Genomic DNA, 57,671 nt, shown 5'->3' on the forward strand with positions numbered 1-57,671 from the left:
CCTAAACCACAAGGAACAACGTCATATTCTAATAATTGATTCCAAATGTCTACTGTGTCTTCAGATTTACAATAGATTTCGAAACCATCTTCCCCTGTATAGCCTGATTGTGAAAGAATGATATTTTTATCAAAAAACTTCACATCTTGTTTAAATTCAAACATACTCATGTCACTAACATCCACATCAGTATGTTCATTCACAAGATGTCTAGCTTTTGGTCCTTGAATAGCAAGTTGACCATATATATTTGAAGAATTATTCACATTAACATCAAAATTGCTACTTTGCTTAGAAATCCAATTAAAATCTTTATCAGTATTTGCCGCATTTACTATTAATAAAAAGTGGTTTTCTGCTAACTTGTATGTAACTAAGTCATCTATAATACCACCTTCTTCATTACATAAAGCTGTATACATCGCTTTAGTATCTGTAAGATTTTTAGCATCATTTGATAAAATATACTGAACAAAGTTAAATGCTTCATTACCAGTAATTTCTATCTCTCCCATGTGGCTTACATCAAAAAGACCAATTTCATATCTCACAGCGTTATGTTCTTCTTTAATACTAGTGAATTGAACAGGCATAGCCCATCCACCGAATTCAACTATTTTCGCACCATTATCAACGTAGTTTTGATATAAAGGTGTCTTTTTAAGTTCAGTTGTCATTAGAAAACCCCCTATTTTTAATAAAAAACAGGATAGCATAGAGCTACCCTGTTAAAATAATTCATCCAGGAACGCGTTACAGTATTATCCTTTTGCCTGAGAGTTTCGTTAAATAACTTGCACCTTCGGCGATAAAGCTAAATATTTACAATATTCTTAAATTAATTATTATGTAGATATGTTTTAGCTTTATTCTCTCTAATACTGATCAATCGCAAAATAAATTTTGTAAAATCTTTTCATATATTTCAGAAACAGTGAGTGCGCTATTCACCTTCATGAATGCGGTTTCATTATATCTTGAAACCCTTGAACAATACAAGGTATTTAATTGTTCTAGAGATTTATCTTTAGCATTGGGTCTATGAGGATCACTAACTATACGTCGATAAATAACATTGATATCACAATCAAGCCATATAACATTCTTTTCATTTTTAAGTAGTTTCAAAGAATCTTTATTTTCGATTATTCCTCCACCAGTAGATATAATTTCGAATGTATTCAAACACTCTTTTAAATACTTAAATTCTAAATCACGGAATTTTTGTTCTCCATGTTCCTGAAATATATCGGGAATTGATTTGTTTTCATTTCTCTCGATATATTCATCTAAGTCTACATAACTTAAATTTTGTAAATCAGAAAGATATCGTCCAATCGTCGTTTTACCAGTGCCCATGAAGCCAACAAATATAATAGGTGCTTTACTTTTAATCAATCTAATCTACCTCTTTTTTAATGTTTTAACAATAACATCATCATAGTAAATATCTAAGTTATGTAATGTCTTTAATTTTAAACCATATTGAGTAATATAAAAAGATATAATTGATAAATAAAATGAAAAAATTACTACTAAATATAAACTAATGAACGCTTTTTGGCTATAAATAGAGGTTTTTCTCTTTATAATAGTTCGTATCTCCTTGCTTTATTTTTATTTTTAAAATATTATTGTTCGTCTTTATTATTTTGAAAGAAACTACATTGTTTAATAGAGTGATGTTACCTCTCTGATTTATATTTTTATATATTTTTTTATTATTATAGATATATCTAATTTCCTCATCCTTTTTTCTAATTTTGATTGTTGAATCATTATCTTTACTTGGCGAATACTTGGAAGTTTGTACATCTTTAAGAATATCTCTACAAAAAAATTCAAAGTCTAAATCATCATTATTTTTAGCTAAATGTAGGTAGTAAGAAGTGAGATTAATAATATTAGGTGTTAAAGAAAGACATAATAAGGTTACTGATAATGCGAAGAGTATTTCAACGAAAGTAAAGGCTTTAATTTTCAAATGAAACACATGTTTTAATGTTAAAGTCTCTATCTTTTCCACATATTTTCTTTTGATATAGTTGTATTTCATATTGATCCATTACAACTCCTTGTTTAAGTTGTTCCTTACTATATTTATACAAGCTGGTAATAATAGACTTTTTAATTTCTATGGTTTTTAAATTATTATTATAGTTATTATTCATTGTGGAGAGTGTTGGTATCAAAATAAGTGTGATTAATCCGATGATTAGTAAACCTAATAAACTATCGAGTAATAATGAAGCTCTTAGTTTAAATTTTGACATATCTAATACGTCCTTTTTCAATATGTAAAATAATTTTATAGGTAGCTTTATTCATTGCAATTGTTAGAGAACCAAAACGGTTAATATTTCCTTCTCTATTGAAATTCAACGTATTAATTCTAGCAATATTAGTGATTTTCCCGTGAGGGACTTTAAATTTATATTTGCTCCCTTTTTCTTCTACAACTTGGATAACATTTGAATTATTTGTAAAAACTAAGGCTATCGATCTTTGAGAGGCAATTGCTTTAGATTTAAAGTAATTAAGTCTAGTAATGAATTGTTTAATTTCATGTTCTTCATTAATCATTTGTACGTTCATAAAACTTCTTGACCATAAAGTTGTCATTAATAAAACGCTAATGGTAAATAAGACCAACATCATTTCAACTAGAGTGAATGCACTATATTGTTTAGTTCGCAACAGCCTCACCATTTGAAATACTAATAGTTTGTCCGGATTTACAATTTTTCTGTCCTTCTTTTATAAAACCTTCAGCAATTAATTCTTCAATATTATTAGGGTTACGATTATGCTTTAATGTATATGCTTCAATTTGACTATTTACCATTTTTACTTGAGCATCACAACCAGTAGATTGGATATGTGCTGTTTGTTTGGCAATATTAGGTATAATTAAAATAAGTAATAAACTAATAATTAATAAAACAAGTAACATTTCAATTAAAGTGAAAGCTTTAGATTTTTTTAGTTTTTTTAATATTTTCATTAAGAGTCCTCCCTATTTGATAGTTTGCATTAGTTCAAACATAGGTAACATGATTACAAGATATAAAGAAACTATAAATAGACCTAATATAAAGAAAATGACTGGTTGAATAAATTTAGTTTGCTTGAGAACTTTATCTTCAAAATGATGTAGTAACATTTGGCTATATAACTTTAATTCAATATCTAGTTTTCCGCTTTTTTCCCCTTGCTCAATAAATTTGATTAGATCAGGTTGAAAGCATTTTAAGCTATTTAATATAGACGGTAGTGACATCCCTTTATCAATACTTTTTAATAAGTAGTCACCTAAATATTTAAAAAATTCATTGTTTTGCTCATTTCTATATATATGAACAATATGTTGAAGGCTTATACCGTTTTTATAAAAAAGAGAGAGTTCATTAGATATTTGATAAGTTCTGAATATTTTATAGTAAGAATTGACAAAGGGGATTTCAACTATATATTTTATTTTTTTATTTATGGGAATTTTGTTTAGAAGTTTATAAATAATTATATATATCACAATTGAACAAAATGTAAGCAATAATACAAAAGCAGGCAACTTTGTAATGAAAACGGTAAGTATATTTTGTAAAGTAGATAGTTGAACATTCATAGTCGCGTATAATTGTTGAAATTGAGGTATCACAGTCATATTTAACACGATTAGCATGATTAGAAATATACTTATCAGCACTATTGGATATTGAATAGTTTTTAGAAATGCCTTTTTAGCCTTCAAGTTTCTTCTCATATATTCAATGGCGTCTGCCATTGCAACTTCTAAATTTCCATACTGTTCTGCAAATTTTACTTGAGTAAGTATAATTTCGGGGTAACCAATCATCTTCAATACTTCATAACATGTTCCACCTGCTTGAATAGATTCTATTATTATTTTACTTATGTTTTTATCTCTATAAATAAAGTGTAAATTTAGAAATTGAAAGCTTTCATACAATGTGAATCCATGTTCAAATAAATGTTTTAGTCGTTGAAGTAGTTCAATGGATTGAGCTTCGGTAAGATTCTTTTTTCTGTTAGGTTTAAGTATACTTATTAACAACCTCTTCACAAATTACCCCTTCCTTAGATAGATTAGTTAGATGTGTAGCCAGCTTAGTGAAGCTATTTGGTAGTTCATGATTGTGTTCAAAAAAGTATTCTACTTGATTTTGGTTCATTACTTCACAAACTAATTCACGCGTATTAGTTTGTGTGGTGATAAGTCTTTGATTAGATATTAAATTTATAGATTGACATAATTCTTGCACTGTTACACCCATTTCTAGTAGACGAAGTAAAGCCCCTTTACAATCATTAGCATGTAAAGTTGTAAGCACTAAATGACCACTTAGACTTGCTTGTATAACACATTTAGCAATATAAGCATCACGAATTTCTCCAATCAAAATGACATCAGGGTCACATCTAAGTATGGCTTTAAAAGAGTTAGTATAATTTATCCCGGCCTTTTCATTAACTGAAATTTGAGTTATCCCATCTAATAATTGCTCAACAGGATCCTCAATTGAAATAACATTTAAATTTAAATTTTGATGGGCATGCATTACCATTTGATACATTAAAGTGCTTTTCCCAGAGCCAGTTGGACCACTAAAAAGTAATAATCCTTGTTTTTTATTCATTAAGTGCTTAAAATCTTTAAATTCATATGAGTCACGTCTTTGTTGGAAATATTGAGGTACGATTCTTATAACGCAACTTTCATTACCTAAAGATAAAGGCAGTGTAGAGATTCTTAAGTAATACATATTTTGCAATTTATAAGTATATCTTCCACTTTGGGCTAGCTGTTGGGTCGAAACATCTAAGCCTGATTTGAACTTCATATAAACAAGTAACTTTTTGTAAATAGCATGTGCCAGTGTATCGTAATTAATAAGTTGATCGTTGATTCTTAGTTTAATTAAAGTATGGTGCTCAGTAGGAATAAAATGTATATCACTTGCAGCGTGCTTTATAGCATAATTAACTATCTCTTGGAATAATATTTTCATAAAAAAATCACCTCCTACATATATCAACGTAGGAGGTGAAATAATTACTTTATTTAATTAACCATTTAAAAAAGGGTTTAATTGTTCATCATCAACAGTAGTATATGGACCGTGACCAGGGAATAACGGTAAATCGCCTTCAAGTTCAAATATCTTATCTTTAATAGAATCAACTAATGTTTCGTAGTCCCCTCTATAAAGATCAGTTCTACCAATGCCATTATTAAATAAAGTGTCACCCACTACAGCAAATTCATCAAAAACGTAAGTTAAACTACCTGGAGAATGTCCTGGAGTGTGTAATACGTCAAATTTGAAGCCCTCAATCTCTTTTGATCCTTCTTCTAATTTTGAAGGTTTAGCATAGCTTATAACTTGAGGCATACCATATTGTTTAAATTTAGATGCACCATTTTTTTCTGGATCTTGTAAAAAATCAAATTCCTCTTGATGCATATAAACAGGAACGTCATATTTAGAAATGATGTCATCTAAAGCTCCTATGTGATCGTAGTGAGCATGAGTTAATAGAATCGCTTTCAATGGCTTATTAATTTGATTTAATTTTTTAATGATTTTATCACTTTCACTTGAAGGATCTATTAATATAACACTTTCTTCATTTTCAATGAAATATGCGTTTGTATCCACTAAACCTAAAGTTAAATTTGAAATTCTCATTATTGTTCACCACTATTATTTAAATGTTTTTGAACAGATTTGAGTTTATCATTCATCTTTCTTGATTTATCGCGACGATCATCAATTCGAATATTTGTACATACTCTGTCTAACCCTTTGTTGAAAGGTAATTCATGTATTGCTTGAATGACTTCGAATAGGTCCTTTAGATCACCTTCGATAAGTGTGTTCATTGGTGTTAGTTGGTAATCAATTTTACCTTCTTCTTTAAATTCATTAAGTTTAGTTTGTATTTCTGCTATATATTTGCTTACGCTAGGACCTTCTGTTCCTACTGGAATAACTACGACATCTACAATTGCCATTACTTAACACCCTCTTTATCTAGTACATATGTTTTAATTAATCCTGCGGCACCTGTGATTCCAGCATCATTTCCAAGTTGTGCTTGTACAATTTCTGTTTCAAATTGAGCTGGAGTAAATGTTAAATTGCGATATTCAGTTTTAATATTTTCAATTAGAATTGGTCCAGCTGTAGACATGCCACCACCTAGTACAATATATTTAGGATTACTAGTAACACTTATAATGCTACATAAATAACCAATATAATTTGCAACTTTTTCTGTGATAAAAATACAGAATTGATCACCAGCTTTAGCAGCATCAAAAACAGCTTTAGCCGTTACTTTATTATCTTTTATTAATTGTAAAATTGAAGATTTAAAAGTAAGTTTAGGATAATAGAAATTTACTAAATTAACTACCCCAGTTGCGGATGCTACAGTTTCTATACAACCAGCTTTACCACAATTACAATTAAAACGTTGATCAAAATCTGCACGCATGTGGCCGATTTCAGCTCCTGATCCATTGTGACCATGTACAATTTCTCCATTTGAAATGATACCGCCGCCTAGTCCAGTACCTAATGTAATAGCAACAACATCATCTGAACCTTCGCCAGCACCTTTATGCTTTTCGCCTAACGCTGCAACATTTGCATCATTATCAACATAGACTGGGCAATCTACATATTTTTGGAATATTTCTCTAACATTAACGTTTCCTGTCCAATGCAAGTTTACTGCACCATTCACTACTCCAGTTTCGAAATTAACTGGTCCGGGCACCCCAATTCCTACTCCTTGAACATTAGTAAAATCATAGTTAAATTCTTTTACTTTCTCTACAAAAGAATCATAAATATTTTTCAGCAATAATTCACCTGTATGATCACTAGTATCTGTATGAATTGACCATTTATGTAATTGTTCTAGATGAGTATCAAAAATTCCCAATTTACAAGTTGTTCCGCCAATATCGGCCGCTAAAATAATATTTGTCATTTATGTTCATTCCTTCTCTGATTAATTATCAAAATACATTTTAGATATTCATCTTTAGATAATAGTTGAAAGTTATATAAAGATTTTACCTCTTGTAACATCATTTCATACATATCTTCTGGATCTTTAAAGTAAATGATGAAACCATATTTTTTTAGTAACTGTAAAACATCATAAAAGTTATTTATCTTTCGAGTCACTTGATTCACTCAACTCTTTTTGTAAATTTTTATAATTTGTATTACTAGGATCGCTCTTTGCAGCTTTTTTAGCATATTTCAATGCTTTTTTGTCATCACTTAATGAGCGATTTGCGATGGCTAATTCATAATTGAGTATACCAGAATTAGGATATTTTTTTATTCCTCTTTCCCATTCTGCGATAGCCTCAGATTGCGATTCTTCAGTTGCTGTAATTAAACCGCTCAAATAATAGGTTTCATCATCAGCATAATTTTTATTTAATGTTTGGTTAACCACGTTTCTCGCTTCTCCGTAGTGACCACCTAGCATTTGATCTTTAATAAGTTTGTCATAAATATTGTCTTCTTTAATAGTAAATATTCTGATTTGTAATATAACAAATATCAATAGTAAAACAATTAATAATATCCAAAACAAATTACGATTTACATTAAAGTAATATCCTATAAGTGTAATTAAAAGGCCACCAATAAATCCACCTAAGTGAGCCATAATATTAATATTAGACATGAAAAGTGATAAACATATTAAAATTAGTAAGGCTATAAGTAATTGGCCAATAACTTTTCTATCAAAAGTCTTACTTAAGTACATTATTGCGAAAATTGAACCTATTAATCCAAATATTGCCCCACTCGCTCCTACTGAAATTGTGGAGGTATTAAATGATAAGGATACAAAATTACCAAATAATCCTGACACAAAATATATAACTAACATTCTCCAAGAACCCACTATTGATTCAACAATCTTCCCAAAAATAAATAAGGAAAGCATATTCATTAATATGTGTTCAAAATTAAAATGTAAAAACATCGAAGAAATAAGCCTATACCATTCTCCATGAACAACATTAAAATGTACAAGCCCACCTACTTCTAGTAATTTAACATCTGAGAATCGATTAAGATATAAAATCATACATAACCATATGATTACATTTGTGATAATTAAGACATATGTAGCCGGTGTGAATCTTTGCATGTGTCTATCAAGAGGATTATTGGTTAAAACTTTTCTTTTATAGTGAGAATAAGTCTTTTTATCCTCGTTGTTTACAAGCATTTTGTAAAGTACAAAATGTGGGGTAATTGCTTTTATATCTTTAACATTTCTAATAATGTGAAATTGAATTTTTATAGGATGACTCTCATTATTTTTTTCTTCTAGAAAGTCTTTATCAGTGAAATAATAAAAATTGAATGACTTTGGTTTAAAACCTATAGTTTGTTCTAATTGGTTAAAATTCTCTTTAACTTTAGACTTATCAAATCTGATTTCTTGTGAGGTAGTAACATCTCTTCTAAAAACCACTACAGATTTTTTTCTTTTATGTACTAGCCAAATTTCATTATTTTCCTTTTCACTGCTTAACAAATCATAGTTTAAATATCTAATCCAGTAGTATAAGGTTTTCCAATAAAGTTTATCGATAATCATTTATTCCTCCACTACATTATTGTTATATATAATTAGTTGATCAACGGGTTGATCGAATGATTCTTTATCAAATGTAGTAAGTTGAAAATCATATAGCAAGCTAACAGTTCGAGTTTTAAATTGAGTTAAAAATTTATCGTAGTAACCGCCACCGTAACCGATACGATAGCCATTCTCTTCAAAGGCAACACCTGGGACTACTAATAAATCCATGTCATTAGTATGTTCAGTATTTGAAACAGCATGATAGATTCCTTTTTCATCTTTTTCAATATCATTAAGAGATAATAAGCGTTTGAATGACATACGCTTATTTTTATAATCTGTCTCAGGTACGTAGACTTTCTTATCATTCATTATAGAGGACTCTATTAAGTGATAAGTGTCGACCTCATGTGGCATTGATAACACAAAACCTATCGATTTAGCATCTTGATAAGCTTGTGTATTAAATAATTCATTAGCTAACCATTGATCTGCGATACTTTTTTTATCTTTATTAAAACCTTTAAGTTTTTCAATTGTTGCTCGTCTTATATGTTTTTTACTCAACATTTTCACCCACTTTGTTCACCTCATATTATAACGTTAATCAATTATGATGTCATTAAGTTGAGATGTATTCTCAGCTATAAAAAAAGAAACCTCATAATTGAGGTTTCTTGATTAGTTAGATTAAGTTTACTTTAGATAAACCTAATTATTTAGTTTCACGGTGTAAAGTTTGTTTATTATCACGTGCACAGTATTTTTTCATTTCAATACGTTCAGGGTTGTTTCTTTTGTTTTTAGTTGAGATGTAGTTTCTATCTCCACATTCAGTACAAGCTAATGTAACGTTTACGCGCATGATTATTCCTCCTTACCTTTTCTAAATACGACCTTATCATTATACCAATTACATAAGTAATTGCAAAGAAGATTTTATTAATAATTTATTATCAAATCTAATTATCATTGTTATCAGCGTTACTATTTTCATTAGTGCTTTCGTTTTGTTGTTTATTGTCAGAGTGAGATTCATCTTTATCATCTTTTTTGTCTCTGTCTCTGAAATAATAGTTGATAACATCTCGGCCTAGGTCTCCGCCATTTAACCAAGGTGGTGGTACAGGCTGGTTAGTATAAACAATAGAGAATGATAATTTAGGATCTTTAATAGGGGCATAACCAATATATGTTGAGTTAACTCTAGATTCTCCGTTTTGGAATACCTCTGCTGTACCTGTTTTACCTGCCGAAGGAACCACAGTATTTTTGAAACTAGCGTAACCAGTACCGTCTTTCTCATTAAACGCCATTTTAAATCCATCTTGTACTTCTTTAATTTCATTTTCGGAGTTGTTCACTTTATTTAAGACGTTTCCTTTAATTTTTCGTTTTAATGGACCTAAATCATCTTTATTTGTAGATTCATGTATTGCAAGACCGATATGTGGTTGAATTCTATAACCATTATTAGCAATCGTTGATACGTATTGTGATAGTTGTAATGGCGTATATGTGTCATATTGTCCTATAGACAAGTCTAGGTAATTACCTGGATTATTAGTCAATGGTTCGATTTGTCCAGGAGTCTCGTTAGGTAAATCAACACCTGTTTTAACACCTAGACCCACTTGATTTAATCCTTTACGCAATTTTTGTCCAGCTATCGCTATATCATTAGGTAGTGGCATACCTGAGAAATAAGGGTCTCCAGCTAATTTTAATGCTGTTTTAAACATATATACGTTTGAAGAGTGCATTAGGGCTTCTTTATCATTTATTGTGACTCTGCCATTTTTATTAAAGTATGAACGCTTAGTAAGACCTCCTTGGAATTTTAAAGGTTCATCAACCATTGTTTCTCCAACTTTAATTGCATGGTTTTGGTAGCCAGCTAATAATGTTCCGCCTTTAACTGAGGAGCCTACTGCATACTGAGCTGTAAAGTTACCAATATCAAAATCTTTTAACTTACCTTGTTTATTAATTTGTTTACCAGCCATCGCTAATATATCACCATTCTTAGGATTTTGAACCACTATAAGTGCATTATCCATATCTTTAGCGCCTTGGCTTCTTAATGTTGAAATTTCTTTTTCAAGTAAAGATTCAACTTTCTTCTGTAAATCGATATCAATAGTTAATTGTAAGTCATGACCTCTTGAACCTGGATTAATGACCTCTGAGTTTATAACTTTGCCCGATTTATCTGTTGTATATTTCATTTGTTTTTTAGTGCCTTTTAGAACATCTTCATATTGATATTCTAAATATGATTTACCTACTCTATCATTTCTTGAATATCCTTTAGATAAATACTGTTCTGTTAGTTCTTTAGGGATACCTTCTGTTGAAGTAGATACATCACCAAAAATTCCTCTTAGTGAGTCTCCATATGGATATTTTCTATCCCAATCCATTGAAGTATTTACCCCAGGTAATTTTGAAAGTTGCTGGGATACAGCAGCATATTCCTTTTCTGTAACGTCTTCATTTTTTATAGTTTGTGGATCTAAAGTAGATCCTGCGTTCATTTCACGATAAATGGCTAAAACTTGTAAATCTTTTTTACTAAGTTCATCTAATTGTTTTTTACCAATTTTGTCTCTTTGTTGATTATCATATTGTTCTTGAGTGATATTACCACTCTCTAACAATGACTGTTCTTTCTTCATTAATCGTTTTGCTTTCTCAGGATGTATTTGTACCCAGAAATCTTTTTTATCTCGTTCAGTAATTTTATCTGTATCCATTTTAATAAGGTCAGATAATTTTTTAGCAGTATCTAACATTTCTTGTTGAGTTGTTTTTCGATTTCGAGTATATGTAATTGCCATTTTTGAAGCATTGTCTACAAGGACTTTGCCATTTCTATCTAATATGCGGCCCCTCGGCACTGATTCGTTAACAGTTATGTTTTCATCATTCTTAATTAATTGTTTATAATGTGATCCTTGTGCTATTTGCAAATAACCTAACCTTAACACTAAAATTGCGAAGATTAACACGATAAAACCGAATACGAAATTAATCCTCTTATTCATGGTGTTTCTGGTTCTCTCATCATTTGATTTTTCTTTTAATCTTTTCAGCAAAACAACCTACCTCTATTCAACGTGTCTCATACAAATGATATATTATATTAGATTATTTTTCTATCATTTTGACAAAAAAATAACGGTCTCTAGATGAGACCGTTAACAAATGTGCAAAATTATTTTGCTGCTTTGTATAATTCGTCAACTTTTTCCCAGTTAACAACGTTCCAGAATGCACTAATATAATCTGGACGTTTATTTTGATATTTAAGGTAATAAGCATGTTCCCAAACATCTAAACCTAAGATTGGAGTTTTACCTTCAGTTAATGGGTTATCTTGGTTTGGAGTAGTAACGATTTCTAATTGACCGTTATTTACTACTAACCATGCCCAACCAGATCCAAAGCGTGCAGCAGCTTTATCTGCAAATTCTTTTTTGAATTCATCTAAAGAACCCCATTGTTCTTTAATTTTGTCTACTACTTCACCTTTTTCTTCAGAATTTGGTGATAATAATTCCCAGAATAATGAGTGGTTTAAGTGACCGCCACCATTATTACGTACTGCAGTTTGAATATCTGAAGGTACGCTATCTAAATTAGCAACAATTTCTTCGATTGATTTAGCTTCTAAATCTGTTCCTTCAACTGCTGAGTTTAATTTAGTTACATATGTGTTATGGTGTTTGTCATGGTGAATTTCCATAGTTTGTTTATCAATGTGTGGTTCTAATGCATCATATGCATAAGGTAATTTTGGTAATTCAAAAGCCATAAATAATCATCCTCCTAAATTGTCTGTACAATTATCATAACAAGTAGCTTTAATAGCAACAATGAATATGCTTACATAGTAATTATTATATATAGCTACTAATTATTTTGTTACATCATTAGTATATCTCAGTTTAAAGCCATTTAAACATGAAAATTCTTAGAAACTAATTTTTCAGACCATTGGCCTATGTTTTAACAATCAAGTTTTTGAAAATAAAAAAGCAACCCCTCTAAGGTTGCTGTGATATTTAAATCATAATTCATTCTATATTTAAGCATTTTTTTGACATGATTCACATACACCATACACTTCTAATTTGTGGGTATGAATTGCCACATTAGGTAAATATTGCTTTATTTGTTCAATTGGACAAAAGTCTATGACTTTAGTATCTCCACAATTTTCACAAATAAAATGATGATGGTGGTGGTTTGTGCAAGCTATTCTAAACTTCATTTCACCTTCTAACTCAGTACTCTCTATAATACCCAAATCTTTAAAAAGATGAAGATTACGGTATACAGTATCAAAAGATATACCTGGATAATCTTTATCCATTTTTTGTTGAATGTGCTTAGCGTTAAGATACTTATCCTCTTCAACGAATATATCTAACATGTCTTTACGTTTATCTGTATATTTTAATCCATTATCTTTTAAAATTTTAATAGCATCATTTGTATTCATTTGAAATTGCTCCCTTTTTAAACTTAACTTTTAACTTTTGGTAAGCCATCGTGATTATAAGCATGATTACTAATAATACTACAATAACACCACCAGGTGAAATGTTCATATAAAATGCAAGTACTAATCCCATTATTACGGATAACTCACCTAGCGCAACACTTAGTGCTATGAGCTGTTTAAAACCTTTAGTTATTCTCATTGAGATTGCTATAGGCAAAGTAATCAATGCACTAACTAGCAGAATTCCTACAACTCTCATTGAAGCAGAGATAACCATTGCAACAATAATAATAAATAAGAATTGTATCCATTTTGGAATACCAATGACTTTACTATATTCTTCATCGAAAGATAGGATAAATAATTCTTTATAAAATAATATTATAAAAAATACAACTATAATTGCGATTATGATAATGGTATTTAAATCACTTAAATTAACAGCGCTAATTGATCCAAAAAGTAATCCGACAATTTCTTGATTAAATCCATCTGCTAATGAAATAAAGATGGCACTCAGTGCGATGCCGGCACTCATAATAATAGGTATTGCTATTTCTTGATAATTTGAAAAAGATGTTCTTAGCTTTTCAATTAAAAGTGCACCTATAACAGCAAAAAGTATTCCAAACCACATGGGATTAACAAATGAAAGTGTAGGTAATATTGTAAGTAAAAACATACCAAAGGATATACCGCCTAAAGTGACATGGCTTAAAGCGTCAGCAATAAGAGATAGTCTTCTAACAACAATAAAAGCGCCAATTAAAGGTGCGATAAAGCCAATTAAAATACCGCTAATAAGAGAATATCTCATAAAATCAAAATTTAATAACGCATCTATCACAAGTTACACTCCTCAATAAATATTATATTTTTATCCAGTTTCAATATTTTCATTACAACAATCACGATTGTGTTGATGATCAACAAATTGTATTGGATGACCATATATTTTTGAAATTTCAACTTCATCTAAAGATTTAAAATCTTCAGTTGTACCATGGAAATGAAGATGTTTGTTTAAGCAAGCAACTTCAGTAGCAGTATCAGCTACAACTCCGATATCATGCGTTACTAAAATAATAGTAATACCCTCTTTTTTTAGCGTATCTAATGTAGCATAAAACTCACTAACATGTTTGGCATCAATGCCATTTGTCGGTTCGTCTAAAACTAATACACTTGGATTAGATATTAATGCTCTAGCAATTAAAACACGCTGTTGTTGGCCACCTGATAACTCTGCAATGTTTTTGTTAATTAAATGTGCAATATTTAATTTTTTTAGCACTTGTTCAACTTTCTTATTATCTTCTTTATTAAATCTTTGAAACAGTCTTTTAGTCTTTGTTAGTCCGCTCAGAACAACCTCTTTCACACTTGCTGGGAACCCCGCATTAAAAGCTGTTGCTTTTTGAGAAACATAACTAATTTTTAATGAAGTTTTATTTCCTTTATACATTTTTCCTTCAACAAAAATCTCGCCTTTTTGTAAAGGTAATAGTCCAAGTATCACTTTTAATAAGGTGGATTTTCCCGCTCCATTAGGACCAACGATGGCTAGAAACTCACCTTTGTTGATTTTAATATTAATATTTTCAAGTACATGTTTATTATCAAAATAGTAATTTATATTTCGTAATTCGAAAACTGGCGTTGTCATGTTTTCACCTCGCATAATACTATACAACTTCGTGAAAGTTATGTAAATAGTAATGTTTACGACTAAATAAAAGAAACGAGACAAAAATCATTCGAATTAATAGATGATTTTGTCTCGCCCTATTTATTTTTTACCTAAAAGGTAAAAACGATTTATTGATTTAAAATTTTATTCTTAAGATCTGAATCAAATTTTTGTGCTTTTAACATTTCAATTTCGAATTTATACGGTGGTTTTTTATTTTTCTTATCCTCACCTACATATGGTGTTTCTAAAATTTTAGGTATATCTTTAAATGCGTCATGGTGGACAACATAATTTAGCGCATCGAATCCAATATGACCAAATCCTATATTTTCATGACGGTCTTTATGTGCACCGATTTCATTTTTACTATCATTCACATGTACAACTTTAATACGGTCTACACCAATAACTTTATCAAATTCATTTAACACACCATCGAAGTCTTCTTTGACATTATAACCAGCGTCATGGGTATGACATGTGTCAAAACAAATTGATAAACGATCATTATGTGTAACGCCATCAATAATTTGAGCGATTTCCTCGAACGAACGGCCTACTTCTGAACCCTTACCAGCCATTGTTTCAAGGGCAATTCGTACATCATTGTCATGAGTTAATACTTCATTAAGTCCTTCAATAATTTTTTTAATACCTACGTCGGCACCAGCTCCAACATGAGAACCAGGATGAAGAACAATATCTTTTGCGCCAATTGCTTGCGTGCGTTCAATTTCGTTTTGTAAAAAATCGACACCTAAGTTGAATACTTCAGGTTTAGTCGTATTTGCGATGTTGATAATATAGGGTGCATGAACAATGATATTAGATAAACCATATTCTTTCATGGCCTCGTGTCCTTTTTCTATATTTAAATCTTCGATGCTTTTTCTTCTCGTATTCTGTGGAGCTCCTGTGTATATCATAAACGTAGATTCTCCAAATTTATGGGCTTCTTCTGCAGAGCCTTGTAACATCTTCTTACCACTCATTGAAACATGAGAACCTAATAGCATGTCATTCACCTATCCTTTATTGTTTTTACGTTTTTGTTTATTTTGTCTCTTACTATAAATCTTTCTTTCTTGGCGTTTCATTTTTTCTACTTCTTGCTTAAACTTTTTCTTATATCCTGGTTTAACTTTTCTTTTCGATTTACTTCGAACTTTATGCTTAACTTCATTTGTTAAGTGATCATCTTTTCGTTGTCTAGTGCGTCTTGTGTCGTGTGCTTTAATCGGTTTAAGTTCTCCATTTTTAATGTCCACATTTTCAAAATGATAGCCTTTATCTTCGATTAATGAAATATTGTGCTCTTCATCAGGGCTATAAAGAGTAATTGCTACTCCTTTATAATTACCCCTTCCTGTACGACCTACACGATGTGTAAAGAAATCGATATCATTAGGTACGTCGAAATTTATGACGTGACTTACCCCTTCAATATCGATACCTCTCGAAGCGAGATCACTTGCAATAACGTATTGGAAGTCTAAGTTTCTAATACGTTTCATTTGTTGTTTACGTTCTCTAGGTGTCAAACCACCGTGAATCATACCTACTTTAATACCTTCTTTATTTAGAGAATCTGCAAGTTCGTTTGCATTTTCTCTACTATTACAGAAAATAATACAAAGATATGGATTCAAAATATCTATTAGATTTAGCGTTTTATCTACTTTAGCAGTCCCTTTTGTAGGTATTAAATAAAATTCAATGTTCTTTTTATTTTGAGACTTATGATCAACCTCAACGAATTCAGGTTGGCTTAAATATTTATTTAAAAATGGTTGCAATGATTTAGGAATCGTTGCACTAAATACAGCAATGTGCGCTTCATCATTTAATCTAGCTGCTATATAATCTACATCCTCAATTAATCCTAAATCAATCATTAAGTCAGCCTCATCAACAATTAAATTGCTGGCAAGGTGTGCATGAAGATGTCCGCCTTGAGCAAGGTCATTAATACGTGTAGGTGTACCAATAATTAATTGAGGTTGTCTATTACAGCGTTGTTTGTCTTTTTCAATATCTGTACCACCTATAAACAATTTAACGTTCACTTCTTGTTTAAATTTGCACAGGTGACTCGCTGCTTGGAATAATTGTTGAGCAAGCTCTCGTGTTGGTGCAACTACAATGGCTTGGGGTTCTTGAAGATCAACATCAATCATTTGTATTAAAGGTAATAAGAAAGAATGCGTCTTTCCTGTACCAGTTTGTGATTGACCTATTAAGTTAGTGCCTTTTAATATTCTTGGGATAATTCTATTTTGTATTTCTGTAGGTTTTTCAAAATTAAGATCTTGAACCGCTTTAATTAAACTTTCGTCTAAATTAAAATGCTCAAATGGATGTTTTGCCATGTTATGGCCTCCTTTAAAGTCTAATAAGCAATTTGTTATTTATAAGTAAAAGGATCAGTATCAATATTTGAGGCTTCGATAGGGAACATATCTTTATACTCAAATAACCAATCTTCTAGTAACAATTTTAACCCTTGCTTCATTACATATTCGCTATAGTGATTGATATCAAGTAGATTGACTCCTTGTATTTTAGCGTCTAATGCATCGTGATGTTTGATATCTCCAGTAACAAATACATCTGCACCATTACTGTGAGCTTCATACTCGAAACCTATACCTGAACCACCGATCATTGCAACTTTATTAATCACCGCGTCAGAATTACCAGTATATCTTAAACTATTAATATTTAATTTCTCTTTAGCGTAACTAGAAAACTCATCTAAAGTCATAGTATGAGGAAGTTCACCTATAATACCTAATCCAAATTCGCTTTGTTTTTGTAGTTTAATAAAATCATATACAGGTGTTTCATAAGGATGATAGTTTATAATTGCTTGTTCTGTAATTTGCTTTTCATTTTCAGAAATCATAAATTCAAGTTTAATCTCATCTACATATTCTATACTATCAAGTTGACCAAGGTAAGGGTTAGCTTCTCCAACAGGTTTGAACTGTCCCTTTCCAGCACTTTCAAAGAAGCAATATTCGTAATTCCCTTCTTTAGCTAAGCCGAGTTGGTTTAATTGGTCTTTAAAGTTTTCAACATTTTCTTTAGGAATAAAAGTTTGAACCTTATAATATGTCGTGTAAAGTTGGTTAATCTGGTTAACGTTATTTAAATCAAGTGTATCTGCCAACATTTTATTGACGCCACTAGGATTTACATCTAAATTTGTATGCATTGCGATAAGATTAATATCATTTTGAATCAATTTGCGTATAATTTTGCCATAACCAGTTTGAACAATATTTTTTATACCTTTAAAGATGAGTGGATGATGTGCAATGATTGTATTGATATTTTTATCTATCGCTTGATTGACAACCTCTTCAGTACAATCTAAAGCGGTTAATATACCATTTACTTGTTGATTCTCATCACCGATTAATAATCCGACATTATCCCATGATTCTGCAGTGGAAAATGGGACATGATAATCTAAAATGGACATGAGTTTACTCAATTTCATTATCTAACACCTCTTGTATGAGATTTATTTCACTGTCAATTTCTTTTAGTCTCTCATGATGCGTTGATGAATTCAATTGTGACTTAATGTGATAAAGTGCTTCAAGTTCTCTATTCCATTTCTTGTAGAAATGTTCATTTTTTTCCTCTAATAAATACGGGCCAAATTTTTCTTCTTTTGTAGAAAGTGGCATTATAGATTGGTTAAATTCAGCAACTACAATTTCATAAATATGCCCTTTTTCTTCAAGGATAACCTCGTTTATAACTTCATAATTCAGTGAAGTTAATACATTTCTTAAAACTTGTGTTTGGATGTTGCTCTGTAAAATAAGTCTTGGGTGATGTGCTAATTTTTCTTGACCTTCTTTTAAAATTTTAGCAATGAGAGGTCCTCCCATGCCACAAATCGTTATATTATCAATTTCATCATCATGATTGATAACTGCTAAACCGTCTCCTAAGCGAACTTCAATCGAATCACCTAAGTTATTTTCAGCTACATTATTTAGCGCAGCTTTGTACGGTCCTTTGATGACTTCTCCAGCAATTGCACTGTTACATATCTTATTTTGGATGGCATAAATAGGTAGATATGCGTGGTCCGAACCAATATCAGCTAGCGTTCCTTCTTTTAAAAATGAACACACACGCAATAATCTTTGGTTTAAATTAATCATTTTTAAACTCCTCATATGTATTAAAAAAGAGCGGGATTGAATTCAGTATATTAAAAGTTGAATTCATTATCCCACCCTCTCAAGTGTGATGATTCAATTGGGCGAGGTAAAATTAATATGCATTAATTCATAGCTACTTCCCCAACATTATTATTTTAATCCATGAAATCTTTAAGTCTCTTACTACGACTAGGATGTCTTAATTTTCTTAAAGCTTTAGCTTCGATTTGACGTATACGTTCACGTGTTACGCCAAATACTTTACCTACTTCTTCAAGTGTTCTTGTACGTCCATCATCTAAACCAAATCTTAAACGTAATACATTTTCTTCTCTATCAGTTAATGTGTCAAGAACATCTTCAAGTTGTTCTTTTAACAATTCGTAAGCTGCATGGTCTGATGGACTTTGAGCTTCTTGGTCTTCAATGAAGTCACCTAAATGACTATCATCTTCTTCACCAATTGGCGTTTCAAGAGATACAGGCTCTTGAGCAATTTTCAAGATTTCACGTACTTTTTCAGGTGGTAAATCCATTTCTTCACCAATTTCTTCTGGTGCAGGATCTCGGCCTAAGTCTTGTAAAAGTTGGCGTTGAACACGTATTAATTTATTAATTGTTTCAACCATATGCACAGGAATACGGATAGTACGTGCTTGGTCAGCAATAGCTCTAGTGATTGCTTGTCTAATCCACCAAGTCGCATATGTTGAAAATTTAAACCCTTTACTAAAGTCAAATTTTTCTACAGCTTTAATCAAGCCCATGTTACCCTCTTGAATTAAATCAAGGAATAACATACCTCTTCCTACATATCTTTTAGCAATACTAACAACAAGACGTAAGTTGGCTTCAGCTAGACGAGATTTTGCTACTTCATCGCCTTGTTCAATTTTTTTAGCTAACTCTATTTCTTCTTGAGCGCTTAATAAGTTAACTCTACCAATCTCTTTAAGATACATACGAACTGGGTCGTTAATTTTGACACCAGGAGGGGCACTTAAATCATTTGGATTTAATTTCTCATCTGTATCTGAACTATCTTTTTCATTAACAAGCGTTATATCATTATCATTTAGTTGATCGAAGAAATCATCCATCTGGTCAGAATCCATTTCGAAATTCTGAAGCTTCTCAGCAATTTCTTCATGACTTAAATGACCTTCTTTTTTACCCTTGTCAATTAATTGTTTTTTAACATCTTCTAATGTTAAAGTCGGATCAATTGTTTGCTTTTTAATTTTCACTTGGTTATCAGACATGAAAAGGCCTCCCGATTTTGATAAATACTGATAATCTCTCAATAACTATATATTATATCAATTAAATATGATTTGTATATTGTAAATTTTAAATTTATCACTTTCAATTAAGTCATTTAAACACTTTCAATAATGTGTAGTTATATTATTATTTTAATCTAAGTTTACTATTAAAGTTGTGACAATAATTTTCTACCCGTTCAACCTCTCTAGTAACCATTAGTTCAAATCTAATCATTAATTGTAAAAGTCTGAACTACTAAATTCTAATTAATAGATTTAGCTTAAAATTACATTCTATTTTTGTTTTTATCGACAATAAGTTGTAAGTAATACTTTTGTAATTCAACATCACCAATGCGAGATGCTTCCCTTAGTTTGTGATTTAATGATTCAATTGACTCATCATCATTATTATTAATAATTAGTATGTAGTCCTCTATTTCATTCTCATAAGGTTCATCATTGAGGGTATATTGTTCAAGTTCAATAAATGCCTCTCTAAGCTCATTGGAATCAATGTATTGCATAACATCACTGATACTATAATTATCATGTTCTGAAAAATAGTCATGCAAAATATTAAATATACTCTTAAAATATTTATTTGTAAAGTCTTCATCGCTAATTTTTTGATAATAATTTATAAAGGTATCCTTATCTTTCATAAAATGCTTCAATAGAGCTCTTTCAGCTTTTTCATGTTTAGTTAAATTATTAAACAATTGTGAACCAGATTGCGGAGAATATCCATATTCTGCTGGTGCCACTTGTGGCATATTGTTAGAACCAACTTCATGATAGATCATTTCTGGGCTCATATTGAATATATTAGCAACATCTTGAATTAACTTATTACGTAAAATTGTTGATTGAACTTGAGCGATGTCATGAGTTGCTTCTCTAAAATGTCTTTCATAAGCTAAATCATTATTATTAATTTCATCTTGATGTGACTCCACTTTAAACAGCACAAATGCCTTTTTATCCTTAGCAACAAAGTTTAAAAAAGCCTCATTTCCATATTTGCCAATGTATTCATCAGGATCCATACCGGATGGTAATTGGATCACATATACATTTAGACCTTGTTGTAATAAAGCTTGACCCGTTTTTAAAGTAGCCTCTCTACCAGCGTAATCTCCATCAAACATTAATGTAATGTTATTTGTTAATTTTTTTAGAAACGTCATATGTTCTTGGGACAACTGTGTCCCCATACTCGCTACAACCTGTTTTAAACCAGCGTAATCTGATTTAATAACATCCATAAATCCTTCTAATAATACAATTTCGTCGTTTTGGCGAATTGATTTACGTGCTTTATCTAAATTATATAAGAGTCTACGTTTTTGAAAGATGGGTGTTTCAGGGCCATTCAAATATTTGGGTTCTTGGTTCGTATATGTTCTTCCAGAATATCCAACTATTCTACCTTGAGCATTCTTCAAAGGAAACATGATTCGATTTCTAAATCTATCATAGTAACTAAAATTTTCTTCATTTCGAGACAATAGACCCGCTTCGTAAGCTAATTCTATGTCATATCCTTTCTTCTCTAAAAAATCATGACAAAAATGAGAGCTATCTGGCGCATATCCAATTTGTCTCTGCTTGATGAGTTCGTCAGTAAAACCACGCTGACGCAAGTAGTTTAAAGCCTCTTCACCCTCAACAGTTTTCATCAAGGCATAATGATAGTAATCTTGAATTAACTCATGCATTTCTATCATTTTTAAATCGTCTGAAGCCATTTGAGATTGTTGATTATATTGAGTTTGCCCCACATCAACTTTAATATTTACACGTTCGCCAAGTTCTTTAACAGCTTCTACGAAAGGTATATCTTTAATCTCCTGTGTAAATTGAAAGACATTGCCACCTTTTTTACAACCAAAACAGTGACAAATTTGCTTATCTTCAGATACTGTGAACGAAGGTGTCTTTTCATCATGAAAAGGACACAAGCCGATATAATTGCGTCCTCTTTTTTCTAATTTTACATATTCGCTTACTAAATCTAATATATCTGTTTTATCTTTAATTTCATTAATGACCGATTGATCTATACGCAAATGGAATCACCTATCAAATATTAGTCATATAATTATATCTTTTTTCTACGGAAAATGAAATCATTTCGATTTACTTTCTTCAATTAAATGTATGATATCATTCGCTGTTTCTTCAATAGCTTTGTCAGTAACATCTATGACCGGACAACCTACTTTATTAACTAATTCATCAAAATAATTCAATTCTTCTTGAATACGTGCCTCTGTGGCATACCTAGCCTTATCTCCTAAACCTAATTGCTTTAATCTTTCCTTACGTATGCGATTTAGTTTCTCTTCACTTATTTTTAAAGCAATACATTTAGAGGTATCAATATCAAATAATGCATCAGGTGGAGTTACTTCAGGAACTATAGGTATATTCATCACTTTATAACTTTTATGTGCTAAATACTGAGATAATGGAGTTTTAGAAGTTCTAGAAATACCTAACAGAACGATGTCGGCTTTTGGTAATCCTTTTGGATCTTTTCCGTCGTCATATTTCACAGCAAATTCAATTGCATCAATTTTTTTAAAATACGCATCGTCTAGTCTGTGAACTATTCCTGGTTCATAATATGGTGTTTCATCAATCGAATCCGATAACAAATCCATTAGAGGTCCCATAATATCGACAGATTTTAATGAAAATTCTTCGACTTTTGCAAGCATATATTTTTTAATTTCTGGTTTAACCAAAGTGTATACAATAATTGCATTGGTATCTCTAGCAACTTGAATAACTTCATCTACATGTTCAAATGATTCAATATAAGGATATCGAAGAAATTCATGTTTACATTGTTTAGGGTTAAATTGAGATACTCCTGCTCTTGCTACTAACTCTGCAGTTTCACCAATTGAATCTGAGGCTACAATTATCTTTATAATGTCCATGTATTTACCACCTATTCTTTGAATAATGATACGAATAATTTAGTTATAGTTGTTTTAGAGATTCGACCAATTACCTCGTATTTTTTATTGTCTTTCTTCCTTACAATTGGTAGTGAGTCAATCTCGTTATCTATCATTTGATTGGCAGCGTATATTACAAGTTCTTCCTCTTCTAAATATGTCACATGTGGCATTCTAGTCATATTTACACTGATAGGCATTGTATGTATATCCTCACCAATCATAGATGCTCTTAATAAATCTTTTCTAGAACATACGCCTACGAAGTCATTGTCATTATTAGTGATAAATAATGTCCCTGCATCTTCTAAAAATATAGTACATATTGCATCATAAACTGACATTTCTTCCTTAATGACAACTGGTTGAGACATATAATCTTTAACCACATATTGTCTCAATTGTTCATTGATAATTTTATTTTTCGATTTACCTGAATAGTAATAACCTACTCTAGGTCTCGCTTCTATAAAACCAGACATAGTAAGTATAGCTAAGTCCGGTCTTAACGTAGCTCTTGTTAAATTTAATTTTTCAGCGATATGCTCACCTGTGATCGGTCCTTTAGATTTGACAATCTCAATTATTAGTTCCTGTCTTTTACTAAGTTCTATAGGTCTTCACCCCTCTTGAATACTTTCTATTATAACTTTTATTATAAATTGCTACAAATACATATAAATACTTGCTATTAAAAATTCTTTCAATTAGAATAAAGTTAAAGCGAGTTAAGGATGGTGCGAGCTTAACAACTTATATTGGCGAATGACTTATTAATGAAATAAAAGCGAGTGTCTGCACTAATTTGGGTGGAACCGCGGGTTAAAAATTGTAAGTAACCATATTGTATTATAACAATACATATGATTAAAAATACTTTTTAAAACTCGTCCCAAGATAATAATACATTACTAATATGTATATATTGTCTTGGGGCGTTTTTTATGTCTAAGGAGAGTTAATTTATGGCAAAAGATATGGAAACAATTGTTCAATTAGCAAAACATAGAGGGTTCGTCTTCCCTGGTAGTGACATTTACGGTGGTTTATCAAATACATGGGATTACGGACCATTAGGCGTTGAACTTAAAAATAATATTAAAAAAGCTTGGTGGCAAAAGTTCATCACACAATCTCCATATAATGTGGGTATCGATGCAGCTATTTTAATGAATCCAAAAACTTGGGAAGCTTCAGGTCACTTAGGCAACTTTAATGACCCTATGATCGATAATAAAGATAGTAAAATTCGTTATCGTGCGGATAAATTAATTGAAGATTACATGCAAAAAGAAAAAGGTGATGAAAACTTCATCGCTGATGGATTAAGCTTTGATGAAATGAAACAAATTATTGATGATGAAGGTATTGTATGTCCTGTAAGTGGCACTGCAAATTGGACTGATATTCGTCAATTTAATTTAATGTTTAAAACTTTCCAAGGTGTCACTGAAGATTCCACTAACGAATTGTTTTTACGTCCTGAAACAGCTCAAGGTATTTTCGTTAACTATAAAAATGTACAACGTTCAATGCGTAAAAAATTACCGTTCGGTATTGGTCAAATCGGTAAATCTTTCCGTAACGAGATTACACCTGGTAACTTCATTTTCAGAACAAGAGAATTTGAACAAATGGAGTTAGAATTCTTCTGCAAACCTGGTGAAGAAATTGAATGGCAAAACTTCTGGAAAACATTTGCAAGTCAATGGTTAAAAGATTTAAATATTAATGAAGAAAATATGCGTTTAAGAGACCATGATGCAGATGAGTTATCTCACTACTCTAACGCTACAACTGATATTGAATACAAATTCCCATTTGGTTGGGGCGAATTATGGGGTATCGCAAGCCGTACAGACTTCGATTTACAAAAGCATAGCGAACACTCTGGTGAAGACTTTAAATATCACGATCCAGAAACAAATGAAAAATATGTTCCGTATTGTATCGAACCTTCATTAGGTGCTGATCGTGTAACGTTAGCATTCTTATGTGACGCATATGAAGAAGAAGGTGTTGAAGGAAGTAAAGATGCACGTACTGTAATGCATTTCCACCCTGCCTTAGCACCATATAAAGCTGCGGTATTACCTTTAAGTAAAAAATTATCAAGCGAAGCGATTAAAATCTTTGAACAATTAAGTCAAAGCTTCTCTATTGATTTCGACGAATCACAATCAATTGGTAAACGTTACCGTAGACAAGACGAAATCGGTACACCATATTGTATTACATTCGACTTTGATTCATTAGAAGATAATCAAGTAACTGTACGTGACAGAGATTCAATGGAACAAGTACGTATGCCAATTTCAGAATTAGAAACATTCTTAGCAGAGAAAGTTAAATTTTAATAACTTATTACCTAATAATGCTCTTACTTTGACACAATAAGTGTTTAGGTAAGAGTATTTTTATTGCATAAAAAAATCCACACTAAACCGTTTATCGAAATAAAACGGTTTAGTGTGGATCACTTTCTAATCTTTTAAGTTGATTAATTAATTTTTGACTCTTAAAAAACATACCAGCATATTCTCTATAGAGCATGATAATAAGTTCTGACATCTCATCTAAGATTTCTTTATGAATACTCAGTGAATTCATTTTATTGATAGGTAGTTTTTGTAGTATATCTAATAGATAAAGCGAGCGATTTGTTAATTTGAAAGCGTGTGGATCCTGATATAATACTTCTTCAGAGATTGCTCCATCGAATTTGAAACTATAACCTACTAATTTAGATTGATCTTCATTTCCAGTAATCACACAATGATTAAATGAAGCTGTAAATCCGAATTTAGACATACACTTCAATAATACTACGATAGACATGAGTTGTGCTGATGTGCCCTCTGTTATTTTAGTAAGTACAAAATAGAGTAAGTCATAATTGTACTTCGAAACTTCATTTTCTTCCATAGATCTTTCAATAGTCTCTGTGCATAACGATGCATAACTACTTTCAAATAAATCAAGCTGTAATTCATAATGTTGATCAATCACATCTATAGAATTGAGTGTTCCCATACCACGCCATTTATTATAAATAAATAAGCCATACACAAACATTTGTGTATGAGCTTGTAATCCAGATTTAACTTTTTTCGCACGTCGAGCCATTAAAGGTATTTTAGCGCCATATTCATTTAAAATTGTGATGATTTTATCAGATTCACCATAATCTACTGATTTGATTATGATGCCTTTTTGTTTCATTAACATGACTCATTCACCGACTCTCTATCAATCAATCTTGGTCTTCTACATAACCAATTTGTCGTATAAAGTTTACTTTATTTCTCCAATCACGTTGTACCTTTACCCAGAGTTCTAAGTAAACTTTAGATCCTAATAGCATCTCTATATCATGACGTGCACGTTTACCTACCTCTTTAAGTTTTTTACCACCTTTACCGATGACTATACCCTTTTGAGAATCACGCTCAACGTAAATCGTTGCTTCAACTCTAACTCTGTCTTCATCTTCTTTAATCATTCTATCAACATTAACGCCTATTGCATGAGGTATCTCTTCACTTGTTAAATGTAATATCTTTTCACGGATAATTTCGCTAACAACAAATTGTTCTGGGTGGTCAGAAATTTGGTCGTCAGGGTAGTATTTCGGACCTACAGGTAAATAAGATTTCAACACATCTATAAAGTGATCTACATTCAATCCCTCAAGTGCTGAAATTGGTATAATTTCTGTGAAGTCCATATATTCTTTATATTTTTCAATTCTAGGCATCAAAGCATCCGGATGCACAAGGTCAATCTTATTTAATACCAAAAAGATAGGCGTTTTAACATTTTTAAGCATTTCCATGATATATTCATCGCCACGACCAATATCTTCGTTTACGTTAACCATAAACATAATTGCATCTATTTCTGATAGTGTATTCTTGGCAACTCTCATCATATAATCACCAAGTTTATGTTTAGGTTTGTGAATACCTGGCGTATCAATGAAGATGATTTGTGCATCGTCTCTTGTCATGACGCCTTGAATTTTATTACGTGTTGTCTGTGCTTTATCTGACATAATCGCAATTTTATGCCCTATTACTCTATTTACAAATGTAGATTTACCAACATTAGGTCGACCAATGATGGATACAAATCCTGATTTATGTTCTTCTGTCATTAATTTAAATCCTTTCCTGAAAATCCTAATGGTAATAATTCGTTTACAGTAGACTTAATCATTTCTCCTTTATGATTAGTCATATACACAGGCATATCATCATCGCAAAGTTCTTTAAGTACTTGTCTACAAGCCCCGCATGGTGAGGAGGGTTTATCCGAATCAACAGTAACGGTTATCGATTCAAAATCCCCTGGTTTATATCCTTCTGAGATTGCTGCAACAAGACTTGAACGTTCAGCACAAATTGCCATGGAATATGCAGCATTTTCTACATTTGCTCCATGAAAAGTACGTCCGTCCTTAGTTCTTAAATAGGCACCAACTTTGAAGCGACTATATGGAGCATAAGCTTTACTTTGTGCCTCTCTAACTTCCTTAAAGTAATGCGATTGATAACTCATTTATTTTCCTCCCAAAAATAAACTTAAAATATGTGGTACAAAAACTATTAATCCAATACATAATGCTAAAACAGACACAATTACAACACTAAAAGCAGCGATATCTTTAGCGTGTTTAGCATATTCATGATAATCGGTTGTTACCAAATCAACCACAAATTCAATTGATGTATTGATAGCTTCTAGACTCAATACTAAAGCTATTGAGAATAATATAAACATCCACTCAGATCGATTGATATGAAAAATAAACCCCATAATAATAGCGATAATTCCTGCTAATATGTGAAGTAAGAAATTTTGGTCTTTTTTCAAAATGGCTGTAAAGCCATCATAAGCGTATTTAAAACGTCTCATTATTATGATTCTCTTGTTAAACCGTATGCATTAAGAATTGCATCTTGTCGACCAAACATTTCTTTTTCATCTTCATCTGTCATATGATCATATCCCAATAAATGTAAAAAACCATGTAAAGCTAAGAAGCCTAATTCACGTTCAAAAGAATGTCCGTAATTTTCAGCTTGTTCATGTGCTACATCTGTACATATAATAATATCGCCTAAAACTCGAGGTATATCAAGTTCATTCATATCGATTTCTGGCTCGTCTTCTTCTAAAGCGAATGAGATGACGTCAGTGACTTTATCTTTATCTCTATACATTTTATTGATATTTTGAATTTCATCTTTATCTACAAATGTTACTGAAAGTTCAGCCTCACTATCAATATGTTCTTGTTTTTTAGCAAAGGTAAGTAATGAATCTATTTGTTCATACCATTCATTCTTTACTAAATCGGTATGGTCACTAAAGTCAATTGTAAACATTTACTCAACTCCTTCATAACGATCTATAATTTTACTTACAAGTGGATGCCTTACAACGTCACTTTGATCTAATTTCATAATACTAATTCCATTGACCCCATATAATTTTTTAATTGCTTCTTTTAAGCCACTTTTTACGCCTTTTGGTAGGTCGATTTGAGTTTGGTCACCTGTAACTACCATTTTTGAACCAAAACCTAAACGAGTTAGGAACATTTTCATTTGTGCGTGCGTTGTATTTTGAGCTTCATCTAAAATAACAAACGCATCATCTAATGTTCTACCCCTCATATAAGCAAGTGGCGCAATCTCAATAATACCCCTCTCTATGAATCTTTCAGTTTGCTCTCTACCTAAAACTGTATTTAAGCCATCATATAGAGGACGTAAATATGGATCTACTTTTTCTTTTAGGTCACCTGGTAAGAAACCTAAAGATTCTCCTGCTTCAACGGCTGGCCTAGTCAATACGATACGTTTAACTGAACCTTTACGTAATTGTTTAGCTGCATATACAACTGCTAAAAATGTTTTACCAGTACCAGCAGGACCTATTCCAAATACTAAGTCATTTCTCTTCATAGCATTGATATACATACGTTGTCCCATTGTTTTAGCACGAATCGTTTTACCAAATGCATCTTTAGTAATCTCTTCATCATACAAATCAAGTAAATGTTGAATTGTATCATTGTCTGCCATTTTAATAGCAGCCTCTACGTCTTTAAGTGTAATTGTATTACCTAATTCTATAACTTTAAGTAAATTGGTGAGAACTAATTCTGCTTTTTCAACATGCTCTAATTTTTCGCCTTTAACAGCTATTTCTTGACCTCTAGCATGTATCACGACATCAAAATTATCTTCAATAGTTTTTAAATGCTCATCATTATTTCCCATTAAAGCTTGTGATTGATTAATGTCGTCAATTTGAATTATTCCTGGCATAAACGCGCTCCTTTACAAGTTACAATAATAAGTTTTATTAGCTAAAAATTTTAGACTAATTTGTTATTTTTAATAAAAATAATATCCAAACACATTATATCATTCTTATTCATCTTAATGATGTGATTATGCTTTGCTTCAAAATTATTGAACAAATACTACTGAATATATATTATTTCTTACTAAAATTTTACTAAACTCATACTAATTAGACAAACTAAAAAGAGAGTAAAACAGTATTCAATATTTAAGCATGAATACATAGTTTTACCCTCTAATGTTAATATAATAGCTAATTCTTTAATTTTATTAAAAAATTTAAAGTTGCTTTGGTTTACTTAAAACTTCTGACCAAATCAGACCATTTATTACTTCATCTTTATCAAATTGAAAAGCAGAATGAGACATATTACGTTCAATGTTTTGAGAATTAAGTAATTGTTTTAAGCGATAACGTTTAGTTCTCTCTGATAAATACTTATCCTCAATGATGTCTCTTGCTTTTTTCTCAATCAATTCGAGTTGTTTTTCTTTTTCTCTATCAATTTCGTTGCGAACATTTTTTAAATCCTGAGTCAAATTGGACTCAAGTTCTTTTCTTAATTTTTCTGCACTTTCATCTCGTGAAGTTGAAGTAACAGGTTGAGGTCTAGGATTATCCTGGTTATATGGTGTTGGGTCAGGTTTAGGATGATTTTTGACTTCCGATTGTTTATGCGTTTCTTTAGACGATTTATTTTCTGTTTGAGAGTCAGCATCTTCATCTTCAAGGTTTTTACTTAAAGGTGGAAGCGTCTCTTCAAATTCTCTTCGTTGCTTTTTCTCGGGTTCATCATTTAACTCATCGTTAATTTCTTTAAATGTTTTTTCTAATTCTTCAAAGAAACCACCTTTTTTGGGTTGATTATCACCTTGCGTATTTTGAGGTGGCTTTTGATTTTGTCTGCTTTCATGACTTTTATCACGTAGCGCGCTAATACCGGTTACAATAACAGATATTATAAATATGATAATACCGATATTCATTTAATCACCTCATTATTTATTGTTCTGGTGATTCGTCATCATTCTGATCAGTACGTTTGTTAATAGCATTTCTCATGCCAGTATCTGCTTCAATATTTTTAAGATTATAATAATCCTTAACTCCAATATTACCTGATCTAAGAGCTTCAGCCATTGCTAATGGTACTTCTGATTCAGCTTCAACTACTTTCGCTCTCATTTCTTGTACTCGAGCTTTCATTTCCTGTTCAGAAGCTACTGCCATAGCACGGCGCTCTTCAGCTTTCGCTTGAGCAATATTTTTATCTGCAAGAGCTTGCTCAGTTTGTAAATCAGCACCGATATTTTTGCTAATATCTACATCTGCAATATCAATAGATAAAATTTCAAAAGCAGTACCTGAATCTAAACCTTTACTTAACACAGTTTTAGAAATATTGTCTGGATTTTCTAGAACCTCAGTGTGATGCTCACTTGAACCAATTGTAGAAACAATACCTTCACCTACACGGGCAATAATTGTTTCCTCTCCAGCACCACCGACTAATCTTGCTATATTTGCGCGAACTGTAATACGAGCTTTTGCCTTAACTTCAATACCGTTCATCGCTACACCAGCAATAAATGGTGTTTCAATAACTTTAGGGTTAACTGACATTTGAACTGCTTCAAGTACATCACGACCTGCTAAATCAATTGCCGCTCCTCGTTCAAATGGTAAATCAATATCTGCACGTTGTGCTGCGATATTTGCATCAACAACTCTATCAACGTTACCACCAGCTAGGTAGTGTGACTCCAATTGATTTGTTGTTAATTTTAAACCTGCTTTATGTGCTTTAATTAAAGGTGCAATGACCTTTCTTGGTGAAACTCTTCTTAAACGCATACCTACAAGGGTACCAATACCTACGTGAACGCCAGCTGCTATAGCAGAAATCCATAATCCGATAGGTACAAAAGAAAATAGTATGAGTAAAGCTACTACAATAATTACAGCAATGATTATAAAACCAATACCAAACATTAAATCGCTCCTTAATTTTATTCTATTTCTCTCACAACTACACGCGTACCTTCAACCTCAAGAATTTTTACTTGTCTATTTCTTAAAATAAATGTGCCGTCTGAAACTGCATCTATTCTTTCATCGTCACAATTAATAATCCCAGCAGGTCTGAGGTCAGTGATTGTTTGAGCAGTTTTACCTACAAGGTGAGAGCGGTCGTCATGTGAACGATAACCAGCCTCTGAATTTGTTGAATCTTTTAAGATCACTTTATCAAGAAATGGTATTTTCTTGTTGAAAATTTTCACTAATATCACCCATTCAATTATTGATAAAATTAACGCAACTATTACATTACCGAGCATGAGTATAATATTATTTCCTAGCATGATGATACTGAGAGTTATAAGTAGCATACCAATAATACCTATCACGGCACCAATGATAAACAGTTCTATAATAACTAGTATGACACCAATAGTAAACAATAATACGGATAAAACATTTACATCTCCATTGATAAGGAATCCTAAAAATAAAAGTAATAATGCTAGTGAAGCAATAATTCCAATCAAGTTAATGCGTTTTGAATATAATTGATACAAAAAGCCTAGGAAGATTATACACGTAAGAATTAGTGAAATAAAAGGTTGCGTAATAAAACTTGATAGATTATCAGCCCAACTATTTTCACTAGTGAATCTTATAAAAAGTAACGTATGTATTAGATAGGAGTAATTCACTATTTCACCTCGCCCTCACATTAATTATACATGAAAACGCACCCATTATATAGTATTTCACTAATATATAAATTGGTAATTTGTAGCTTAACAATTTAATTTTATTAATTTTAATAATATTTGTTTATTTATCTGAAAAATGAAAAAGATTTAATTAATTGAGCAATACGTTTAAATAATTTTACGAGAATAATTAAAGTTGTTAGCATAGTATAAAAAAATACCCTAGTTCTAATAACTAGGGTATCTATTATATATAATTAACATTCGTGTTGAGGGAGTCAACAGAGCTATTAATTATTTGAATTTACGTTTACGTGCAGCTTCTGATTTCTTTTTACGTTTAACGCTTGGTTTTTCGTAAAATTCACGTTTACGTACTTCTTGAATTGTTCCACTTTTTGATACTGAACGTTTAAATCTACGTAAAGCATCTTCTAGTGATTCGTTTTTACGTACTACTGTTTTAGACATCTGTATTTCCCTCCCTCCAAATATCAACGGAACTTTATAGTCATCACATAGTAAAAACTATGCAACTATTAGTATAATATAACTCAAATAGGTGGTCAATTAGTAAAATTTACATTTTTTAAATATTTAGACAAGTACTTCTTCTTCAGATTTATTCGTAGCATGCTCAACTACTCTAATGGCTTTACCATCATTTAGAGGATAGTCAGCTTTAAGAATTTTTACTTTAACAATTTGTCCAATTAGTGATTCATCACCTTCAAATTGAACTTTCATATAGTTATCTGCATAACCTACCAATGTATTCGGTTCTTCGCCTTTTTCTTCAGGTATTACTTCAAGCACTTCATTTTCAAATTTAGAGGCATACTCTTTAGCAAGTTGGTCACTTAAAGCAATCAATTTATGCACACGTTCATTCTTAACAGATTCATCGATTTGATTGTCCATTCGAGCTGCTGGTGTACCGATTCTTGGTGAATATGGGAACACATGTAATTCAGAGAATTGATGTTTAACAATAAAATCGTATGTTTCTTGAAATTCTTCTTCAGTTTCTCCAGGGAATCCTACTATTACATCACTTGTTACAGCTAAGTCAGGCAATGCTTTGTGTAATTCTGTTAATCTCTCAGAGAAATGTTCCATAGTATATTTACGTCTCATACGTTTTAAAACTGAATCTGAACCAGATTGTAACGGAACATGTAAATGTCTTACTACTTTGTTTGAATTGCCAATAACCTCTATTACTTCATCAGTTAATTGACTCGCTTCGATAGATGAGATTCGTATACGCTCTAAACCTTCAATTTCATCTAAATCTCTTAACAATTGCGCTAGATTATAATTTTTTAAATCTTGACCATAACCACCAGTATGAATACCAGTTAAAACAATCTCTTTATAGCCAGAGTTTACTAATTGTGAAGCTTGTTCTACAACTTTCTCAGGATCACGTGATCTCATCAAGCCGCGTGCCCAAGGTATAATACAAAACGTACAAAAATTGTTGCATCCTTCTTGGATTTTTAAAGAGGCTCTAGTTCTATCGGTAAAGTAAGGAACTTCTAACTCCTCATATGTACGATTCTTCATTATATTACCAACACCGTTAATTGGTTGTCTCTCTTCTTGGAATTGATCAATATAGTCTAATAATTTATGACGGTCTTGAGTACCGACAACTACATCCACGCCAGGAATTTCCATAATTTCAGCTGAAGATGTTTGAGCATAACAACCTGTAACACATACAACTGCTTCAGGATTTTGTCTGATCGCACGTCTAATAATTTGTCTACTTTTTTTATCTCCAGTATTCGTAACAGTACAAGTATTAATAACAAATACATCTGCATTTGTTTCAAAATCTACTCTATCGTAATCTGCTTCTTTAAATAATTGCCATATTGCTTCAGTTTCATAGTGATTGACTTTACAACCTAATGTATGAAATGCAACTGTTGACATCGTCTTCACCCCAATAATTCTTTTTCAAAACTCACTGCACTTAAAGCATATAGAGGTGCAGTTTCTGCCCGTAAAATACGTGGACCTAAGCCTACTAAAGTACTATTTTCACTGAATAAAGACACTTCTTTATCAGATAAACCGCCTTCAGGTCCAAATATCATTAAAACACGATCTTGTGTTTTAAATTGCTTTATAATTTGTTTAAAATGACTTAAATCACCATGTTTAGCCTGTTCTTCATATGCTATAAGAACATAGTCATAATGACTTATAATATCATAAATTTCCTGTAAATTCGACTTAAAATAAATATTAGGAATTGTTAAACGATAACTTTGTTCTGCAGCTTCTTTAATAATTTTTTGCCATCTTTCTAACTTTTTAGCAACTTTAGATTCATTCAATTTAACTACTGAACGGTCCATACCAACTGCAATAAATTCATTAGCGCCCATTTCAGTTGCTTTTTGAATCATCCATTCATACTTATCAGCCTTAATCAATCCGCTACAAATAGTGATATGTTGAGGTAATTCTGTATCAATGTTTTGTTTATCTTTTAACTCTAGTTCAACATAATTATCGTTTAAAGCTTTTATTTGACACTTGTACACTGTTTGATCTAGAAATGTAACGATAACTGAATCACCTTCACTATAACGCATGACATTTTTTATATGATGAATATCTTCTTTATTTTCAATAAAAAAGCGCTGAAGTTTATCAGCGCTTTGATTAATAAAATATCTTTGCAAATTAATCACTCACTTTCTGACCAACGATGCAGACCCAACCGTTGTCATGTTCTACAGAAATAATATTAAAACCAACACGCTTCATATGAGATTCTATCTCTTCATATTTTTCTTCTATAATACCTGAAGTAATAAAATATCCTTCTTCAAATAATGTATTATAAGCATCTTCTATCATTTCTTCAATAATGTGAGCAAGAATATTTGCAATAACGATATTATATTTCTCTTTTTCTTCTTTTAATAAATTACCGGGAACAGCTTCAATTGCGTCTTCACAACGATTCTTTTTGAAGTTCTCCTTAGCAACATTTACTGCCATTTCATCAATGTCTAATGCTTTAATTCTTTTAACACCAACGAGATGACTGGCAATACTTAATATACCTGAACCTGTTCCAACATCAATAATAGAATCAGTTGGTTGAACATATTCTTCAATAGCTTTTAAACACATACTAGTAGTTGGGTGGTCACCTGTACCGAAAGCCATACCAGGATCGAGTTCAATACATAACTCATCACTGTTTTCTTTTGTGTAAGTTTCCCAACTTGGAACTATGGTAAATCTATTAGAAGCTTTAAAGGGATGAAAATAATTTTTCCATTCATTCGCCCAATCCTTCTCCGCAATTTCCTTTTCTGAAAATGTAAGTACTTCTTTATCTAAATTTGATACATTTAAAATATTATTCTTAATACTCTTTCTGAGTTCATCATTGAATGTAAGTTCATTAAAATAAGCTTTTAAACGAACACCACTACTAGGATAATCCTCAGGATTTAATTCATAAATCTCACCAAATTTATCTGATGGTGGTGTTTCTAAGTCTCTTGAATCTTCAATGACTACACCATTAGAACCATGATCTTCAAGTATATCAGTTACTTCAAATTCAACATCGTGATTAACTACAATTGAGAGTTCCGTCCAATTCATTCTCTATTCTCCTTTGAAGAATCTTTTTGCTCTATCTTTAAAATTAGAAGGTTGTTCACTCACGTCTTCGCCATTAATTTCAGCAAATTCTTTCATAATTTCTTTTTGTCTATCGTTCATTTTAGTTGGAGTAACTACTTTAATATTAACGAATAAATCTCCATAACCATAACCGTGAACGTTCTTAATACCTTTATCTTTAAGACGGAATTGCTTTCCTGTTTGTGTACCTGAAGGTATTGTTAGCACTACATTACTATTTAAAGTTGGTATTTTGATTTCATCGCCTAAGGCAGCTTGAGGGAAGCTCACATTTAAATTGTAGTAAATGTCATCTCCATCACGTTCAAATGTATCGGAAGGTTGAACTCTAAACACTACATATAAATCACCGTGAGGACCACCGTTTACACCTGGTGAACCTTCACCAGCTAAACGAATTTGTTGTTCAGTATCTACACCTTCTGGAACTGTAACTTCTAATTTAACAGTTTTATTTTCAGTTCCTTTACCGTGACAAGTAGGACATGGCTCTTCAAATTCTTGACCACTACCTTCACATTTAGGACAAACTTGTTCAGTTCTGACTCTACCTAAAATAGTATTTTGTTCGACGGAAACATGACCAGCTCCATTACAATAGCTACAAGTTTTTTTACTTGTTCCAGGTTTCGCGCCTTCACCATCGCACGTATGACATGTTACATCTTTTCTAATAGAAATTTCTTTTTTAGTACCAAAAACAGCTTCTTCAAAGGTAACAGTCATAGTATATTGTAAATCATCACCTTTACGTGGCGCATTAGGATCACGTTGTCTTGAACCACCACCGAAGAATGAACTGAAAATGTCTTCAAATCCACCTCCGCTAAATCCGCCAAAGTCTCCGCCACCGAAACCTTGACTGCCGAATCCTCCTTGTGGGCCTTCATGTCCAAACTGGTCATAATTTGCACGTTTATTATCATCACTTAAAACTTCATAAGCTTCGGAGATTTCTTTGAATTTTTCGTCTGCGCCTTCTTCTTTATTAATGTCTGGATGATATTTTTTTGATAATTTACGATAAGCTTTTTTAATTTCGTCCTTAGAAGCGCTTTTACTTACGCCTAAGACTTCATAATAGTCTCTTTTGGCCACAACTATCTCTCCTTTTATACGTTTAACAAGATTAGTTTATCTGATTAATTCTTACTATCCAAATAAAAAGCCAAAGCCAATGTTCAATTGACTTTGACTTTTTTGGCTTAGTCATAAATTAAACTTATATACTAACTCAACCTAGAATTATTTTTTATCTTCGTCATCTTTTACTTCTTTAAAGTCCGCATCTTCTACAGTGCTGTCTTGAGAACCTTGTTCTCCTTGAGCTTGTTGCTGTGCTTGTTGAGCTTGTTCGTATACTTTAGCTGATAAATCTTGAACAACTTTTTCAAGTTCTTCTTTTTTAGATTTGATGTCTTCCATATCTTCACCTTCAAGTGCAGATTTAAGCGCATCTTTTTTCTCTTCAGCATTTTTCTTATCATCTTCACTAATATTGTCGCCTAAATCAGTGATAGTTTTTTCAACTTGGAATACTAAGCTATCAGCTTCGTTACGTAAGTCCACTTCTTCGCGACGTTTTTTATCTGCTTCAGCGTTTTCTTCAGCATCTTTAACCATGCGATCAATTTCTTCATCAGATAATGCTGAGCTTGATTGAATAGTGATATTTTGTTCTTTGTTAGTTCCTAAATCTTTAGCAGTTACATTAACGATACCATTTTTATCAATATCAAATGTTACTTCGATTTGAGGTACACCACGTGGAGCAGGTGGAATATCAGTTAATTGGAAACGACCAAGAGTTTTGTTATCTGAAGCCATTGGACGTTCACCTTGTAACACGTGAATATCAACTGCTGGTTGGTTATCAGCTGCTGTTGAATAAACTTGTGATTTAGATGTTGGAATAGTAGTGTTACGTTCAATTAATGTGTTCATGCGTCCGCCCATGATTTCAATACCTAGTGATAATGGTGTTACGTCTAGTAATACCACATCTTTAACATCACCAGTGATGACACCACCTTGGATCGCAGCACCCATAGCTACTACTTCATCAGGGTTTACACCTTTATGAGGGTCTTTACCTACTTCTTTTTTAACAGCTTCTTGTACTGCTGGAATACGAGTAGAACCACCAACAAGGATAACTTCATCAATATCAGAAGTTGATAACCCAGCATCTTTTAGTGCTTGACGAGTTGGTTCCATTGTTTTTCTAATTAATGAATCTGCTAATTCTTCAAATTTAGAACGAGTTAAGCTAATTTCTAAATGTAATGGACCACTTTCTCCAGCTGAAATAAATGGAAGTGAAATTTGAGTTTGAGATACACCTGATAAGTCTTTTTTAGCTTTTTCAGCAGCATCTTTTAATCTTTGTAGTGCCATTTTATCTTGAGATAAATCTACGCCATTTTCTTTTTTAAATTCTGAAACTAAGTAATCAATAATTACTTGGTCGAAATCGTCACCGCCAAGTTTATTGTCACCTGCAGTAGATAATACTTCAAATACTCCGTCACCTAATTCAAGGATTGATACGTCGAAAGTACCGCCACCTAAGTCAAATACAAGAACTTTTTGATCTTGTTCAGTTTTGTCTAAACCGTAAGCTAAAGCAGCTGCAGTAGGTTCGTTGATAATACGTTCAACTTCTAGTCCAGCGATTTTACCAGCATCTTTAGTAGCTTGACGTTCAGCATCATTGAAGTAAGCTGGAACAGTGATAACTGCTTTATCAACTGTATCTCCTAAATAACTTTCAGCAGTACTTTTTAAGTTTTGTAAAATCATAGCTGAAATCTCTTGTGGAGTGTATGATTTATCTTCAATATCTACTTTGTAGTCTGTACCCATATGACGTTTAATTGATTGAACTGTATTAGGGTTAGTGATTGCTTGACGTTTAGCAACTTCACCTACTTGAGTTTCACCATTTTTAAAAGCAACTACTGAAGGAGTAGTGCGTGCGCCTTCTGGATTTTGAATTACTTTTGGTTCGTCACCTTCTAATACGGCAACGCAAGAGTTTGTTGTACCTAAGTCGATTCCGATTACTTTACTCATAATAAAATTCCTCCAATATCATTTTGTAATTTTATACAATGTTTTTTCAATCAGTTTATTGATTTACTTTTACCATTGATGGTCTCAAGACGCGATCTTTTAGTTTGTAACCTTTTTGAAGTTCTTGAGTGATTTCCCCCGATTTAAAATCAGGATTATCATCTTGAACCACCGCTTGATGAAGATTAGGGTCAAATTCTTGGCCTTCAGCTTCAATTTCTTCAAGACCATTATCTTTTAAAGCTCTAAGTAAACTTTCATGAACCATTTGGACACCTTTTTGTAGTGATTTAAATGATTCATCATCACCTTCAATTTGTAATGCACGTTCAATATTATCTATTGACGGAAGGATGTCAGTTAAAACACCTTGAGCTTGATAAGTTTTGTTAATTTGATTTTCATTTTGAATTCGACGCTTATAATTTTCAAATTCAGCGTACAATCTTAAATATTTCTCTTCATTATCATTTGCTAGCTTTTCTAATTCTTGAATTTTCTCATCTTTAGGATCTACATCCTCAGCTTGAACTTCTTCCTGAGAATCTTCTTGCAAATGATCTTCTTTTACTTCACTATTGTCAGTATTTTCAACTGAGTCTTGAGAATTATCAACATTTTGAGTTTCTACATTCTCTTCTGAATTAACTTCTTCCTCAGTATTATTCACTGATTGATCTTTTTCTGTCATTTTCTGACCTCCAATACAATTCTAATTACTACCATATTTGGTTGAGTAATTGAATTACATTTTGATAATGCATCGCAGTTGGTCCTATGACCGCAATTTGTCCTTTAAGTGATTCATCAACATGATACTGACTAGTAACTATGGAGATATCACTTAAGCTCTCATCAATTTCCTTTCCTATTCGAACATTGATTTGAGAAGTAGAAATATCATCTAAAAGTTCAGTTATTCTATTTGATTCAATGTACTGCAATATAGGTTGAATCGATGATACGTTAGTTTCGTTTAACGCATCAATAAGTTTAACCTTTCCACCCATGTAAATGCTATTACTTTGATTATTAATATGAATATTAATTAATTCAATCATCTCATTTACTAACTCTTGTTCATCACTAGAATTGACAAAACTTTTAATCTCGTGTTGCATATCTTGGTTATGTTTATTGAAATGGACAGTTAAAAAGTTAGCTATTCTGTTTAGATTGAGATGATTAAGTTGTATTTGAGTTACAACATGAATATTTTCGACATGTCCGGATGAAAAGACCATAACTAATATAACCAAATGACTATTGGCTTGAATCAAATGAATATTATTAATAATATCTTGATTGTGATTTGGACGTACAACCAACGTAGCATATTGAGATTTCATAGATAGTTCATTAGCGAAGTATGTCAATGCTGTAGAAATATCATAGTGATTCTCAATCAATAATTGATTTAAACGTTGAATTTTGTTTTGATTTTGATGAGATGTTTGTTCTAATAAACGATTGACATAATATCTAAAACCTAATTCTGAGGGAGTCCTGCCAGATGAAGTATGCGTCTTCTCAATGAAGTTCATATCTTCAAGCTGTTTCATTTCATTTCTAATAGTTGCTGGGCTTACCTCTAAATTATGTCGGTGAATTAATGTTTTAGAACCAATCGGTTGTCCAAAATCAACATAATCTTCAACAATTGCATTAAGAATGCTTAATTGTCTTTCTGTAATCATGTTTTCACCTCATTAGCACTCTTTTCTCTCAAGTGCTAATTATAATTTATCAAAAAGGTCAAAGTAAGTCAATGTTAAAGCATTAAAATATCAAATTTTTTATACGTTGAGTAAAAAAGCCTCGAAAACCTCATTCCCAATGACTTTACCACGTTCAGTTAATGATATATAACCGCATTTATTTTCTAATAAATTTCTATTTATTAAATCCGTAATTGTTTGACCAAATACCTCTTCAATATTTATACCAAATTTTCTCTTAAATCTCGATATGCTAACACCTTGGTTCATTCTTAAGCCAAGAAACATCTCCTCTTCCATTCTCTCTTCAAAAGTTGGGGTGTTCTTTGTAAGTATAGGTTCCTCATTGTTATAAATAGCTTTAATATAATGATTAACTGGATTGAGATTGGTATATCTTACACCATCCACATAACCACTTGCTCCTGCACCAAAACCATAATATTCTTCATTAAGCCAATAGACTTTGTTATGAGTTGATTCGTGACCTTTTTTCCCGAAATTAGAAATCTCATACTGATTTAAATTAGAATCCTCTAATCGTTTCATCAAATATTGGTACATATCTGCCCCTAAATCCTCATTAGGAAGCTTTAAATGTCCTTTTCTATACATGTTGTAAAATTGAGTTTTTGGTTCAAGAATAAGACCATAGCTCGAAATATGATCAATATCCATTTCTAAAGCTAATTCTAAACTTTGTTTAAAATCTTCTAATGATTGCTGTGGTAAATGATACATTAAATCAAGGCTAATTGAATTAATACCTGCCTTGCGAGCGTTGTTTACAGCGCTATAGATATCATTAGTTTTATGAGTTCGTCCAAGAATTTCTAACAACTCCGGCTTAAACGTTTGTACTCCCATCGAAATTCTATTAACACCATATTTTTTTAAAAGTGCTACTTTCTCATAAGTTAATTCATCGGGATTAGCTTCAAATGAATATTCTCCATGAATAGTAAACGTGTTATTAATAGCTTTTAGTAGTTTTTCAAGTTGTACAATATTCAATGCAGTGGGTGTCCCTCCGCCAACATACATTGTCTCAAGCTTTCTATTATTTTCAACTTGCATTTCTTTAATGAGCGCATCTAAATATTCATCTACTGGCTGCTTATCTATAAAATACTTATTAAAATCACAATAAGTACAGATTCTTACACAAAATGGTATATGTATATAAGCACTTTTAACTGTCAAAAAATCCCCCCATTCACTAACGTAAAAAGAGCGGAAGTGAAATCAATTTCTTTATACAACGATTTCAACATCCCGCTTCAATGTTATTTAAATTATTATAAACTATTCATCTTCCATTTTAAGCACAGCTAGGAAAGCATCTTGAGGAATTTCAACATTTCCTACAGCTTTCATTTTTGCTTTACCTGCTTTTTGTTTTTCTAAAAGCTTACGTTTACGACTAATATCGCCACCATAACATTTAGATAAAACATTTTTACCCATAGATTTAATATTTGTACGGGCTATAATTTTTTGACCTATAGCTGCTTGAACAGGTACTTCGAACTGTTGTCTAGGTATAAGTGTTTTTAATTTTTCAACAAGTGCTTTACCTCTTTCATATGCAAAATCTCTATGGACGATGAAACTTAAGGCATCCACTTTATCTCCATTAAGTAAGATATCCATTTTAACTAGATTACTTTCTTTATTTTCAATGAATTCATAATCAAATGAAGCATAACCTTTAGTATTAGACTTAAGTTGGTCAAAGAAGTCAAACACAACTTCAGATAATGGAATTTCATAAACAATATTTACTCTTATATCATCTAAATAATCCATATTTACAAATTGACCTCGCTTACGTTGGCATAGTTCCATCACTGCACCAACATAATCATTAGGTACCATCATTGTAGCTCTTACAAATGGTTCATAAATATGTTCTATTTTGTCTCTTTCTGGCATCTGAGCTGGATTGTCAACAGTAACTTCAGTTCCATCCTTTAAAATACATTCGTATATAACTGAAGGAGCCGTTGCAATTAATTCAATACCGAATTCTCTCTCAATTCTTTCTTGAATAATTTCCATATGCAACATGCCTAAGAAACCAGTTCTATATCCGAACCCTAATGCTTGTGATGACTCAGGCTCAAAATCGAGTGAAGCATCATTGAGTTGTAATTTTTCTAACGCTTCACGTAAATCATTGTAATCTTTATTATCTATTGGGAATAGACCACAATAAACCATTGGATTCATTTTTTTATAACCTTTGAGTGGCTTATCTGCAGGACGATTAGCTAATGTGATAGTATCACCTACACGTGAATCATCTACATTTTTAATACTTGCAATGATATATCCTACGTCTCCTACTGTTAATTCCTCAACTGGAAGTTGTTTAGGTGTATTAATGCCTACTTCTGTCACTTCAAATTCTTTTCCTGTAGCCATCATTTTAATCTTATCCCCAGCTTTAACTACACCATCAATGATTCTAATAGATGAGATAACGCCTCTATAAGGATCATACTCTGAATCAAATATTAGAGCTTTTAAAGGTGCATCAGGATCTCCATCAGGAGCTGGTACAACTTCTACTATTTTTTCTAAAATTTCTTCTATACCGATATTTGATTTGGCACTAGCGAGTACTACATCATCTTGGTCTAAACCAATAACATCCTCTAATTCTTGTTTAACTCTTTCAGGTTCAGCTGCAGGTAAATCAATTTTGTTAACAACTGGTAATAACTCTAAGTCATTATCAAGAGCTAAATATACATTTGCTAAAGTTTGAGCTTCAATACCTTGAGCGGCATCTACAACTAAAATCGCGCCTTCACATGCAGCTAATGAACGCGACACTTCATATGTAAAGTCGACATGTCCTGGTGTATCTATAAGATGGAAAGTATATGTTTGACCATCTTTAGCATCATATTTCAAACGAACAGCATTTAACTTTATAGTAATACCGCGTTCTCTTTCAAGGTCCATGGAATCAAGTAGTTGATCTTGCATTTCACGTGTTTCAACTGATTTTGTATTTTCAAGGATTCTATCCGCTAACGTTGATTTCCCATGATCTATGTGTGCAATGATAGAGAAATTTCTGATATTTTCTCTTCTATTATAGCGTTCTTGCTTATCCATCTTATCCTTCTCACTTTCATAATATTAACCCGATATATGTATACATCTTTGATATGATAACGTTTTTAGAGGGTAATTGCAAACACTCTATCTAAGATCTTAAGTTTTCATTTTCTATTAATATTTATTTACCCTAACAATTTTAATTATATATAGTTAAAACACACTTTCCAATAGTTAAAGTTACTAAACATGATTAATATTACGCATAAATAAATGATTGCACAAAGGTAAGACATTTGATAAAATATTTCTTGTTGTAATCAAATAAATTTTGATAAGTTAAGCTCACTTTTAGGAGGTGACAGAAATGCCAAACATTAAATCTGCAGTTAAACGTGTTAGAACAACTGAAACAGCTGAAGCACGTAATATCTCTAAAAAGAATGCAATGCGTACAGCAGTTAAACGCGCTAAAACAGCTATCTCTACTGATGCTGAAAACAAAAATGAATTATTAAGTTTTGCAATTAAACAAGTTGATAAAGCTGCTCAAAGCAACTTAATTCACTCAAACAAAGCTGATCGTATTAAATCTCAACTTATGACAGCTAACAAATAATTCAGTTTATTAAAAAAGATCAAGCATAGTGCTTGATCTTTTTTGTTTAATCATTAATCTATAAAGATAAAATTAATAATTCTAAAATTAACTGTTTGTCCATATAAGAAGATTTTAATTTATAATCGGTTTCTGCACATGAATCAATAATGTTTAATAAATCATTTAATTGATAGTATCGTGCTTGGTTTAGAGCAAGTTTCACTCTATACGGATGCGCACTAACTGTCTTCGCAATCTGCTGGCCACTGTACCCTTTTTGTTCTAAAATCTTAGATTGATAATATAATCTATAATTACTAGTTATTAAAGCTAAAAGTTTTATAGGTTCCTCTTTCATAGTAATTAAGTCATTCAATAATTGTATAGCCTTATCTTTTTTTCCTTTTTGAATATATTCAGTTAAAAGAAAAACGTTTTGCTCTAAGCTTCTATTTATAATTTGATTAACATCATCTTTATTAACTGTAGGTCTATCTCCTATATACAGCATAAGTTTCGAAAGCTCCTGTGAAACAATGTTGAAATTAATACCTGTTAGTTCAATAAATAGATTTAAAGCATCTTGTTTAATATCTTTATAATTTTCGTGTAATTTATTTTGAATCCATTTTTTTATTTCTTCTTCAGACATTTGTTCAACTTTTTTGAGTTGCGCATTTTTTTTAAGTGATTTTGTTAATTTTTTACGTTCATCTAACTTATTTTGATAAAGCTCAAAAAGAATCAGATTATCCCCGTCATATTTTTCTATAAATTCTATTAACTGCTCTGGATTATGATTGAGTTCCTTTGCACCTTTTTCACCTGTAAATATGTATGCATTTTTTACTACAATTGCTTTTTTATCAGAAAAAAAAGGCATAGTTAATGTTTCTTCAATGATGGGCGTTAGATCATTTTCATACATATTAAATTTAACGTAGTTAAAATCATCTTTTTCTTGCCCGAGATAATTATTAACTATTTCTGAACTTTTCTTCTCGACAAGCTCAGGTACTTCGCCATAGATAGTTACGATATTGTCGCTCATAAGTGCATCCTTCCTCTATATCTCATACTTTTAAATTATATCATTTTATTGAGTGACTTCTCTAGCGATAGTTTTTAGATGATCTTTAACATTCATCACATTTAAATGGTGTTTATCTAAATTAATCGTCATTTCACCGTTTTGTTGCGTGTCATACACTAAGCTTCCATATCTCTTTAAACGTTCAATAACTTCGTCATTAGGTAATTTATATTTATTATGTTTTCCACTTGAAATCAAACTTAACCTTGGTTGAATTTTCTTAATAAATTCTTCAGAGCTACTTGTTCGACTACCATGATGTCCTACTTTTAAAATATCTATTGTAGGCAAATGATATTTCTTCAATAAAATATCCTCATTGTTTTTAGTGGCATCACCCATGAGTAAAATATTTCTATTGTTATATTTTATTAATGTAATGATTGAATACTCATTTTTATCGGAACTTGAGGATATAAATGTATCGTAAATTTCTAATTCAGTATCATCAATCTTTATTTGAGGTATATTTTTAGCTTCAATTATATTTATCCTTTTTTTCTTGCATTCGTTGTGAACTTGATTTAATAAATGCTTAGGAAAACCATCACTGTTTAATATTAAATTTTTAATTTTAACATGGTCTATGATATAAGGAAGTTCCCCCATATGATCCGCATGTGGATGAGTAATAATTAAATAATCAATCGTAGTAATACCTCTTCGCTTCAAACTTGGGAGAATTTTGTATTTAGCAATATTATGATGTTTAAATTCAAAGTTTTCTTCTCCTTTCCCTCCAGTATCTATTAATACAGTTTTATTTGTATTACTTTTGAAAAGTATGCTATCCCCCTGGCCTACATCAAAAATTGTTAACTCTGCGTTTGAAGGTTTACTCAATGTAGATATTATTATTAAGGTAATTAAAAAGTATATTAGGGATTTAAAAATCTTTTTGTACACTAATAAATAATAAGCAATCAATATATTTATTAACAATATTAGTAGATAAATTTCGCTTAAAGAAGGTATAAACCACTTATAATTATTAAATTTCAAAAAGAAGTGGAGTAATAAATCATGTATTTCATAAATTTTATTCATGTAAACATTTAGAATTTCAAAATTTGATACAATGTGAGTCATAATAAAAAAGCAAATTATTGAAGGAAAAAGTATGAAACTGTAGAAAGGCACAAAAACTAAATTCGAGAGGAAACCAATCCATTGAAATTGATTAAAATGATATGTACTTATAATAATAGAACTATATTGAGCTATACATGTAATGGCTATTATGCTTTGAAATGAAGTTAATTTTTTTAAATAAGGTTGTGATAGTAAAATAAAAAAGCAAATTAAGAAAGAAAATTGAAAACCTATATTATAAACATAACCTGGATTGCTTATAAACATCATAATAAATATGATAGAAATCAAATCAATAGAAGATTTTCTGAATCTTTTAGGAAGGATTAAAACTAATATTGCGATTGAAATTGCTCTTACTGCGCTAGGAACAAAGTCAGTATAAACAGCGTATAGTACTAAAACATTAATAATCATTGTTTTAATAATGACAAGTGGCGTGTTAAATCTCACTAAAAGTTGATGAATGAGAAGTATAATTGCTGCTACATGAGTCCCACTCACTGCTAGTAAATGATATATACCTATATCCTTCACTTTATCTCTATAATCAGCATTGATTAATAATGGATTACCTGTAATCAGTGCTAAAATTCGATTTGGATATTTTACACCTGAATGTTGAATCTTATCGATTATATAGTCTTGATGGAAATAAATGAATTTAAACCTATCATTATAAGTACATGAATTAGTGTGGATTTCATTCAGTGTAATTGATGGAGGAACTTTATCAAACTTGAATTCCCCATTTATACTACAAGTGTGATGTTTGAGGGAGGTAATGTTTGTCTTATTATTGTTATTATAAAAGAAATTATAATTTTTACCTTTATAAACTAATATTCCAGTAATAAAATTATTTTGAACTTTAAGTGTTTTAAATTTTACGTAATCATTAACTTTGGGATTATACATTAGTATGCGTTGTTCATGGTCAACACGTTGGTTATATGTTTGTGTAATATAATTTGAAAAGAAAGGACACACAACAATAAGTATGATTATTGGAAGTTTAAGTTTTTTGATGAAGATTAATAAGATTAAAAGGAAAAATAAAGAGATAGAGATAACTTTGAAATTCATCCAAAGTATCCCTACTAAAAATGATAGTGCTATGTATATCATTGATTACCCCTGTGTTAAATATTGAGCTACATATTCCGGTGTAAATGGAATTTTTTTATATTCAATACCAGATTGATTTAGTAACTTAATCGCATAATTATGATTGTGGTAATCTTCAGCATAATAAATTGTTTTAATCCCTGCTTGAATAATAGATTTAGTACAATTTAAACAAGGGAAATGTGTAACATATATTGTCGCTCCTTCTGTTGAAACGCCTTGTTTAGCACACTGAAGTAATGCATTCATTTCTGCATGAATTGTTCTGATACAATGTCCATCTTCTATTAGGCAACCTTCATCTATGCAGTGAACTTCACCGGCAACTGAACCATTGTAGCCTCCTGCTATAATTCGATTATCTTTAACAATAGTAGCTCCTACAGATAGTCTCTGACATGTTGATCTCAAAGCAAGTAAATGACTTTGAGCCATAAAATATTCTTCCCATTTAATTCGTTCCATGTAAAGGTGCCTCCTTATCTTGAATAACAATCAACATTTATAGCTTAATCATTTATAATTATAAATGCAATCATTGACCAGTTAAACAACAAGATGTTCTTTAAGTTTCTCAAATGTTTTTTCGCCAAATCCTTTAATTTTTTTCAAATCTTCTATATTCTTGAACCCTCCATTTTGCTCTCTATAATTAATTATTTCTCTTGCTTTAGAAGGCCCGACGCCTGGAATGCTTTTTAAATCCGTTTCAGTGGCATTATTCAAATTAATTTGTTTATTTCCCTCATTTTGATTGATATTATTATTTGAAATATTATTTACCGTATTATATTGACTGTGTTCTCCCTTTTTGGGAACATAAATTAGCTTTTGATCTATTAACCTTTCAGATAAGTTTATTTGTGATAAGTCTGCATCCTTATAAGGTTTAGCTTTATTAATTGCATCTATGACTCTTTCAGTGTTTGTCATCTGATAAACATTTGGATGTTCTACTGCGCCTTTAATATCTATAAAAATTTTTTCATTGTTGTTTCCTCTTTGAGATTGTTTTTCTTTTTCATTATTATCTTTGTTAGTTGAACTATATCTCTTAGAATTAACCTGCTTGCTATTAATCTCTTTGTTAAATTCATCCTCTTTGCTATTGTCTTCATAATGATTAAATAGACTTAAAACTACCATTGCTAAAACTACTAGACCTATAATTAAATAAATTTTCCATTTAATAATAAATTCAATATACTTATTACCTTTGTTAAACAAAAAAATCACCCCTTCACACTTAATAACGTATGAACGAGTGATTTTACTTCTATTTATTTCATAATCTATTTTTTTACAACGAAAAATAATCGATCAGCATCTTCTTCTTTTTGATTAAAATCAAAATCGGTGAAAGTTTTAACTTCTTTAAAGCCAGCCTCATTGAGTAACCGTTTATAAACATCTTCTTCATATGTGCGTTGATAATGGGATTCGTCAAAGCGTCGATAACTTCCATTATTTTGAATGAAAAAAGTCATTTCATGATAAACACTTAATGGTTCATTACCTTGAATTGCTTCCCAACCTAAGAAGACATTTTCGGTTTCATCAATATAACTTTGATTATTAAATAAAGTATTCATCTTATGTACAGTATGCACATCAAATAGAAATACTCCATCATCAGTTAAATGCTGGTAAACTTTATTAAAGGTTTCTTTAACTTCTTTACTTGAAGATAAATAATTCAGTGAATCACAAAATATTGTAATGATATTGAATTTTTGGTTCAACTTAAAACTTGTCATATCTCCTTCTAACCATCTAACTTCATTAGATTTTTGATTAGCGATAGTTAACATATCAACACTTAAATCCATTCCGATAACATTGCCTAATGGAACCAACATATGTGTTAAATTTCCTGTACCGCAACCTAAATCTAGAATGTCATTAGATTCTCTCTTTGAAAAGGTTTGAACTATATTGAACCAAGCATCATATGGTTGATCTTGAGTTAGCTGGTCATAGACCATACTCATATCTTCGTATTGACTCATATTTTAATAAGCAACCTGACCATATGACTCATACGGAGCATCTTGATATAATTTCTCGATATTATAATAATTTCGCTCATCCTTATGGAAAATATGAACCACAACATTAGCTAAATCAATTAATACCCATCTTGCGTCGTTATAACCTTCCATACGTTTAACATCAATACCTTGCTCATGAACAGCTTCTTTAACAGCTCTTGCAATGGATTGTACTTGTCGCTCATTGTTACCATGACACACAACAAAGTAATCAGTCATATCGCTGATACCTTGCATATTAAGAGAAATTACATCTTCTGCTTTTTTGTTTTCTGTCGCTTCGACAGCAATATTTAATAATTCTTCTGAACTCATTTAATCATCCTTTATTCTTTCGTCACTATAATTATAATAATTCAAGCATGCAATCGTAGCGCCATATACCGTAATGTCTTTACCGATTAAAAATAAAACTGTTCGCTTAGAAATTTCATAAATTGTTTTATCTAAGCTACCTTGATTGTATGCCATATCTCTAATTTCTTCAACTCCTGGGGTTTTTCTACCAGGTTCAATATAATCAGCAATAAAAATAAGCTTTTCTGTTTTAGTCATTTGCTGACGCCCAGTTGTATGATATTTTATAGCTAGTAAAACCTCTTCATCTTCAATGTGATAATCATGTTCCATGATTGCAGCGCAAACAGGTCCATGTAAGATTTCACTTCCATAACTAAGTAAGTCACTCTCTAATTCACATTGTCTAACAATTTGGTACATTGAACTTAAATCATCATACTTACAATAGTCATGTAAAACACCAGCTAATTCTGCTTTATCTTTATCTCCATCATATATTTCTGCTAATTTTACAGCTGTCTCAGCAACTCTAAGCGAGTGATTATAACGCTTCTCGGGCAACTTTTCTTTCACTAGCTTTTTAGCTTCACTAATTTCCATAAAGTCCTTCCTCCTCAATATAGTCCTCCACTTTATTAGGGACGAGTGCTTGTATAGATTTATGATTTTTAACACGGTCTCGAATCATTGTTGAACTAATATCAATACGAGGTATTTTAACCGATATCATACCAGTTTCGACACTTTGATAATCTGACTCACGATTAACTATAACGAAGGTGATCAACTTTTTTAATTCGTCAATTTTAAACCACTTATCAAGCTGCTCATATTGATCAGTTCCTATTACAAAATAAAATTCATCTTTAGGATTGTTACGCTTTATTTCAGACAACGTGTCAAAAGTATAGCTTTGTCCTTTTCTATCTAATTCACTAGTACAAATTTTTCCAAAACCTAATTCCTCAATGACAAATTCAATCATCTTCATACGATAAGAAGCATCAAGGAAATCTTCATGTTCTTTCAACGGAGCCATGTAACTAGGTAAGAAATAAAATTCATCAGGTTGTAATTCATGGAACACCTCGCTAGCTACCACCATATGAGCGGTATGAATCGGGTTAAATTGACCGCCGTATAATACAATCTTTTTAGACATTAGGGTAAAACGATGTCTTTATTTTCTTGAGATTCTTTATAAAGTACAATCATTGACCCGATTACTTGTACTAATTCACTTTTAGTTGCATGACTAAGTTCATTAGCTAATTCATTTTTATCATCAAAATTATTTTGTAAAACATGTATTTTAATGAGTTCTCTTTTCTCTAAGGTTTCATCAATTTGAGAAATCATATTTTCGTTAATTCCACCTTTACCTATTTGGAAAGTTGGATCAGTATTATGAGCTAAACTACGTAAGTATCTCTTTTGTTTTCCAGTTAACATTATAAATCTCCTTTTAATTTATCTAATACAGTATTTTTCATGATTTGAATATTAGGTTGTTCTCCTGTCCAAATTTTAAAGCTTTCAGCACCTTGATACACAAACATATCTAAACCATTATAAATGGGGTTACCTTTACTTTCAGCTTCTAATAAGATTGGAGTCTTATAAGGAATGTACACTATATCACTTACTAACGTATGAGGAGATAAATTTCTTAGATTTATCACACTATCATTGTTTTTATCCATTCCAGCAGGTGTTGTATTAATAACGATATCAAATTCATCCAAATACTTCTCAGCGTCATTTAGAGAAATAGCATTAATATCTAAATTCCAATCTTCAAATCTTGACATTGTACGATTAGCAATTGTTAATTTAGGTTCAACAAATTTAGTTAATTCGTTAGCAATTCCTTTACTTGCACCACCAGCACCTAAAATGAGTATATAAGCATTCTTTAAATCATCATAAATTTGTTTTAAGCCAGTTACATAACCTATACCATCTGTATTATAGCCTATCCACTTACCATCTCTAATTAAAACAGTATTTACCGCACCAACTGTTTTAGATTGCTCATCTACCTCGTCTAGGTAAGGTATTATCCGCTCTTTATGAGGGATAGTGACATTAAATCCACTAAGTTTCTTTTCAGTAATGGTGTCTCTAAGTAAGTGGAATTCGTCAATAGGAATGTCTAGTGGTTCATAGGTGTAATTTAAACTTAAATTTGAAAAGTTAGCACTATGCATTATAGGTGATAAAGAATGAGAAATCGGATGGCCAATTACTGCAAATTTCATTCTCAACCACTCCCTTTTATAAAATAGAATTTCTTAAAATGACGTCTACATTTTTGGGTACACGCACGATCACTTTTGCACCTTCGTCAATTGTGATAAATCCTAAGCCTGATATCATAACATCACGTTTAGCTTTACCAGTTTCTAATCTAACAGCTTTTACGTCATTTAAATCAAATTGACTTGCGTCATGTGGTGGTGTTAAAAGTGAACCCAATTGATTTTTCCATAATTCATTAGCTTTTTCAGTTTTTGTTCTATGGATATTTAAATCATTGGAGAAGAAACATACTAATGATCTTTTACCTCCAGATACATAATCAATTCTAGCTAAACCACCAAAAAATAATGTCTGTTCTTCATTTAGTTGATATACGCGTTGTTTTATTTCCTTTTTAGGCATAATGGTTTTTAATTCTTTATCAGAGACATAGTTTGTCATTTGATGCTCTTGTATAATACCAGGTGTATCATACATAAACGTAGTTTCATCAAGCGGAATATCAATCATGTCCAAAGTAGTACCTGGAAATCTTGAAGTAGTTACTACATCTTTTTCACCAACACTAATTTCAATTAATTTATTAATTAAAGTAGATTTCCCTACATTAGTCGTACCTACGACATAAACGTCCTCATTATTTCTTACTTGATTAATTGACTGCATCAACTCTTCAATGCCCCAACCTTTATCAGCTGAAATAAGTACAACATCATCGGCTTCTAAGCCGTATTTTCTAGCAGTTTTCTTTAACCACTCTTTTACACGACGCTGATTGATTTGTTTAGGTAGTAGATCAAGTTTGTTTGCAACTAAAATGATTTTTTTATTACCTACAATACGTTTAATTGCATTAATAAATGATCCCTCAAAGTCAAAAACATCCACAACATTAACTACAATACCAGATTTATTAGAAAGACCAGTTAATAAATTTAAGAAATCCTCACTGTCCATCCCAACATCTTGAACTTCATTATAATTTTTTAATCTAAAACATCTTTGACATATAACATCTTCACGGAACATATTATGTTCAGGTACATAGCCTGGAGCATTTTTATCTTCTGATTGTAGTGGAGCGCCACAACCAATACATTTTAGTAATTCACTCAAACACTATTCCTCCCATTTGATATAACCTTTTTTTCTAAAATGATTTAATAAGCGTCTTTCAATTAGACGATTAAATTTAGTCACAAAGCCATCAGTTCTTTTAACTGGAACGACCATAATAGTATATAGTCCATTGCGATTACCACCGAAAACATCTGTAAGCATTTGATCACCAATAACAACAGTTTCTTTAGCTTGTATATTCATTTGTTTAATAGCTTTTATAAAAGCTTTACCCATTGGTTTACGTGCTTTGAATATAAAATCTACTTCTAAATCTTTAGAAAAACTAGATACACGTTTTTCATTATTGTTCGACACAATTGTAATTGTAATACCAAGCTCACGCGCTTTAGAGAACCACTCTTTAATTCTCTCGGTAGGCTCTTTAACGTCCCAACCAACAAGGGTGTTATCTAGGTCTGTAATGATTCCTTTAACTCCCATACTCGCTAATTTTTCTATATCTATATCGAATACAGATTGTACGTATGCATTTGGCATAAATAAATTTTTAATAATACCCATTTTATAAATTCACCTTTACTTTTATAATGATTTAACTAACAATTCAACTGTCTCACTAGAAGAAATCGCAGCTTGACCTAAAAATTCTTCAAATGAAATATCTGCTTCTCCATTAGCTAAATCTGAAACTGCTCTCGTCACAATAAATGGAACGTTAAATTGGAAACATGTTTGTGCAATAGCTGTCGCTTCCATTTCTACTGCCATTGCATCTGGAAATTGTGATTTAATTTTATTTCGTTGTTGAGCACTACCAATAAAACTATCGCCACTAGTAATCATGCCAACTTTACCATTTAGCTGTTGCTGTTTTAATATATCAATTGTTTTTTCTAATAATTTTTCACTAGACTCATAACGCTCTGGCATTTGTGGGATTTGACCATAAGCATAACCAAATGCTGTTGCATCTGCATCATGATAAATGACTTCATTACTAACTAATACGTCACCCACTTTTAAACTCTCATCAAGAGCGCCAGCAGAACCTGTATTAATTACTATATCTGGATTGAATTTTTCAATTAATAAAGTCGTAGATATAGTAGCATTCACTTTACCTATTCCACTTTGAGTTAAAACAATGTCTTTATTATTAAGTGTACCAGTATAGAATTTTACGTGTGCCACACTAATTTCACTTAAGTCGACAATTTTATCTTTGAGTATACCTACTTCTTCTTCCATAGCTCCAATTATGCCTATCATTTCTTTTTACACCTCATTTAAAAAGTCCTAGCACTACGTATTTTATCATATTTTAAAATTCATCACGATAGGATAAGTTAATTATCAATAGGGAGTTAAATAATTAAATTTTTAAGACTTTTTAATAAAAAAATACTTCACATCTTAACGACGTGAAGTAATAAAAAATAATTAACCTTTCCATAAGCTTGCTAAATCTTGTAGCGAGAAAATACCAGTGATAATCGTAACTATAACTGCTATGATTCCGAAAACAAGCATCCAAGTAGGATGTTTATAATCTCCAACAATAGATTTTTTACGACTAGCAATTAAGATAGCCCCTAGTGTGATTGGTAAAATCCAACCATTGATTGCTCCCGCAATTATAAGTAAACTTACAGGTTTACCAATGAATAAGAAAATTAATGTTGAGATAACTATAAACATAATGACTATTAAATTATTTTTATTAAATAAAGACTTATGTAATGTCTTCAAGAAGGTTGCACTTGTATATGCTGAACCGATAACAGATGACATCGCTGCTGCAAAAATAACTACACCAAATATATTTTTTCCTATTGGACCAATAGCGTGTTCAAACACTGAAGCAGGTGGATTTTCTGCACTTAACGTAACTCCAGTAACAACCACACCTAAAACTGCTAAGAAAAGTAAAGTTCTCATAACACCTGTTGTTAAAATACCTGCAATCGCAGATCTGTTAACGAAAGGTAAAAACTCTTTACCTTTCATGCCAGAGTCTAATAATCGGTGTGCTCCTGCAAAAGTTATATAACCACCTACAGTGCCTCCGACTAAAGTAATTATAGGTAAAATAAGTTTGATTGGATGTTCAGGTGCAACCATGTGTACTAATGCATCACCGTATGGAGGATTAGAAACTACCATCACATATGCAACGACCAAAATCATTACTACCCCTAGAATCATAGATACTACATCCATTATTTTTTGGCCACTTTTACTTACAAAGATTAAGATAGAGAATATTGCAGTTATAGCTGCACCCCATTTAACATCTAAACCAAACATTGCATTGAGTCCAAGACCTGCACCTGCAATATTACCTATATTAAATGCAAGTCCCCCAAATGCTATTAATATTGATATCACTGTGCCTAATCCAGGTACAACTTTATTTGAAACTTCTTGACCACGCAATCCAGTAACTACTAAAACACGCCAAATATTAATTTGAGCACCAATATCAATTAATATTGATATTAAAATAGCGAATGCAAAACTAGCATAAAATTGTGCTGTGAAAACAGCCGTTTGAGTTAGAAATGCCGGACCAATGGCAGAAGTAGCCATCAAAAATACTGAACCATATAATAAACGTCTATGACCTTTTGTAAATTTAAAGTCTTTCCCACTTTGTTTTGTTTCTTGATTGTTGCTTTGTTTAAAATTTTCTCCCATCTCTGGTACCCCCTATAAGGATTGAATATCAATGCCTTCTTTCGTTAATTTTTTTCTAATTTGAGTTACAAAATCAAGTGCATGAGCACCATCACCATGGACACATATTGTATCGGCTTGTAAATCAATTTCTTTACCATTTTTACTAACAACTTTATTTTCAGTAACCATTTTTAACACTTGCTGTAATGCTTCATCCGTATTTGTAATTGTCGCATCTGATTCTTGACGACTTACAAGCTGACCATCATCTTCATAACGACGATCTGCAAAAACTTCTGAAGCAGTACGTAAACCAAGCGCTTCAGCTTCTGAAATTAACAATGTATTAGATAGTCCAACTAGCACTACGGATTTATCGAAATCATAAACCGCTTGTGCAATAGCTTGAGCAATTTCTTTATTTTTAGCGCCCATGTTATATAAAGCACCATGAGGTTTAACATGATTTATACGAGCTCCATGAATTTTACAAAAACCATTCAAAGCACCTAATTGGTAGACAACTAAATTGTAGATTTCTTTAGGTTTAATATCCATTTTGCGTCTGCCGAAACCTTGTAAATCAGGTAAACCTGGATGTGCTCCTATGCCTACATTATTTTCTTTAGCAAGTTGTATTGTCTCATTCATTACATTTTCATCACCGGCGTGAAAACCACAAGCAATGTTTGCCGAAGTAATTAAAGGAATAATATCATTGTCGCCACCAAATGAATAATTTCCAAATGCTTCACCTAAATCACAATTCAAATCGATTTGCATTATAAATCCACCCCTTTAATGATTTGATGCTTCTCTAAGAATTTAATATCAACTTCACTTGCATCACCATCTGCATATAACGGATAACTTAATACTGCGTATAAGAAATCTGCTGTTGTAGTGAAACCTTCAATAACCATTTCATCTAATGCTACTTTTAATTTATTGATAGCTGTTTGTCTATTTGAGTCTTTTACAATCACTTTTGCTACAAGTGAGTCATAATATGGTGATACTTGATAACCGGAATATAATAAAGAATCTACTCGAATATTAAATCCTTGTGGTAAATGTAATTTCTTCACTTTACCAGGAGTGGGCTGGAATTTCTTTTCTGGATTTTCAGCATTAATACGTGCTTCAATTACATGTCCGTTAAACACTATATCTTCTTGTTGGAACGGTAATTCACCATATTGCAATAAATATAATTGTGCTTGTAAAAGATCTCTATCTGCTCGCATTTCAGTAACTGTATGTTCGACTTGGATACGTGCATTCATCTCAATAAAGTAGTGAGCATCCTCTGTTACTAAAAATTCAATTGTACCAGCACTTCTATAATTAGATGCCTTTGCTACTTTAACAGCATCATTACAAATCCGTTCTCGTCTTTCATCTGTTAATGCAGCACAAGGTGATTCTTCAATAAGTTTTTGATTTTTTCGTTGCACTG

At 31.5% G+C, this 57,671-nt stretch carries 65 protein-coding genes and 1 riboswitch (2 of these 66 only partly in view); of the genes, 2 read left to right on the forward strand and 63 right to left on the reverse strand.

What is annotated here, in order from left to right; all coding sequences use genetic code 11:
- The 28 genes from gcvT to ccpN form a co-directional block, all read right to left on the reverse strand.
- On the reverse strand, positions 1-677 hold the 5' portion of the coding sequence (gene gcvT / locus AC3WQX_RS04865; RefSeq protein WP_023350205.1) for a glycine cleavage system aminomethyltransferase GcvT. It extends 415 nt beyond the left edge of the window; 677 of the gene's 1,092 nt are visible here — the first part of the coding sequence; the start codon lies at positions 675-677; its stop codon lies beyond the left edge, outside the window.
- 74 nt (positions 678-751) lie between these two features.
- A riboswitch (glycine riboswitch) is annotated at positions 752-889 on the reverse strand.
- Positions 886-1,395 (reverse strand): shikimate kinase, encoded by a 510-nt coding sequence (locus AC3WQX_RS04870; protein ID WP_029625706.1) that lies wholly within the window; start codon positions 1,393-1,395, stop codon positions 886-888. (Overlaps the previous riboswitch by 4 nt.)
- Positions 1,396-1,564: 169 nt before the next feature.
- The gene (gene comGF / locus AC3WQX_RS04875) at positions 1,565-2,056 is read right to left on the reverse strand and encodes a competence type IV pilus minor pilin ComGF (RefSeq protein WP_037560565.1); all 492 of its coding nucleotides are present in this window, start codon (positions 2,054-2,056) and stop codon (positions 1,565-1,567) included.
- Positions 1,974-2,273, reverse strand: coding sequence for a hypothetical protein (locus AC3WQX_RS04880; protein ID WP_023350203.1), 300 nt, complete (start codon positions 2,271-2,273; stop codon positions 1,974-1,976). Before AC3WQX_RS04880 ends, comGF begins: the two co-directional genes overlap by 83 nt.
- Positions 2,260-2,658: a competence type IV pilus minor pilin ComGD gene (comGD, locus tag AC3WQX_RS04885; RefSeq protein WP_306460816.1), complete on the reverse strand. Its 399-nt coding sequence runs from the start codon at positions 2,656-2,658 to the stop codon at positions 2,260-2,262. The genes AC3WQX_RS04880 and comGD overlap by 14 nt, the downstream gene beginning before the upstream one ends.
- 28 nt (positions 2,659-2,686) lie before the next feature.
- Positions 2,687-2,998: a competence type IV pilus major pilin ComGC gene (gene comGC, locus AC3WQX_RS04890; RefSeq protein ID WP_029625707.1), complete on the reverse strand. Its 312-nt coding sequence runs from the start codon at positions 2,996-2,998 to the stop codon at positions 2,687-2,689.
- Positions 2,999-3,016: 18 nt separating this feature from the next.
- The gene (gene comGB, locus AC3WQX_RS04895) at positions 3,017-4,084 is read right to left on the reverse strand and encodes a competence type IV pilus assembly protein ComGB (protein WP_023350201.1); all 1,068 of its coding nucleotides are present in this window, start codon (positions 4,082-4,084) and stop codon (positions 3,017-3,019) included.
- Complete coding sequence (comGA, locus tag AC3WQX_RS04900) at positions 4,056-5,030, reverse strand: competence type IV pilus ATPase ComGA (RefSeq protein ID WP_023350200.1); 975 nt, start codon at positions 5,028-5,030, stop codon at positions 4,056-4,058. Before comGA ends, comGB begins: the two co-directional genes overlap by 29 nt.
- A 57-nt stretch (positions 5,031-5,087) precedes the next feature.
- Positions 5,088-5,711 (reverse strand): MBL fold metallo-hydrolase, encoded by a 624-nt coding sequence (locus tag AC3WQX_RS04905; RefSeq protein ID WP_023350199.1) that lies wholly within the window; start codon positions 5,709-5,711, stop codon positions 5,088-5,090.
- Entirely contained in the window at positions 5,711-6,037 is a 327-nt protein-coding gene (locus AC3WQX_RS04910; protein ID WP_002433945.1) for an MTH1187 family thiamine-binding protein, read from the reverse strand. The genes AC3WQX_RS04905 and AC3WQX_RS04910 overlap by 1 nt, the downstream gene beginning before the upstream one ends.
- A complete protein-coding gene (locus AC3WQX_RS04915) occupies positions 6,037-7,023 on the reverse strand; it encodes an ROK family glucokinase (RefSeq protein WP_023350198.1) in 987 nt (328 codons plus the stop codon). The genes AC3WQX_RS04910 and AC3WQX_RS04915 overlap by 1 nt, the downstream gene beginning before the upstream one ends.
- On the reverse strand, positions 7,020-7,223 hold the full coding sequence (locus AC3WQX_RS04920) for a YqgQ family protein (RefSeq protein WP_002433937.1): 204 nt from the start codon (positions 7,221-7,223) through the stop codon (positions 7,020-7,022). Before AC3WQX_RS04920 ends, AC3WQX_RS04915 begins: the two co-directional genes overlap by 4 nt.
- The gene (locus AC3WQX_RS04925) at positions 7,204-8,667 is read right to left on the reverse strand and encodes a rhomboid family intramembrane serine protease (RefSeq protein WP_023350197.1); all 1,464 of its coding nucleotides are present in this window, start codon (positions 8,665-8,667) and stop codon (positions 7,204-7,206) included. Before AC3WQX_RS04925 ends, AC3WQX_RS04920 begins: the two co-directional genes overlap by 20 nt.
- Complete coding sequence (locus tag AC3WQX_RS04930) at positions 8,668-9,219, reverse strand: 5-formyltetrahydrofolate cyclo-ligase (RefSeq protein WP_030063896.1); 552 nt, start codon at positions 9,217-9,219, stop codon at positions 8,668-8,670.
- Between the two features lie 148 nt (positions 9,220-9,367).
- Positions 9,368-9,517, reverse strand: coding sequence for a 50S ribosomal protein L33 (gene rpmG, locus AC3WQX_RS04935; protein WP_002433802.1), 150 nt, complete (start codon positions 9,515-9,517; stop codon positions 9,368-9,370).
- A 97-nt stretch (positions 9,518-9,614) separates the two neighbouring features.
- Complete coding sequence (locus AC3WQX_RS04940) at positions 9,615-11,750, reverse strand: peptidoglycan D,D-transpeptidase FtsI family protein (RefSeq protein WP_037549245.1); 2,136 nt, start codon at positions 11,748-11,750, stop codon at positions 9,615-9,617.
- Between the two features lie 119 nt (positions 11,751-11,869).
- Positions 11,870-12,469: a superoxide dismutase gene (locus AC3WQX_RS04945; RefSeq protein ID WP_002433778.1), complete on the reverse strand. Its 600-nt coding sequence runs from the start codon at positions 12,467-12,469 to the stop codon at positions 11,870-11,872.
- A gap of 273 nt (positions 12,470-12,742) precedes the next feature.
- A complete protein-coding gene (locus AC3WQX_RS04950; RefSeq protein WP_002433544.1) occupies positions 12,743-13,159 on the reverse strand; it encodes a Fur family transcriptional regulator in 417 nt (138 codons plus the stop codon).
- Positions 13,146-14,009, reverse strand: coding sequence for a metal ABC transporter permease (locus tag AC3WQX_RS04955; RefSeq protein ID WP_002453342.1), 864 nt, complete (start codon positions 14,007-14,009; stop codon positions 13,146-13,148). The genes AC3WQX_RS04950 and AC3WQX_RS04955 overlap by 14 nt, the downstream gene beginning before the upstream one ends.
- A gap of 30 nt (positions 14,010-14,039) precedes the next feature.
- On the reverse strand, positions 14,040-14,843 hold the full coding sequence (locus AC3WQX_RS04960; RefSeq protein ID WP_087671590.1) for a metal ABC transporter ATP-binding protein: 804 nt from the start codon (positions 14,841-14,843) through the stop codon (positions 14,040-14,042).
- Between the two features lie 137 nt (positions 14,844-14,980).
- Positions 14,981-15,871 carry a deoxyribonuclease IV gene (locus AC3WQX_RS04965; RefSeq protein WP_002433664.1) on the reverse strand — a complete coding sequence of 297 codons (891 nt, stop codon included), beginning with the start codon at positions 15,869-15,871 and terminating at the stop codon, positions 14,981-14,983.
- Between the two features lie 9 nt (positions 15,872-15,880).
- Positions 15,881-17,224: a DEAD/DEAH box helicase gene (locus AC3WQX_RS04970; RefSeq protein WP_023350193.1), complete on the reverse strand. Its 1,344-nt coding sequence runs from the start codon at positions 17,222-17,224 to the stop codon at positions 15,881-15,883.
- A gap of 35 nt (positions 17,225-17,259) precedes the next feature.
- Positions 17,260-18,360 (reverse strand): Nif3-like dinuclear metal center hexameric protein, encoded by a 1,101-nt coding sequence (locus tag AC3WQX_RS04975; protein ID WP_023350192.1) that lies wholly within the window; start codon positions 18,358-18,360, stop codon positions 17,260-17,262.
- A complete protein-coding gene (locus AC3WQX_RS04980) occupies positions 18,347-19,039 on the reverse strand; it encodes a tRNA (adenine(22)-N(1))-methyltransferase (RefSeq protein ID WP_030063902.1) in 693 nt (230 codons plus the stop codon). The genes AC3WQX_RS04975 and AC3WQX_RS04980 overlap by 14 nt, the downstream gene beginning before the upstream one ends.
- Before the next feature lie 155 nt (positions 19,040-19,194).
- Entirely contained in the window at positions 19,195-20,301 is a 1,107-nt protein-coding gene (gene rpoD / locus AC3WQX_RS04985) for an RNA polymerase sigma factor RpoD (protein ID WP_002436727.1), read from the reverse strand.
- Positions 20,302-20,591: 290 nt separating this feature from the next.
- On the reverse strand, positions 20,592-22,376 hold the full coding sequence (gene dnaG / locus AC3WQX_RS04990; RefSeq protein ID WP_492739872.1) for a DNA primase: 1,785 nt from the start codon (positions 22,374-22,376) through the stop codon (positions 20,592-20,594).
- 60 nt (positions 22,377-22,436) lie between these two features.
- Positions 22,437-23,255, reverse strand: a complete 819-nt coding sequence (locus tag AC3WQX_RS04995; RefSeq protein ID WP_002453349.1) for a pyruvate, water dikinase regulatory protein — start codon at positions 23,253-23,255, stop codon at positions 22,437-22,439.
- An 11-nt stretch (positions 23,256-23,266) separates the two neighbouring features.
- Positions 23,267-23,890 carry a transcriptional regulator CcpN gene (gene ccpN, locus AC3WQX_RS05000; protein WP_072093086.1) on the reverse strand — a complete coding sequence of 208 codons (624 nt, stop codon included), beginning with the start codon at positions 23,888-23,890 and terminating at the stop codon, positions 23,267-23,269.
- A gap of 351 nt (positions 23,891-24,241) precedes the next feature.
- On the opposite strand from ccpN, the gene AC3WQX_RS05005 reads away from it, so the two are divergent.
- Positions 24,242-25,633 (forward strand): glycine--tRNA ligase, encoded by a 1,392-nt coding sequence (locus tag AC3WQX_RS05005; RefSeq protein ID WP_002436742.1) that lies wholly within the window; start codon positions 24,242-24,244, stop codon positions 25,631-25,633.
- A gap of 109 nt (positions 25,634-25,742) precedes the next feature.
- Here the strand turns inward: AC3WQX_RS05005 and recO are convergent, their stop codons facing one another.
- The 19 genes from recO to lepA all read right to left on the reverse strand — a co-directional run bounded on the left by recO (position 25,743) and on the right by lepA (position 43,980).
- Positions 25,743-26,498: a DNA repair protein RecO gene (recO, locus tag AC3WQX_RS05010; protein ID WP_023350188.1), complete on the reverse strand. Its 756-nt coding sequence runs from the start codon at positions 26,496-26,498 to the stop codon at positions 25,743-25,745.
- Between the two features lie 31 nt (positions 26,499-26,529).
- Entirely contained in the window at positions 26,530-27,432 is a 903-nt protein-coding gene (gene era, locus AC3WQX_RS05015) for a GTPase Era (protein ID WP_002436750.1), read from the reverse strand.
- Entirely contained in the window at positions 27,432-27,836 is a 405-nt protein-coding gene (gene cdd, locus AC3WQX_RS05020) for a cytidine deaminase (RefSeq protein ID WP_002436745.1), read from the reverse strand. Before cdd ends, era begins: the two co-directional genes overlap by 1 nt.
- Positions 27,837-28,193, reverse strand: coding sequence for a diacylglycerol kinase family protein (locus tag AC3WQX_RS05025; RefSeq protein WP_002453353.1), 357 nt, complete (start codon positions 28,191-28,193; stop codon positions 27,837-27,839).
- A 2-nt stretch (positions 28,194-28,195) separates the two neighbouring features.
- Positions 28,196-28,666 (reverse strand): rRNA maturation RNase YbeY, encoded by a 471-nt coding sequence (ybeY, locus tag AC3WQX_RS05030; RefSeq protein WP_002436567.1) that lies wholly within the window; start codon positions 28,664-28,666, stop codon positions 28,196-28,198.
- Positions 28,667-29,614 carry a PhoH family protein gene (locus tag AC3WQX_RS05035; protein WP_023350187.1) on the reverse strand — a complete coding sequence of 316 codons (948 nt, stop codon included), beginning with the start codon at positions 29,612-29,614 and terminating at the stop codon, positions 28,667-28,669.
- Between the two features lie 318 nt (positions 29,615-29,932).
- Complete coding sequence (locus AC3WQX_RS05040) at positions 29,933-30,640, reverse strand: hypothetical protein (protein ID WP_002436544.1); 708 nt, start codon at positions 30,638-30,640, stop codon at positions 29,933-29,935.
- Positions 30,641-30,656: 16 nt separating this feature from the next.
- The gene (gene floA / locus AC3WQX_RS05045; RefSeq protein WP_002436747.1) at positions 30,657-31,646 is read right to left on the reverse strand and encodes a flotillin-like protein FloA; all 990 of its coding nucleotides are present in this window, start codon (positions 31,644-31,646) and stop codon (positions 30,657-30,659) included.
- A gap of 17 nt (positions 31,647-31,663) precedes the next feature.
- Positions 31,664-32,335: an NfeD family protein gene (locus tag AC3WQX_RS05050; protein WP_370684877.1), complete on the reverse strand. Its 672-nt coding sequence runs from the start codon at positions 32,333-32,335 to the stop codon at positions 31,664-31,666.
- A 333-nt stretch (positions 32,336-32,668) separates the two neighbouring features.
- A complete protein-coding gene (gene rpsU / locus AC3WQX_RS05055; protein WP_000048060.1) occupies positions 32,669-32,845 on the reverse strand; it encodes a 30S ribosomal protein S21 in 177 nt (58 codons plus the stop codon).
- A 126-nt stretch (positions 32,846-32,971) separates the two neighbouring features.
- Entirely contained in the window at positions 32,972-34,318 is a 1,347-nt protein-coding gene (gene mtaB, locus AC3WQX_RS05060) for a tRNA (N(6)-L-threonylcarbamoyladenosine(37)-C(2))-methylthiotransferase MtaB (protein WP_030064648.1), read from the reverse strand.
- A 5-nt stretch (positions 34,319-34,323) separates the two neighbouring features.
- Entirely contained in the window at positions 34,324-35,076 is a 753-nt protein-coding gene (locus AC3WQX_RS05065; protein WP_002436722.1) for a 16S rRNA (uracil(1498)-N(3))-methyltransferase, read from the reverse strand.
- A 1-nt stretch (position 35,077) separates the two neighbouring features.
- Positions 35,078-36,016: a 50S ribosomal protein L11 methyltransferase gene (gene prmA / locus AC3WQX_RS05070; protein ID WP_023350183.1), complete on the reverse strand. Its 939-nt coding sequence runs from the start codon at positions 36,014-36,016 to the stop codon at positions 35,078-35,080.
- Positions 36,017-36,019: 3 nt separating this feature from the next.
- Positions 36,020-37,156 (reverse strand): molecular chaperone DnaJ, encoded by a 1,137-nt coding sequence (gene dnaJ / locus AC3WQX_RS05075; RefSeq protein WP_030064651.1) that lies wholly within the window; start codon positions 37,154-37,156, stop codon positions 36,020-36,022.
- A 147-nt stretch (positions 37,157-37,303) separates the two neighbouring features.
- Positions 37,304-39,133, reverse strand: coding sequence for a molecular chaperone DnaK (gene dnaK / locus AC3WQX_RS05080; RefSeq protein ID WP_002436539.1), 1,830 nt, complete (start codon positions 39,131-39,133; stop codon positions 37,304-37,306).
- A 55-nt stretch (positions 39,134-39,188) separates the two neighbouring features.
- Positions 39,189-39,824 (reverse strand): nucleotide exchange factor GrpE, encoded by a 636-nt coding sequence (grpE, locus tag AC3WQX_RS05085; protein WP_023350180.1) that lies wholly within the window; start codon positions 39,822-39,824, stop codon positions 39,189-39,191.
- A gap of 28 nt (positions 39,825-39,852) precedes the next feature.
- The gene (gene hrcA / locus AC3WQX_RS05090) at positions 39,853-40,830 is read right to left on the reverse strand and encodes a heat-inducible transcriptional repressor HrcA (protein ID WP_002453364.1); all 978 of its coding nucleotides are present in this window, start codon (positions 40,828-40,830) and stop codon (positions 39,853-39,855) included.
- A gap of 99 nt (positions 40,831-40,929) precedes the next feature.
- A complete protein-coding gene (gene hemW, locus AC3WQX_RS05095; RefSeq protein WP_002453365.1) occupies positions 40,930-42,054 on the reverse strand; it encodes a radical SAM family heme chaperone HemW in 1,125 nt (374 codons plus the stop codon).
- Between the two features lie 102 nt (positions 42,055-42,156).
- A complete protein-coding gene (gene lepA / locus AC3WQX_RS05100) occupies positions 42,157-43,980 on the reverse strand; it encodes a translation elongation factor 4 (protein WP_002436542.1) in 1,824 nt (607 codons plus the stop codon).
- Between the two features lie 310 nt (positions 43,981-44,290).
- Between lepA and rpsT the strand changes: the two genes are divergently transcribed.
- Positions 44,291-44,542 carry a 30S ribosomal protein S20 gene (rpsT, locus tag AC3WQX_RS05105; protein ID WP_002436569.1) on the forward strand — a complete coding sequence of 84 codons (252 nt, stop codon included), beginning with the start codon at positions 44,291-44,293 and terminating at the stop codon, positions 44,540-44,542.
- Positions 44,543-44,600: 58 nt separating this feature from the next.
- On the opposite strand, the gene holA is transcribed toward rpsT, so the two are convergent.
- The 16 genes from holA to AC3WQX_RS05185 all read right to left on the reverse strand — a co-directional run.
- The gene (holA, locus tag AC3WQX_RS05110) at positions 44,601-45,575 is read right to left on the reverse strand and encodes a DNA polymerase III subunit delta (RefSeq protein WP_023350179.1); all 975 of its coding nucleotides are present in this window, start codon (positions 45,573-45,575) and stop codon (positions 44,601-44,603) included.
- 45 nt (positions 45,576-45,620) lie between these two features.
- Positions 45,621-47,837 carry a DNA internalization-related competence protein ComEC/Rec2 gene (locus AC3WQX_RS05115; RefSeq protein ID WP_023350178.1) on the reverse strand — a complete coding sequence of 739 codons (2,217 nt, stop codon included), beginning with the start codon at positions 47,835-47,837 and terminating at the stop codon, positions 45,621-45,623.
- Between the two features lie 3 nt (positions 47,838-47,840).
- Complete coding sequence (locus tag AC3WQX_RS05120; RefSeq protein WP_002436740.1) at positions 47,841-48,302, reverse strand: ComE operon protein 2; 462 nt, start codon at positions 48,300-48,302, stop codon at positions 47,841-47,843.
- Positions 48,303-48,383: 81 nt separating this feature from the next.
- On the reverse strand, positions 48,384-49,064 hold the full coding sequence (locus AC3WQX_RS05125) for a helix-hairpin-helix domain-containing protein (protein ID WP_030064660.1): 681 nt from the start codon (positions 49,062-49,064) through the stop codon (positions 48,384-48,386).
- Positions 49,065-49,129: 65 nt separating this feature from the next.
- Positions 49,130-49,846, reverse strand: a complete 717-nt coding sequence (locus tag AC3WQX_RS05130; RefSeq protein ID WP_023350176.1) for a class I SAM-dependent DNA methyltransferase — start codon at positions 49,844-49,846, stop codon at positions 49,130-49,132.
- 3 nt (positions 49,847-49,849) lie between these two features.
- Complete coding sequence (gene rsfS, locus AC3WQX_RS05135) at positions 49,850-50,203, reverse strand: ribosome silencing factor (protein ID WP_002436550.1); 354 nt, start codon at positions 50,201-50,203, stop codon at positions 49,850-49,852.
- Complete coding sequence (yqeK, locus tag AC3WQX_RS05140) at positions 50,204-50,788, reverse strand: bis(5'-nucleosyl)-tetraphosphatase (symmetrical) YqeK (RefSeq protein ID WP_002436723.1); 585 nt, start codon at positions 50,786-50,788, stop codon at positions 50,204-50,206.
- Positions 50,778-51,350, reverse strand: coding sequence for a nicotinate-nucleotide adenylyltransferase (locus AC3WQX_RS05145; protein WP_023350175.1), 573 nt, complete (start codon positions 51,348-51,350; stop codon positions 50,778-50,780). The genes yqeK and AC3WQX_RS05145 overlap by 11 nt, the downstream gene beginning before the upstream one ends.
- Entirely contained in the window at positions 51,350-51,640 is a 291-nt protein-coding gene (gene yhbY, locus AC3WQX_RS05150; protein ID WP_023350174.1) for a ribosome assembly RNA-binding protein YhbY, read from the reverse strand. The genes AC3WQX_RS05145 and yhbY overlap by 1 nt, the downstream gene beginning before the upstream one ends.
- Positions 51,640-52,449: a shikimate dehydrogenase gene (gene aroE / locus AC3WQX_RS05155; protein ID WP_023350173.1), complete on the reverse strand. Its 810-nt coding sequence runs from the start codon at positions 52,447-52,449 to the stop codon at positions 51,640-51,642. The genes yhbY and aroE overlap by 1 nt, the downstream gene beginning before the upstream one ends.
- A 16-nt stretch (positions 52,450-52,465) precedes the next feature.
- A complete protein-coding gene (gene yqeH, locus AC3WQX_RS05160) occupies positions 52,466-53,566 on the reverse strand; it encodes a ribosome biogenesis GTPase YqeH (RefSeq protein WP_023350172.1) in 1,101 nt (366 codons plus the stop codon).
- A 3-nt stretch (positions 53,567-53,569) separates the two neighbouring features.
- Positions 53,570-54,094 (reverse strand): YqeG family HAD IIIA-type phosphatase, encoded by a 525-nt coding sequence (locus AC3WQX_RS05165; RefSeq protein ID WP_023350171.1) that lies wholly within the window; start codon positions 54,092-54,094, stop codon positions 53,570-53,572.
- Positions 54,095-54,115: 21 nt separating this feature from the next.
- Complete coding sequence (mtnN, locus tag AC3WQX_RS05170; protein WP_023350170.1) at positions 54,116-54,802, reverse strand: 5'-methylthioadenosine/S-adenosylhomocysteine nucleosidase; 687 nt, start codon at positions 54,800-54,802, stop codon at positions 54,116-54,118.
- 171 nt (positions 54,803-54,973) lie between these two features.
- A complete protein-coding gene (locus tag AC3WQX_RS05175) occupies positions 54,974-56,230 on the reverse strand; it encodes an NRAMP family divalent metal transporter (protein WP_023350169.1) in 1,257 nt (418 codons plus the stop codon).
- Positions 56,231-56,242: 12 nt separating this feature from the next.
- The gene (gene pxpA, locus AC3WQX_RS05180; RefSeq protein ID WP_023350168.1) at positions 56,243-56,995 is read right to left on the reverse strand and encodes a 5-oxoprolinase subunit PxpA; all 753 of its coding nucleotides are present in this window, start codon (positions 56,993-56,995) and stop codon (positions 56,243-56,245) included.
- On the reverse strand, positions 56,995-57,671 hold the end of the coding sequence (locus AC3WQX_RS05185) for an acetyl-CoA carboxylase biotin carboxylase subunit (protein WP_002436565.1). 685 nt of this gene lie beyond the right edge of the window; only the last 677 of its 1,362 coding nucleotides appear in the window; its start codon lies off the right edge, out of view — the gene reads right to left on this strand; it ends in the stop codon at positions 56,995-56,997. Before AC3WQX_RS05185 ends, pxpA begins: the two co-directional genes overlap by 1 nt.

This window comes from Staphylococcus sp. FW104-15G4D (assembly GCF_058790135.1).

Bases quoted from the DNA above. Each gene is read 5' to 3' on its own strand.
- AC3WQX_RS05115 (WP_023350178.1), bottom strand. From the start codon at position 47,837: ATGATATACATAGCACTATCATTTTTAGTAGGGATACTTTGGATGAAT.
- AC3WQX_RS05165 (WP_023350171.1), bottom strand. From the start codon at position 54,094: ATGGGTATTATTAAAAATTTATTTATGCCAAATGCATACGTACAATCT.
- AC3WQX_RS04965 (WP_002433664.1), bottom strand. From the start codon at position 15,871: ATGCTATTAGGTTCTCATGTTTCAATGAGTGGTAAGAAGATGTTACAA.
- era (WP_002436750.1), bottom strand. From the start codon at position 27,432: ATGACAGAAGAACATAAATCAGGATTTGTATCCATCATTGGTCGACCT.
- comGD (WP_306460816.1), bottom strand. From the start codon at position 2,658: ATGATGTTGGTCTTATTTACCATTAGCGTTTTATTAATGACAACTTTA.
- hrcA (WP_002453364.1), bottom strand. From the start codon at position 40,830: ATGATTACAGAAAGACAATTAAGCATTCTTAATGCAATTGTTGAAGAT.
- comGA (WP_023350200.1), bottom strand. From the start codon at position 5,030: ATGAAAATATTATTCCAAGAGATAGTTAATTATGCTATAAAGCACGCT.
- rpsT (WP_002436569.1), top strand. From the start codon at position 44,291: ATGCCAAACATTAAATCTGCAGTTAAACGTGTTAGAACAACTGAAACA.
- AC3WQX_RS04945 (WP_002433778.1), bottom strand. From the start codon at position 12,469: ATGGCTTTTGAATTACCAAAATTACCTTATGCATATGATGCATTAGAA.
- rsfS (WP_002436550.1), bottom strand. From the start codon at position 50,203: ATGAGTTCAGAAGAATTATTAAATATTGCTGTCGAAGCGACAGAAAAC.
- AC3WQX_RS05040 (WP_002436544.1), bottom strand. From the start codon at position 30,640: ATGAATATCGGTATTATCATATTTATAATATCTGTTATTGTAACCGGT.
- aroE (WP_023350173.1), bottom strand. From the start codon at position 52,449: ATGAAATTTGCAGTAATTGGCCATCCGATTTCTCATTCTTTATCACCT.
- AC3WQX_RS04960 (WP_087671590.1), bottom strand. From the start codon at position 14,843: ATGCGAGGTGAAAACATGACAACGCCAGTTTTCGAATTACGAAATATA.
- floA (WP_002436747.1), bottom strand. From the start codon at position 31,646: ATGTTTGGTATTGGTTTTATAATCATTGCTGTAATTATTGTAGTAGCT.
- yhbY (WP_023350174.1), bottom strand. From the start codon at position 51,640: ATGTTAACTGGAAAACAAAAGAGATACTTACGTAGTTTAGCTCATAAT.
- prmA (WP_023350183.1), bottom strand. From the start codon at position 36,016: ATGAATTGGACGGAACTCTCAATTGTAGTTAATCACGATGTTGAATTT.
- rpmG (WP_002433802.1), bottom strand. From the start codon at position 9,517: ATGCGCGTAAACGTTACATTAGCTTGTACTGAATGTGGAGATAGAAAC.
- AC3WQX_RS04980 (WP_030063902.1), bottom strand. From the start codon at position 19,039: ATGATTAATTTAAACCAAAGATTATTGCGTGTGTGTTCATTTTTAAAA.
- ybeY (WP_002436567.1), bottom strand. From the start codon at position 28,666: ATGTTTACAATTGACTTTAGTGACCATACCGATTTAGTAAAGAATGAA.
- AC3WQX_RS04910 (WP_002433945.1), bottom strand. From the start codon at position 6,037: ATGGCAATTGTAGATGTCGTAGTTATTCCAGTAGGAACAGAAGGTCCT.
- dnaK (WP_002436539.1), bottom strand. From the start codon at position 39,133: ATGAGTAAAGTAATCGGAATCGACTTAGGTACAACAAACTCTTGCGTT.
- yqeK (WP_002436723.1), bottom strand. From the start codon at position 50,788: ATGGAAATTAGTGAAGCTAAAAAGCTAGTGAAAGAAAAGTTGCCCGAG.
- mtnN (WP_023350170.1), bottom strand. From the start codon at position 54,802: ATGATAGGCATAATTGGAGCTATGGAAGAAGAAGTAGGTATACTCAAA.
- lepA (WP_002436542.1), bottom strand. From the start codon at position 43,980: ATGGATAAGCAAGAACGCTATAATAGAAGAGAAAATATCAGAAATTTC.
- rpoD (WP_002436727.1), bottom strand. From the start codon at position 20,301: ATGTCTGATAACCAAGTGAAAATTAAAAAGCAAACAATTGATCCGACT.
- comGF (WP_037560565.1), bottom strand. From the start codon at position 2,056: ATGAAATACAACTATATCAAAAGAAAATATGTGGAAAAGATAGAGACT.
- AC3WQX_RS04915 (WP_023350198.1), bottom strand. From the start codon at position 7,023: ATGACAAATATTATTTTAGCGGCCGATATTGGCGGAACAACTTGTAAA.
- rpsU (WP_000048060.1), bottom strand. From the start codon at position 32,845: ATGTCTAAAACAGTAGTACGTAAAAACGAATCACTAGAAGATGCTTTA.
- AC3WQX_RS05175 (WP_023350169.1), bottom strand. From the start codon at position 56,230: ATGGGAGAAAATTTTAAACAAAGCAACAATCAAGAAACAAAACAAAGT.
- AC3WQX_RS04905 (WP_023350199.1), bottom strand. From the start codon at position 5,711: ATGAGAATTTCAAATTTAACTTTAGGTTTAGTGGATACAAACGCATAT.
- cdd (WP_002436745.1), bottom strand. From the start codon at position 27,836: ATGAGTTATCAATCGCATTACTTTAAGGAAGTTAGAGAGGCACAAAGT.
- AC3WQX_RS05145 (WP_023350175.1), bottom strand. From the start codon at position 51,350: ATGTCTAAAAAGATTGTATTATACGGCGGTCAATTTAACCCGATTCAT.
- AC3WQX_RS05025 (WP_002453353.1), bottom strand. From the start codon at position 28,193: ATGAGACGTTTTAAATACGCTTATGATGGCTTTACAGCCATTTTGAAA.
- AC3WQX_RS05035 (WP_023350187.1), bottom strand. From the start codon at position 29,614: ATGCCAGGAATAATTCAAATTGACGACATTAATCAATCACAAGCTTTA.
- AC3WQX_RS05130 (WP_023350176.1), bottom strand. From the start codon at position 49,846: ATGAGTCAATACGAAGATATGAGTATGGTCTATGACCAGCTAACTCAA.
- holA (WP_023350179.1), bottom strand. From the start codon at position 45,575: ATGAGCGACAATATCGTAACTATCTATGGCGAAGTACCTGAGCTTGTC.
- AC3WQX_RS04970 (WP_023350193.1), bottom strand. From the start codon at position 17,224: ATGGCAAAACATCCATTTGAGCATTTTAATTTAGACGAAAGTTTAATT.
- recO (WP_023350188.1), bottom strand. From the start codon at position 26,498: ATGAAACAAAAAGGCATCATAATCAAATCAGTAGATTATGGTGAATCT.
- AC3WQX_RS04950 (WP_002433544.1), bottom strand. From the start codon at position 13,159: ATGAATACAAATGATGCTATTAAAATTTTAAAAGATAATGGATTAAAA.
- AC3WQX_RS04880 (WP_023350203.1), bottom strand. From the start codon at position 2,273: ATGTCAAAATTTAAACTAAGAGCTTCATTATTACTCGATAGTTTATTA.
- AC3WQX_RS04995 (WP_002453349.1), bottom strand. From the start codon at position 23,255: ATGGACATTATAAAGATAATTGTAGCCTCAGATTCAATTGGTGAAACT.
- AC3WQX_RS05005 (WP_002436742.1), top strand. From the start codon at position 24,242: ATGGCAAAAGATATGGAAACAATTGTTCAATTAGCAAAACATAGAGGG.
- AC3WQX_RS04925 (WP_023350197.1), bottom strand. From the start codon at position 8,667: ATGATTATCGATAAACTTTATTGGAAAACCTTATACTACTGGATTAGA.
- grpE (WP_023350180.1), bottom strand. From the start codon at position 39,824: ATGACAGAAAAAGATCAATCAGTGAATAATACTGAGGAAGAAGTTAAT.
- AC3WQX_RS04975 (WP_023350192.1), bottom strand. From the start codon at position 18,360: ATGAAATTGAGTAAACTCATGTCCATTTTAGATTATCATGTCCCATTT.
- AC3WQX_RS05120 (WP_002436740.1), bottom strand. From the start codon at position 48,302: ATGGAACGAATTAAATGGGAAGAATATTTTATGGCTCAAAGTCATTTA.
- pxpA (WP_023350168.1), bottom strand. From the start codon at position 56,995: ATGCAAATCGATTTGAATTGTGATTTAGGTGAAGCATTTGGAAATTAT.
- mtaB (WP_030064648.1), bottom strand. From the start codon at position 34,318: ATGTCAACAGTTGCATTTCATACATTAGGTTGTAAAGTCAATCACTAT.